This window comes from Stenotrophomonas sp. Ker107b (genome assembly GCF_053847245.1).
The window spans coordinates 392,369-448,696 of record NZ_JBSPHX010000001.1 but is presented as its reverse complement, the minus strand read 5'-3'; the positions used below and the strand labels follow the sequence as shown (position 1 = coordinate 448,696).

The 56,328-nt window shown below is 67.6% G+C and carries 50 protein-coding genes (2 of these 50 only partly in view); 24 read left to right on the top strand and 26 right to left on the bottom strand.

The window, feature by feature from the left end:
• The 4 genes from ubiM to ACWV8V_RS02195 form a co-directional block, all read right to left on the bottom strand.
• Positions 1–728, bottom strand: the 5' portion of a protein-coding gene (ubiM, locus tag ACWV8V_RS02210; protein ID WP_455898836.1) for a 5-demethoxyubiquinol-8 5-hydroxylase UbiM. It extends 457 nt beyond the left edge of the window; only the first 728 of its 1,185 coding nucleotides appear in the window; the start codon lies at positions 726–728; its stop codon lies off the left edge, out of view.
• An 89-nt stretch (positions 729–817) separates the two neighbouring features.
• On the bottom strand, positions 818–1,207 hold the full coding sequence (locus ACWV8V_RS02205; protein WP_259260116.1) for an MAPEG family protein: 390 nt from the start codon (positions 1,205–1,207) through the stop codon (positions 818–820).
• A gap of 18 nt (positions 1,208–1,225) precedes the next feature.
• Positions 1,226–1,759 carry a DUF4019 domain-containing protein gene (locus ACWV8V_RS02200; RefSeq protein ID WP_455898835.1) on the bottom strand — a complete coding sequence of 178 codons (534 nt, stop codon included), beginning with the start codon at positions 1,757–1,759 and terminating at the stop codon, positions 1,226–1,228.
• A 61-nt stretch (positions 1,760–1,820) separates the two neighbouring features.
• The gene (locus tag ACWV8V_RS02195) at positions 1,821–2,963 is read right to left on the bottom strand and encodes a COG3904 family protein (RefSeq protein WP_346472870.1); all 1,143 of its coding nucleotides are present in this window, start codon (positions 2,961–2,963) and stop codon (positions 1,821–1,823) included.
• Between the two features lie 176 nt (positions 2,964–3,139).
• Between ACWV8V_RS02195 and ACWV8V_RS02190 the strand changes: the two genes are divergently transcribed.
• The 3 genes from ACWV8V_RS02190 (at position 3,140) to ACWV8V_RS02180 (ending at position 6,431) form a co-directional block, all read left to right on the top strand.
• The gene (locus ACWV8V_RS02190; protein WP_455898834.1) at positions 3,140–4,606 is read left to right on the top strand and encodes an AlkA N-terminal domain-containing protein; all 1,467 of its coding nucleotides are present in this window, start codon (positions 3,140–3,142) and stop codon (positions 4,604–4,606) included.
• On the top strand, positions 4,603–5,094 hold the full coding sequence (locus ACWV8V_RS02185; RefSeq protein WP_455898833.1) for a methylated-DNA--[protein]-cysteine S-methyltransferase: 492 nt from the start codon (positions 4,603–4,605) through the stop codon (positions 5,092–5,094). The genes ACWV8V_RS02190 and ACWV8V_RS02185 overlap by 4 nt, the downstream gene beginning before the upstream one ends.
• Positions 5,095–5,168: 74 nt before the next feature.
• On the top strand, positions 5,169–6,431 hold the full coding sequence (locus ACWV8V_RS02180) for an alkaline phosphatase family protein (RefSeq protein WP_455898832.1): 1,263 nt from the start codon (positions 5,169–5,171) through the stop codon (positions 6,429–6,431).
• Positions 6,432–6,512: 81 nt separating this feature from the next.
• On the opposite strand, the gene ACWV8V_RS02175 is transcribed toward ACWV8V_RS02180, so the two are convergent.
• Both ACWV8V_RS02175 and ACWV8V_RS02170 read right to left on the bottom strand, forming a co-directional pair.
• Positions 6,513–6,695 (bottom strand): 30S ribosomal protein THX, encoded by a 183-nt coding sequence (locus ACWV8V_RS02175; protein ID WP_019184443.1) that lies wholly within the window; start codon positions 6,693–6,695, stop codon positions 6,513–6,515.
• 118 nt (positions 6,696–6,813) lie between these two features.
• On the bottom strand, positions 6,814–7,227 hold the full coding sequence (locus tag ACWV8V_RS02170; RefSeq protein ID WP_121041406.1) for a MerC domain-containing protein: 414 nt from the start codon (positions 7,225–7,227) through the stop codon (positions 6,814–6,816).
• A gap of 156 nt (positions 7,228–7,383) precedes the next feature.
• On the opposite strand from ACWV8V_RS02170, the gene ACWV8V_RS02165 reads away from it, so the two are divergent.
• The 6 genes from ACWV8V_RS02165 to ACWV8V_RS02140 all read left to right on the top strand — a co-directional run bounded on the left by ACWV8V_RS02165 (position 7,384) and on the right by ACWV8V_RS02140 (position 14,907).
• Entirely contained in the window at positions 7,384–9,579 is a 2,196-nt protein-coding gene (locus ACWV8V_RS02165; protein WP_455898831.1) for a TonB-dependent receptor, read from the top strand.
• A gap of 114 nt (positions 9,580–9,693) precedes the next feature.
• A complete protein-coding gene (locus tag ACWV8V_RS02160; protein ID WP_259260110.1) occupies positions 9,694–10,128 on the top strand; it encodes a MarR family winged helix-turn-helix transcriptional regulator in 435 nt (144 codons plus the stop codon).
• Positions 10,125–11,366: an MFS transporter gene (locus ACWV8V_RS02155; RefSeq protein WP_455898830.1), complete on the top strand. Its 1,242-nt coding sequence runs from the start codon at positions 10,125–10,127 to the stop codon at positions 11,364–11,366. The genes ACWV8V_RS02160 and ACWV8V_RS02155 overlap by 4 nt, the downstream gene beginning before the upstream one ends.
• Positions 11,367–11,465: 99 nt before the next feature.
• Positions 11,466–12,032 carry a TetR/AcrR family transcriptional regulator gene (locus ACWV8V_RS02150; RefSeq protein WP_455898829.1) on the top strand — a complete coding sequence of 189 codons (567 nt, stop codon included), beginning with the start codon at positions 11,466–11,468 and terminating at the stop codon, positions 12,030–12,032.
• Positions 12,029–13,714, top strand: coding sequence for an MFS transporter (locus tag ACWV8V_RS02145; protein WP_455898828.1), 1,686 nt, complete (start codon positions 12,029–12,031; stop codon positions 13,712–13,714). Before ACWV8V_RS02150 ends, ACWV8V_RS02145 begins: the two co-directional genes overlap by 4 nt.
• 8 nt (positions 13,715–13,722) lie before the next feature.
• Positions 13,723–14,907: an HlyD family secretion protein gene (locus ACWV8V_RS02140; RefSeq protein WP_455898827.1), complete on the top strand. Its 1,185-nt coding sequence runs from the start codon at positions 13,723–13,725 to the stop codon at positions 14,905–14,907.
• Between the two features lie 278 nt (positions 14,908–15,185).
• Here the strand turns inward: ACWV8V_RS02140 and ACWV8V_RS02135 are convergent, their stop codons facing one another.
• Both ACWV8V_RS02135 and gltX read right to left on the bottom strand, forming a co-directional pair.
• Positions 15,186–15,671, bottom strand: coding sequence for a Fur family transcriptional regulator (locus tag ACWV8V_RS02135; protein ID WP_019184450.1), 486 nt, complete (start codon positions 15,669–15,671; stop codon positions 15,186–15,188).
• 16 nt (positions 15,672–15,687) lie between these two features.
• Positions 15,688–17,091, bottom strand: a complete 1,404-nt coding sequence (gene gltX, locus ACWV8V_RS02130) for a glutamate--tRNA ligase (protein WP_455898826.1) — start codon at positions 17,089–17,091, stop codon at positions 15,688–15,690.
• Between the two features lie 106 nt (positions 17,092–17,197).
• Here gltX and ACWV8V_RS02125 point away from each other — a divergent pair, with 106 nt between their 5' ends.
• Positions 17,198–17,929, top strand: a complete 732-nt coding sequence (locus ACWV8V_RS02125; RefSeq protein ID WP_455898825.1) for a hypothetical protein — start codon at positions 17,198–17,200, stop codon at positions 17,927–17,929.
• A gap of 8 nt (positions 17,930–17,937) precedes the next feature.
• On the opposite strand, the gene ACWV8V_RS02120 is transcribed toward ACWV8V_RS02125, so the two are convergent.
• The 5 genes from ACWV8V_RS02120 to creB all read right to left on the bottom strand — a co-directional run bounded on the left by ACWV8V_RS02120 (position 17,938) and on the right by creB (position 23,627).
• Positions 17,938–19,524: a M28 family metallopeptidase gene (locus ACWV8V_RS02120; RefSeq protein ID WP_455899592.1), complete on the bottom strand. Its 1,587-nt coding sequence runs from the start codon at positions 19,522–19,524 to the stop codon at positions 17,938–17,940.
• Positions 19,525–19,624: 100 nt separating this feature from the next.
• A complete protein-coding gene (locus tag ACWV8V_RS02115) occupies positions 19,625–20,056 on the bottom strand; it encodes a hypothetical protein (protein WP_455898824.1) in 432 nt (143 codons plus the stop codon).
• Between the two features lie 9 nt (positions 20,057–20,065).
• On the bottom strand, positions 20,066–21,385 hold the full coding sequence (creD, locus tag ACWV8V_RS02110) for a cell envelope integrity protein CreD (protein ID WP_121041389.1): 1,320 nt from the start codon (positions 21,383–21,385) through the stop codon (positions 20,066–20,068).
• Between the two features lie 92 nt (positions 21,386–21,477).
• The gene (gene creC, locus ACWV8V_RS02105) at positions 21,478–22,935 is read right to left on the bottom strand and encodes a two-component system sensor histidine kinase CreC (protein WP_455898823.1); all 1,458 of its coding nucleotides are present in this window, start codon (positions 22,933–22,935) and stop codon (positions 21,478–21,480) included.
• Positions 22,936–22,937: 2 nt separating this feature from the next.
• Positions 22,938–23,627, bottom strand: coding sequence for a two-component system response regulator CreB (gene creB, locus ACWV8V_RS02100; RefSeq protein ID WP_455898822.1), 690 nt, complete (start codon positions 23,625–23,627; stop codon positions 22,938–22,940).
• Positions 23,628–23,672: 45 nt separating this feature from the next.
• Between creB and ACWV8V_RS02095 the strand changes: the two genes are divergently transcribed.
• From ACWV8V_RS02095 to ACWV8V_RS02080, 4 genes are all read left to right on the top strand, one after another.
• Entirely contained in the window at positions 23,673–24,530 is an 858-nt protein-coding gene (locus ACWV8V_RS02095; protein ID WP_282263631.1) for a 23S rRNA (adenine(2030)-N(6))-methyltransferase RlmJ, read from the top strand.
• Positions 24,531–24,657: 127 nt separating this feature from the next.
• Complete coding sequence (locus ACWV8V_RS02090) at positions 24,658–25,203, top strand: GNAT family N-acetyltransferase (protein ID WP_019184458.1); 546 nt, start codon at positions 24,658–24,660, stop codon at positions 25,201–25,203.
• Positions 25,204–25,281: 78 nt separating this feature from the next.
• Positions 25,282–28,749 carry a transcription-repair coupling factor gene (mfd, locus tag ACWV8V_RS02085; RefSeq protein WP_455898821.1) on the top strand — a complete coding sequence of 1,156 codons (3,468 nt, stop codon included), beginning with the start codon at positions 25,282–25,284 and terminating at the stop codon, positions 28,747–28,749.
• A gap of 114 nt (positions 28,750–28,863) precedes the next feature.
• Positions 28,864–29,445: an HD-GYP domain-containing protein gene (locus ACWV8V_RS02080; RefSeq protein ID WP_259260099.1), complete on the top strand. Its 582-nt coding sequence runs from the start codon at positions 28,864–28,866 to the stop codon at positions 29,443–29,445.
• 84 nt (positions 29,446–29,529) lie between these two features.
• On the opposite strand, the gene ACWV8V_RS02075 is transcribed toward ACWV8V_RS02080, so the two are convergent.
• The 3 genes from ACWV8V_RS02075 to ACWV8V_RS02065 form a co-directional block, all read right to left on the bottom strand.
• Positions 29,530–31,623, bottom strand: a complete 2,094-nt coding sequence (locus ACWV8V_RS02075) for a M13 family metallopeptidase (protein ID WP_455898820.1) — start codon at positions 31,621–31,623, stop codon at positions 29,530–29,532.
• 221 nt (positions 31,624–31,844) lie between these two features.
• Positions 31,845–32,594, bottom strand: coding sequence for a 2,3-diphosphoglycerate-dependent phosphoglycerate mutase (gpmA, locus tag ACWV8V_RS02070; RefSeq protein ID WP_259260097.1), 750 nt, complete (start codon positions 32,592–32,594; stop codon positions 31,845–31,847).
• 87 nt (positions 32,595–32,681) lie between these two features.
• Positions 32,682–33,713, bottom strand: coding sequence for a cation diffusion facilitator family transporter (locus ACWV8V_RS02065; RefSeq protein WP_455898819.1), 1,032 nt, complete (start codon positions 33,711–33,713; stop codon positions 32,682–32,684).
• Positions 33,714–33,881: 168 nt separating this feature from the next.
• Between ACWV8V_RS02065 and ACWV8V_RS02060 the strand changes: the two genes are divergently transcribed.
• Entirely contained in the window at positions 33,882–35,015 is a 1,134-nt protein-coding gene (locus ACWV8V_RS02060) for a metallophosphoesterase (protein ID WP_455898818.1), read from the top strand.
• Positions 35,016–35,021: 6 nt separating this feature from the next.
• Here ACWV8V_RS02060 and ACWV8V_RS02055 read toward each other — a convergent pair whose 3' ends face one another.
• The 3 genes from ACWV8V_RS02055 to ACWV8V_RS02045 form a co-directional block, all read right to left on the bottom strand.
• Entirely contained in the window at positions 35,022–35,282 is a 261-nt protein-coding gene (locus ACWV8V_RS02055; protein WP_455898817.1) for a hypothetical protein, read from the bottom strand.
• 69 nt (positions 35,283–35,351) lie between these two features.
• A complete protein-coding gene (locus tag ACWV8V_RS02050) occupies positions 35,352–38,048 on the bottom strand; it encodes a protein kinase domain-containing protein (protein ID WP_455898816.1) in 2,697 nt (898 codons plus the stop codon).
• The gene (locus tag ACWV8V_RS02045; RefSeq protein WP_259260092.1) at positions 38,045–38,647 is read right to left on the bottom strand and encodes an ECF-type sigma factor; all 603 of its coding nucleotides are present in this window, start codon (positions 38,645–38,647) and stop codon (positions 38,045–38,047) included. The genes ACWV8V_RS02050 and ACWV8V_RS02045 overlap by 4 nt, the downstream gene beginning before the upstream one ends.
• A gap of 118 nt (positions 38,648–38,765) precedes the next feature.
• On the opposite strand from ACWV8V_RS02045, the gene ACWV8V_RS02040 reads away from it, so the two are divergent.
• From ACWV8V_RS02040 to ACWV8V_RS02030, 3 genes are all read left to right on the top strand, one after another.
• Positions 38,766–39,152 carry a BlaI/MecI/CopY family transcriptional regulator gene (locus ACWV8V_RS02040; RefSeq protein WP_123728703.1) on the top strand — a complete coding sequence of 129 codons (387 nt, stop codon included), beginning with the start codon at positions 38,766–38,768 and terminating at the stop codon, positions 39,150–39,152.
• Positions 39,149–40,648, top strand: a complete 1,500-nt coding sequence (locus ACWV8V_RS02035; RefSeq protein WP_455898815.1) for a peptidoglycan DD-metalloendopeptidase family protein — start codon at positions 39,149–39,151, stop codon at positions 40,646–40,648. The genes ACWV8V_RS02040 and ACWV8V_RS02035 overlap by 4 nt, the downstream gene beginning before the upstream one ends.
• A 108-nt stretch (positions 40,649–40,756) precedes the next feature.
• On the top strand, positions 40,757–42,928 hold the full coding sequence (locus tag ACWV8V_RS02030) for a TonB-dependent receptor plug domain-containing protein (protein ID WP_455898814.1): 2,172 nt from the start codon (positions 40,757–40,759) through the stop codon (positions 42,926–42,928).
• Here the strand turns inward: ACWV8V_RS02030 and ACWV8V_RS02025 are convergent, their stop codons facing one another.
• Positions 42,929–44,062: a fatty acid desaturase family protein gene (locus ACWV8V_RS02025; protein ID WP_455898813.1), complete on the bottom strand. Its 1,134-nt coding sequence runs from the start codon at positions 44,060–44,062 to the stop codon at positions 42,929–42,931.
• 2 nt (positions 44,063–44,064) lie between these two features.
• Complete coding sequence (locus ACWV8V_RS02020; protein WP_259260087.1) at positions 44,065–45,138, bottom strand: ferredoxin reductase; 1,074 nt, start codon at positions 45,136–45,138, stop codon at positions 44,065–44,067.
• A gap of 93 nt (positions 45,139–45,231) precedes the next feature.
• On the opposite strand from ACWV8V_RS02020, the gene fabR reads away from it, so the two are divergent.
• The 6 genes from fabR (at position 45,232) to ACWV8V_RS01990 (ending at position 50,608) form a co-directional block, all read left to right on the top strand.
• Positions 45,232–45,894, top strand: coding sequence for an HTH-type transcriptional repressor FabR (gene fabR, locus ACWV8V_RS02015; protein WP_259260425.1), 663 nt, complete (start codon positions 45,232–45,234; stop codon positions 45,892–45,894).
• Between the two features lie 288 nt (positions 45,895–46,182).
• Positions 46,183–46,614, top strand: coding sequence for a type IV pilin protein (locus ACWV8V_RS02010; RefSeq protein WP_455898812.1), 432 nt, complete (start codon positions 46,183–46,185; stop codon positions 46,612–46,614).
• A gap of 5 nt (positions 46,615–46,619) precedes the next feature.
• Positions 46,620–47,129, top strand: coding sequence for a pilus assembly FimT family protein (locus ACWV8V_RS02005; RefSeq protein ID WP_455898811.1), 510 nt, complete (start codon positions 46,620–46,622; stop codon positions 47,127–47,129).
• Positions 47,113–47,550, top strand: coding sequence for a type IV pilus modification PilV family protein (locus tag ACWV8V_RS02000; RefSeq protein ID WP_455898810.1), 438 nt, complete (start codon positions 47,113–47,115; stop codon positions 47,548–47,550). The genes ACWV8V_RS02005 and ACWV8V_RS02000 overlap by 17 nt, the downstream gene beginning before the upstream one ends.
• 8 nt (positions 47,551–47,558) lie before the next feature.
• The gene (locus tag ACWV8V_RS01995; protein ID WP_455898809.1) at positions 47,559–48,257 is read left to right on the top strand and encodes a PilW family protein; all 699 of its coding nucleotides are present in this window, start codon (positions 47,559–47,561) and stop codon (positions 48,255–48,257) included.
• A gap of 107 nt (positions 48,258–48,364) precedes the next feature.
• Positions 48,365–50,608, top strand: a complete 2,244-nt coding sequence (locus ACWV8V_RS01990; protein WP_455898808.1) for a hypothetical protein — start codon at positions 48,365–48,367, stop codon at positions 50,606–50,608.
• Positions 50,609–50,701: 93 nt separating this feature from the next.
• Here ACWV8V_RS01990 and ACWV8V_RS01985 read toward each other — a convergent pair whose 3' ends face one another.
• From ACWV8V_RS01985 to ACWV8V_RS01965, 5 genes are all read right to left on the bottom strand, one after another.
• Complete coding sequence (locus ACWV8V_RS01985; RefSeq protein ID WP_019184476.1) at positions 50,702–51,064, bottom strand: glycine zipper 2TM domain-containing protein; 363 nt, start codon at positions 51,062–51,064, stop codon at positions 50,702–50,704.
• A gap of 128 nt (positions 51,065–51,192) precedes the next feature.
• Positions 51,193–52,149 (bottom strand): transaldolase, encoded by a 957-nt coding sequence (locus ACWV8V_RS01980; RefSeq protein ID WP_455898807.1) that lies wholly within the window; start codon positions 52,147–52,149, stop codon positions 51,193–51,195.
• Between the two features lie 16 nt (positions 52,150–52,165).
• The gene (locus tag ACWV8V_RS01975; protein WP_346468793.1) at positions 52,166–53,356 is read right to left on the bottom strand and encodes a CaiB/BaiF CoA transferase family protein; all 1,191 of its coding nucleotides are present in this window, start codon (positions 53,354–53,356) and stop codon (positions 52,166–52,168) included.
• Between the two features lie 137 nt (positions 53,357–53,493).
• Complete coding sequence (locus ACWV8V_RS01970) at positions 53,494–55,359, bottom strand: glycoside hydrolase family 127 protein (RefSeq protein WP_455898806.1); 1,866 nt, start codon at positions 55,357–55,359, stop codon at positions 53,494–53,496.
• On the bottom strand, positions 55,356–56,328 hold the final stretch of the coding sequence (locus ACWV8V_RS01965) for a formylglycine-generating enzyme family protein (protein ID WP_455898805.1). 1,217 nt of this gene lie beyond the right edge of the window; the window shows 973 of its 2,190 coding nt (coding positions 1,218–2,190); the start codon falls outside the window, past its right edge; the stop codon is at positions 55,356–55,358. The genes ACWV8V_RS01970 and ACWV8V_RS01965 overlap by 4 nt, the downstream gene beginning before the upstream one ends.

The window sequence follows — 56,328 nt, the reverse complement described above, 5'->3', positions numbered from 1 at the left end:
AAATCGGCCTCGTCCTGGGCCATCAAGGCCGCGATCTGACGCGGCGGCAGCGTGATGACGGCCGAGGCCTGGTCGCCATTGAGTGGCAGCAGGGCCATCGTGCGGCCATAGCCGAACCACTCCCAGGCGGTGTGCCGGTGCGGCACCTCGATCTGCATGCGGCAGACCAGCATCGATTTGCCGAAGTCACGCAGCTGTGCGCCGATCCCCAGCAGGCGGCGGGTGGAGGAGAAGCGGCTGTCGGCAGCGACCACCAGCCGCGCGGCAAGCTGGCGACCATCGGCCAGGGTCACCACGCTGTGAGCCGGGCCCGGGCTCACGGCCGCGACGCTGGCCTGGTCCAGGATCTCCAGACCGGCCTGACCTTGCACGCTCTGCCAGGCGGCGCGGCGGATCAGATGGTTGGGCACCAGCCAGCCCAGGTCGTCACCGGTGCGCTGGTGAGCGGCGAAGGTCAGCGCGAACGGCGAACCGCCGTCCATCACTTTGGCATCGCGCAGCGGGGAAATCTCGGCCGGATCCAGCTGCGCCCACAGGCCCAGCGATGCCAGGATCTGGCGGGAGGCATGGGTCAGCGCGATCTCGCGGCCGTCGAACGCCGCCTCGGCCAGTGCCGCGCGCGGCTGCTGTTCGATCAGGGTGACGCTCAGGCCGGTATCGGCCAGCGCGCGTGCGAAGCACAGCCCGGTCGGGCCAGCGCCCACCACCACCACATCCACTGACTGCATGATTCCATCCTGCCGTTGCGTGTCCGCTGCAGCTTAACGCCGCAGCACCGGCACCGTCCTTGATCTGGATCAGGCGCGCCAGCGCCGGTTCACAGCAACGCCCACAGCAGCATGACGATCCCGAGCAGGGAGACCAGCCAGACCAGGCTGCGCACGTAAGGCACGCCGGCCGCGTACAGCGGCAGATAGACCAGCCGCGCCCAGAAGTACAGCTGCACGGCCACGGCGGTCATCCCGTCCTGGCGCTGGGTCAGCACCACCGCCAGCACCGCGGCGGCGAAGAAGGGGAAGGTCTCCATGAAGTTGCTCTGCGCCCGCTGCAGGCGCCCGGCCAGTGGACTCGGCGCCGGCATCGGCTGGTCACGTGCGGACGCATTCCAGCCAAGCCCTCGCTCACGGGTGATCAGCGTGGACGGCGCGAACACATGCACGATGCCCAGCAACATCGACCACACCAGCATCTGGATCTCGATACTCATCTGTGCAGGCTCCGGCAATCAGGGGGTAGCGGCGCGTACGCTGTAACCGGCCAGACGCCAGATGCGGTCTTCATCGAACCGGAAGGAGACCAGTTCACGCACCGGCTGGGCACTGTTGGCAAAGCGCGTGGGGAAGCTGACGTTGATGTACAGGCCTTCCGGGACGGTCGCCCCGGCGGCGTACTTGACCCGGGTCACCACCGGCTGGCCGCGTGAGGCCAACGCACCAAGGCGCTGGCGATCGGCGGTGAGCTGGCTGACGAAGGCCTGCTCGGTCACCGATTTCTTCGCCACTGCCGAGGCGCCTTTCCAGGCTTCACCCGCGCGGTTGGCGTCGATCAAGTGGGCAATCTGCAGCGCTGCGGCGCTGATCTCCGCGTCCTGTTTCTGCACCTGGGCCTGCTGTGCCGGGCTCAGTGCCGGGCGTGCCGAAGGAGCGGCGGCGGGCGCGGGGCGCGCCGGGGCCGGTGCAGGCGTGGTCGGCGGCGGAGGCGTCTGGGCCAGCGCGGCGAAAGGCAGCAGAGCGGACAACAGCAGCAGCGGAACACGCATCAGGACACCGTTGGCTGGGAGGAACTGCCTGCCAGTCTACGGGATGGACGTGAGTCCTCCGTCAGTTGCGCTCGGCCGCCTCGGCCGGTGCCGGGCGCGCATCGCCCAGGGTCTGCTCCACGGCGTCCGGCTGACCCGGCGCTGTCGTATCCGGCAGCAGCGTGGAGACATCGATCTCCGACAGCGGGCTCTCGTCCGGGCACGTTTCATCCGGGAAACCGAAGCGCTGCTTCAGTGCCTGGCCACAGCTGTTGACGGCCTCCAGCTCACTGCCTTCGCGCTTGCACTCCTGATCGAAAGCGACCAGGAACGCGTCCTTGCGACGGACGAACGCATCGCCACACTTGCGCATCTGCTTGATCCGTTCCAGATCGTCCTGCACCGCGTTGGTGCCATCCAGCCCGAACTGACGCAGCTCCTCGGCGGTGAGCAGCCGCAGGCTGCGGTTGGGCACCGTCATCATCAGGTCGGCCACGCCCACGGCGACGCCGTTGCGCTGCAGGTAGTCCTTGACGTTGTCGTACACCTCATGGAGTTCGCGGTTGAGCTCGGCGCGCGAGGTGGCCTTGGAGCTGATCCGCATCATGCGGTGGATGCCGACCTTGCCCGATACCAACCGGTTGTCGCCGGCAGCCAGCACGAACACGCAGGCGCTGTGGCAGACCGAGCCTTCGCGCACCCAGATGGTCCAGTTGGATTCGCCGATGCGATCCCCCGCCACGATGGCGGCTTCGACCTGGCCACCACTGGAATCCAGATCGAGGATGCGCCGGGAAATACGCTGCGCATCGGCGACCACGGCCAGCCGCGCGACCAGCTCTGAGAAACCGGGATTGATCTTGCCCACGTAGCGCACACGCAGCAGGCCACGTTCGGCGCAGGGCTGCAGGGCGGCATCGATACTGGCCCTGTCCAATGCCTCCAGCGGCGCACCATCGCCCGCGTCGCCGGCATAGTCGGTATCGCAGCTGATCCACGCCTTGCCGTTTTCCAGGGCTGCTTCGGGCCAGTTCATATCACCGCGCTTGGGCGCAGGCGGCGGCGGTGGCGGCGCATCGGCGGCGTTGATCGAGACCATGTGGTCGCCATCGGCGGTCTGTGCCCGCACGGCCTTGTCGGCGGCAGTGACATTGCCCGGGTTTTCCAGCTGGCTGCAACCGGCCAGACCCAGACACAACAACGGCAACCACCACGACTTGAGCAACATGGACAACCCGGAATCCTTGCAAGGGGGAATGCGCGGAAAAACCAGCGCAGATGCACAGTCTAGTGCGCGACCGGCGCGGCGCGGCAACCTGTCCTGAACCGGGCGACCCGGGGTTGGCATTGGCGTCCGTAAATGGCGAGCCAGGCCCGCTTGCCGGGCATAGACTGGCCCCCATGGAGACCGCCCTGCCCCTGGACCACGCCGCCTGCGAAAGCGCCCGCCTTGCCCGCGATGCGCGCTTTGACGGGGTGTTCTTCACTGCCGTGCGCAGTACCGGCATCTACTGCCGACCGGTCTGCCCGGCACCTGCGCCGAAACCCTCCAACGTGACCTACTACCCCACCGCAGCCGCCGCCGCGGCCGCGGGTTTTCGTCCCTGCCTGCGCTGCCGCCCCGAGTTGGCCCCCGAGGCGCAGGACGCACTCCACAATGAGACGCTGCAGCGCGCGCTCGCCCTGATCCACGATGGCTACCTGCAGGACCAGCCGGTGGCCGATCTGGCCACGCACGTCGGCTTGAGCGCCCGCCAGCTGCAGCGCCTGTTCGTGGCCCGGCTCGGTGCGGCGCCGGCGCAGATCCACGCCACCCGCCGGCTGTTGTTGGCCAAGCAACTGCTCACCGAAACCGCATTGCCGGTCACCGATGTCGCGATGGCCTCGGGCTACAACAGCCTGCGCCGTTTCAACGCGGCCTTTCTGGACGGCTGCGGCATGCCACCGACCGCGATCCGCCGCCAGCGTGGCGCGCTGACCGAGGGCGCGCTGACCCTGCGCCTGGGCTACCGGCCGCCGCTGGATTTCACCGCGATGCTGGGCTTCCTTCGCCGCCGTGCGATCCCCGGCATCGAGCAGATCGACACGGACAGCTACCAGCGCGTGATCGGGCCGCCCGAGCACCCCTCACTGCTGCGCGTGACCGCCGACCCGCGGCGTCCGGAGCTGTTGCTGCACCTGGGCCAGGTCGATCCGCGTGCAATTCCGGGGATCGTGCGCCGGGTGCGCCGCATCTTCGATCTCGATGCCGACCTGCGCATGGTCCATGCGACGCTGGCGCAGGAACCACTGCTGGCGACGGGTATCGCACAACGCCCCGGGCTGCGCGTACCCGGCGGCTGGGATGGGTTTGAAGTGGCCGTGCGCGCCGTGCTCGGCCAACAGGTCAGCGTCGCGGCCGCCGCCACACTGGCGCGCCGGGTGGTGGATCGCTTCGGCGCCACCCTCGAAGGCATGCCGGCAGGACTGGACCGTCAGTTCCCCTCGCCGGAAGCGCTGGCACAGGCACCGCTGGAAACCATCGGGCTGCCGCGCACCCGCGCGGCCACCGTGCGTGCGGTTGCGCAGGCGGTGGTCGATGGCCGGCTCGATTTCCGTGCCGGCCAGTCGCTGGCCGGCTTCGTGGCGCGCTGCGTCACCTTGCCCGGGATCGGCCCGTGGACCGCGCATTACATGGCGCTGCGCGCCTTGGCGCTGCCCGACGCCTTTCCGGCCGGCGACCTGGTCCTGCAGCAGGTCCTCGGTGGTGGTACGCGATTGAGCGAACGCGCCGCCGAGGCCCGCTCGCAGCCGTGGCGACCGTGGCGTGCCTACGCCGTTCTGCATCTGTGGCATCTGGCCACACCGTCTTCGGGAGTTACCTCATGACCCTGCTCTACGACACCTTCGACAGCCCGATCGGCGCGCTCACCGTGGCCGGTGACAGCCAGGGCATCCACCACATCCTGTTCGAGAACAACCGTTACGACGCGAAAGGGCGCGACCACTGGAAACGCGACGCCCATGCGTTACGCGGTGCACGCGGGCAGCTGCTGGAGTACCTGCGCGGGGAGCGGGTGCGCTTCGATCTTCCGCTCGCGCCCCACGGCACGCCGTTCCAGCTGCGGGTGTGGAAGGCGCTGGCCGACATTCCGTTCGGCCAGACCTGGAGCTATGTCGAGCTGGCGCGGCATATCGACCATCCGACGGCCAGCCGCGCGGTCGGTGCCGCCAATGGCCGCAATCCGTTGCCGATCGTGCTGCCTTGCCACCGCGTGATCGGCAGCAGTGGTGCGCTCACTGGCTTCGGCGGCGGACTGGAGACCAAGGCCGCCCTGCTGCAGCTGGAAGCACGGCGCGATTCGCTGTTCGCGTAGTACGTCACGCCTGGTGGATGGCGTGTGCCATCGGTTGTCTTCGACGCGTCACCGCCACGCACTATCATGTCGCGATGATTTCCGTCCGCCTTCCGCTGGCGCTTGCCGCCGCTCTCTCGCTGGCCGCCTGCGCCACCGCACCGCCTTCCCCGCCTGTCACGTCTGCTGCGACCGTCGCCCGGAGCGCCCCGGCGCAGCAGCAGAAGCTGCTGCTGATCTCCATCGACGGCCTGCGGGCGGACATGCTCGACCGTGGCATCACCCCGAACATCCGCCGGCTCGTTGACGAGGGGGTGCGCGCGCAATGGATGACGCCTTCCTATCCCTCGCTGACATTTCCCAACCACTACACGATCGTGACGGGCCTGCGCCCGGACCACCACGGCATCATCCATAACAGCATGCACGAGGACGCTCTGGGCAGATTCCAGCTTCACGTGCGCGAATCGGTGGCCGATTCACGCTGGTGGGGCGGTGAGCCGATCTGGGTCGGTGCGGAAAAGGCCGGCGTGCGCACGGCCGTGTGGTCGTGGCCGGGCAGTGAAGCGGCAATCCAGGGCATCCGCCCCAGCCAGATGCATGGCTACGATGAGACGGTGTCCCTGCCCGATCGCGTGGACCAGGTACTGGGCTGGCTGGACCAGCACGGCCCGCAGGCGCCGCGCCTGGTGACGCTGTACATGGAGCAGGTGGACAAGGCCGGCCACAATCACGGCCCAGAATCGCACGAGTACGCCGCCGCGGTGACACTGGCCGACAGTGCCGTCGGTCGTCTGCTGGACGGTCTGCAGGCACGTGGCCTGGACGAGGCCACCAACGTGATCCTGGTCTCCGATCACGGGATGGCCAGCGTGCCGGAAGGACAGGTGGTGGCGACGGAAGACATGATCGACCCGGCCATTGCCGAGGACATCTCGGTCGGCCAGTCGATCGGGTTCGCCCCGTTGCCGGGCAAGCAGGCGCAGGCCGAGCAGATCCTGCTGGGCGCGCATGCCCAGTACGACTGCTGGACGCGCCAGACCCTGCCGGCACGCTGGAAGTACGGCAGCAACCCGCGCATTCCGCCGATCGTCTGCCAGATGCACGAAGGCTGGGATGCCCTGACCAGCGAGCGCATCGCCAAACGCGGGCCGGGCGATCGCGGCTCGCACGGGTATGACAATGCGCTGCCGTCCATGCGCGCGGTGTTCGTCGCGCGCGGCCCTGCGTTCAACCACGGGCAGACGCTTCCCGCTATCGACAATGTGGATGTGTATCCGCTGTTGAGCCGTCTGCTGGGGATTCCAGCGGCGCCCAACGATGGCGACGCCGGACGACTGCTGCCTGCGCTGCGCTGAGCGCGCAGCGGTTTCGGCCGGAACGCGGGCAAAAAAAAACGCGGCGCAAGCGCCGCGTTTTTCATGACCCGCCTGGCTGGATCAGCCGGCCTTGGCCACCGCTTTCTTGGCAACGGCCTTCTTGGCCGGCGCCTTCGTCACGGTCTTCTTGGCAACCGGCGCAGCTGCGCCCACGGCCGCCTTGCTCACGACGTGCGAACGCGAATTGCCGTAGCTGGCATTGAAGCGCTTGCCCTTGGCGGTCTTGCGGTCACCCTTACCCATGTCGTAACTCCTTAGTCTGAATGCTGCGAAATCTGATTACCCCGTACTGACACGGGTTCGGCGGGGCCGCCCTCTCAGGCGCCCCCGCGCACGATCGGGAAGCCTACCATGCGCGCTCTCAATGAGCACAGCTGGCGTCATGCACGTGGCCGTGGTTCAGCCGCAGATTCACCAGATGGGCCACGCCCACCAGCACGCCGCCCAAGGTCATCACCACCGCATGCGGCACCGCCGAGTGGTGCAGCGGGCCGTACAACAGCCCCGCCCACAACGCGGTCAGACCCGGAATCAGGAAGCCCAGCGCGCGCAGGGCGCCATGACGGCGCCAGCCCCAGACCAGGCTGAACAGCCCCAGCAGGGTGACGAAGCTCACCAACGCCAGCTCCACGCCGTCACTCATCCAGACCGACAGGCCCAGTGACGGCGCAGCGGCCAGCAGCACCGGGAGCACAGCGCAGTGCACGGCGCACAGCAGCGAGCCGGTGGCACCGAAACGATCCAGCAGATGGCGAACACGAGCGAACAGGGGCATGACTTCCAGCAGGGTCGGCGAAGCGTTATGGAATAATATAACATCAATCCTGACGCGCACCCTTGCCTCCCCTTACTTCCCTTCCCCCGTCCCGTTACGGGATTCGCGCGCCCCACCATTGATATATTGTAACAATTGACCGAAGGCCCTTGCCCTATGCGCTCCAGCTCCCTCCTGCTCACACCCCACGCCCTGTCCCTGGCCCTTGCCGCCGCGATGCTGCCCTCGCTGGCGATCGCCGCTGACACCACCGGCACTCACCGCGACGGCCACCTGACCGAACTGTCCACCGTGAAGGTCACCGCCTCGCCGCTGCAGGGCGATGCCGAATCGCTGGCGCGCCCGGTGGATGTGCTGGCCGGTGAACGGCTGGACGAGCAGAAGGCCGGCACCCTCGGCGACACCGTGGCCAAGCTGCCCGGCGTGCAGAGCACCTTCTTCGGCCCCGGCGTCGGCCGCCCGATCATCCGCGGCCAGGAAGGCCCGCGCGTGGCAGTACTGTCCAACGGCATGGGCAACATGGATGCCTCCACCGTCAGCGCCGACCATGCCACCAGCATCGAGCCGTTCCTGGCCGATCAGATCGAGGTCCTGAAGGGCCCGGCCACCCTGCTGTTCGGCAGCGGCGCGATCGGCGGCGCGGTCAACGTGGTCGACGGTCGCATCGCCCGCGAACTGCCGGACCGTCCGCTCAGCGGCCGCGCCGAACTGCGCGGCAATTCGGTCAACGACGAGCGCAGCGGCATGTTCCGCCTGGACGGTGTCAGCGGCAACGTCGTGCTGCACGTGGACGGCCTGGTCCGCAACGGCGATGACTACCGCATTCCCGGCTACGCGGTGATCGATGGCCTGGAAGATCACAGCGGCCACGACCATGAGGAAGGCGACACCGACGAACCGCGCCGCGGCCGCCTGGACAACAGTTCGATCCGCACCCGCGCCGGCGGCGTCGGCGCCACGTGGCTGGGTGAGGAGGGCTACTTCGGCGTGTCCGCCAGCACCTACCGCACCAACTACGGCATTCCCAACGGCGCGCACGTGCATGCCGACGACGACCATGATCATGACCACGATCACGACCATGGCGACGAGGAAGAGGGCGACGAGCATGACGTCCGCATCGACATGGTGCAGAACCGCTTCGAAGCCAAGGGCGGCATCTACCAGCCGACCTCGTTCCTGAAGAACATCAGTCTGCGTACCGCTTACACCGACTACGAGCACACCGAACTGGAAGCAGGCACGCCGGCCACGCGCTTCACCAACCGCGGCATCGAAGGCCGCCTGGAAGCCGTGCAGGAACAGATCGGTGGCTGGGACGGCGCCTTCGGCCTGCAGTTCGGCAACAGCGACTTCGGCGCCAAGGGCGAGGAAGCGTTCGTGCCGGATACCGCGACGAAGAACATCGGCCTGTTCGTGCTGCAGGAAAAGCAGTTCGGCCCGTTCAAGCTGGAGCTCGGCGGCCGCCATGACCAGGTCAAGCTGGACCCGACCGGTGATTACCGTGCCCGCAAGTTCGACGCCACCAATCTCTCCGCCGCCGGCATCTGGACGCTCAACGACGCCGTCGACCTGCGCTTCGGCATCGACAGCTCCGAGCGCGCCCCGACCAACGAAGAGCTCTACGCCGCGGGCGCGCACATTGCCACCCGCTCGCTGGAAATCGGTGATGCGAACCTGAAGACCGAACGCGGCCAGCGCGTCGAACTGGGCATCCACACCCACAGCGACCGCGTCGACTTCTCCGCCTCCATCTACCAGACCAAGTTCAAGGACTTCATCTACCTGGCCGACACCGGCGTGGTCGAATCGCTGCCGGTCCGCCTGTGGACCCAGCAGGACGCGACCTTCAAGGGGGCCGAAGCCGAAGCCCTGTTCCATCTCTTCGAAGGCAACGCAGGCGACTGGGACCTGCGCGTGTTCGGTGATTACGTCAACGCCGAACTGGATGGCAGCGGCAGCCGCAGCGTCGACATCGCCGTCCCGCACGGCGACCACAACCACAACTACACGGTGGATCTGGCCAACACCGGCTACCTGCCACGCATCGCCCCGGGCCGGGTCGGCGCGGACCTGCGCTGGGCCAAGGATGGCTGGCGCGCCTCGGTCGGTGCCGTGCGCTACAGCAGCCAGAAGGACGTCGCCCAGAACGAAGAGCCGAGCAACGGCTACACCCTGGTCGATGCCCACCTCGCCTACCGCTGGGACCGTACCGACAGCAACAGCTACGAAGTCTTCCTGGACGGCAGCAACCTGACCAACCGCGAGGTCCGCCCGCACACCTCCCTGCTGCGCGACTACTCCCCGCTGCCGGGCCGCGGCGTGGCATTCGGGATCCGCGCGTACTTCTGATCGATTCACTGGGTGGTTGCTTGACCCGAGGGGGCCGGAAGGCCCCCTTTTTTGTGCTTGACGAACTGCGTGTATATGCACGTATCATCCAGCCACCCACCCCGGCACACGCCCATGGACCCGCTGACCCAGAGCCCCTGCACCTGCTTCCGCCTGCGTCGCGCGGCACGCCGGCTCTCGCAGATCTATGACGCCCACCTTGCCCCCGCCGGGCTCAGCCTCAACGCTTACTCCATCCTGCGTCGCGCCCCCGCACCGCGGCAGCTGGGCGATCTGGCCGAGGCGCTTGGCATGGACCGCACCACGCTCACCCGCAACCTCAAACCGCTGCTCACCGCCGGCTGGCTTGAACAACGCCGCGGTGATGACGCCCGGCAACGCCTGATCGTCATCACCGCTGCCGGCAAGGCCTGCCTGCGCCGCGCCCGCCCCCTCTGGCAACGGGCGCAGAACGAAGTGGAAACCACCTTCGGCCCCACCCCGACCGCCCGGCTCAACGCCCTGCTCGACCAACTCGACCACGCCCTGCCCACCGGAGCCGACGCATGAGCACGTCAACCACTGCCACCCCCGCCCCCGCCATGCACTGGGGCCTGCTGGTCGCGGCCTCCGCCATCCTCATGGTCACCATGGGCGTGCGCCAGACCTCCGGCCTCTACGTCGACCCGATCCACCGCGGCACCGGCGTCAGCATCGTCGAGATCAGTTTCGCGCTGGCCATCGGGCAATTCGTCTGGGGCGCAGTGCAACCCGTGTTCGGTGCCGTCGCCGATCAGCGCGGCGCGTTGCCCGTGCTCATCTTCGGTGCCCTGCTGCTGGCCGCCGGGCTGCTGCTCGCACCGCTGCTGACCAGCCCGCTTGGCATGACGTTCACCCTCGGTCTGCTGATGGCCGCCGGTGCCGGTGCCGGCAGTTTCTCCGTGCTGATCGGCGCGACCGCCCACCGCCTGCCGGCCGAAAAGCGCTCGTTCGCGGCCGGCCTCATCAATGCCGGCGGCTCGCTGGGCCAGTTCGTGTTCGCGCCGCTGGTCCAATGGATCATCGGTACCGCCGGCTGGGCCCGCGCCATGATCACGATGGCCGTCATCACCCTGCTCTCGGTGCCCTTGGCCTGGCCGCTGCGACGTCGTGCCGGCGACCACGCGCCCGCCGCCGGCACCACCGATGACGGCGGTCTGCCCGCACAACTGCGCATCGCCGCACGCGATCGTAGCTACTGGTACCTGCATCTGGGCTTCTTCACCTGCGGCCTGCACATCGCCTTCCTGGTCACCCACCTCCCCGGCGAAATCGCGCTGTGCGGGCTCTCGCCCACCGTTGCCTCGTCCTCCATCGCCCTGATCGGCCTGTTCAACGTCGCCGGCAGCCTGATCGTCGGCGCCCTCGGCCAACGCTACCGCATGAAGTACCTGCTGTTCTGGATGTACGCCAGCCGGGCCGTGATGATCGGCGTCTACCTCGTTGCGCCGCCCACCCCGCTCACCTTCTACGTGTTCTCCGCCGCGCTCGGCTTCACCTGGCTGGCGACCGTTCCGCCCACCGCCGGCCTGGTCGGCAAGCTGTTCGGCCCCCGCTACCTCGGCACCCTGTTCGGCCTGACCCTGCTGTCGCACCAGCTGGGCGGTTTCTTCGGTGCCTGGCTCGGCGGCCTGGCGCTGGCCCACACCGGCAACTACCTGTGGATGTGGTACGCAGACATGGGCCTGGCCGTCCTTGCCGCACTGATCAACCTGCCGATCCGTGAAGCCCGGATGGGCGGCTGTCACGGCGTGCCCGCCCCGCGCTGAGCTCACCTGCCGTCCACATTGCCAAGCGCACGCCAACCAAGGCGCGCGGCAAACGACATATCCCCTTCCGCCCCGGACAGTTCTGTCCGATGATGGCGCATGCCTACCCAACGTGCCGACGCGGCCGCCCGCCGCGCCCAGATTCTCGACGCTGCCGATGCGGTCTTCGGCCAGCACGGTGTTACCGCCCCGCTGGACCTGGTGGTCGAGCGCGCCCAGGTGGGCCGCGCCACCCTCTACCGCAACTTCCCCGACCGCACCGCACTGGTCGAAGCACTGCTCCAGCGCACGGTCAATCGCATCGCGCGGCAGGTGCAAACCCTCGGCGACCGCGACGACGCACTGTTCGACGTCCTCGAAGGCATGGCCAACCGCATCGTCCAATCGCCGGCGCTCTCCGATTACTGGCGCGCGGTCGATCCCGATCAGATCCCGATCCGGGCCGCGCGCGAAACCATCTTCGAACTGCTGCGCGAACCGATCGCCCGCGCGATATCCGCCGGCCTGTGCCGCCCCGATCTGGAAACGACGGACATTTCACTCATCTCGGGCATGCTGGGAGCCGCGCTGCGTGGCAAGACGCGTGACGAACGCGCCCGGTTGGCCACGCGCGCCCTGCAATTGCTGCGTGGCGGATTGCGGGGGCCTGCCGACGGGGAGGGATGATGCCGCAGTACCTCAAGCCGGTTCCGGATTGGGAGGAGCACGAAAAACCGACCCTGCCGGGCTCGGCGTCGATGCCATGGCATCCGCCGCACCGCCGCCTGGCCTATGCGCTGGTCGCCCTGCTGGTCGGCATCACCGGTGGCCTGGGCAATGCGCTGGTCAGCGCCAACCTGCCGTTCCTCCAGGGCCAGCTCGGGCTCACCCCGGCGCAGGGCAGCTGGCTGATGGCCGCCTATGCCATGGTCAACGTCACCGCCAACCTGCTCGCCTTCAAGTTCCGCCAGCAATACGGCATCCGCCTGTTCGCCGAGATCGGGCTGGGCCTGTATGCCGCGCTGGCGGTGCTGCATCTGTTCGTCGGTACCTTTGAAACGACCGTGCTGATGCGCGCGGCCAGCGGCTTCGCCGGCGCAGCCTGCACCACCTTGAGCACGCTGTACATGCTGCAGTCGCTGCCGCGCAAATACACCGGCAACCTGCTGGTGATCGGCGTGGGCATCTCACAACTCGCGGTGCCGATCGCCTGGCTGGTCTCGCCCGGTCTTGTCGACACCGGGCAGTGGCACAACCTGTACCTGTTCGAAGCCGGGCTGGCGCTGTGTGCGTTCGCTGCCGTGGTGGTACTCAAGCTGCCGCCGGGGGCGCAGATCAAGGCGTTCGAACCGATGGATTTCCTCACCTTCGCGCTGCTCGCCCCAGCCGTCGGCCTGCTGGTCGTCGTCCTCGCGCAGGGCTACACCCGCTGGTGGCTGGATACGCCGTGGCTGGGCTGGGCGCTGGTCGCCTCGATCGCGCTGTCCACCACCGCCTTCATCATCGAGCACTACCGCCGCAACCCGTTGCTGCAGACGCGCTGGCTGGCCAGCCTGCCGGTCATCCACTTCATCATCGGTGCGTTCCTGATCCGCTTCCTGACCACCGAGCAGTCCTATGGCGTGGTCGGCCTGATGCGCACGCTCGGGATGGGCCCGGACCAGATGCGCCCGTTGTTCGCGGTGATCCTGGCAGGCGTGATCACCGGCATCGCGGCCAGCTCGCTGACCTTCGGGCCGAAGCGGCTTATTCCGCAGCTGCTGATGGCCATCCTGCTGCTGGGCAGCGCGGCCCTGCTCGACCAGAGCCGCACCAGCCTGGATCGCCCGCACGACTTCTTCGCCAGCCAGTTCCTGGCCTCGGTCGGCGCCGGCATGTTCATGGGGCCGCTGATCATGCTCGGCATCACCCAGGCGTTGAAGCAGGGCGTGGACCACATGATCACTTTCCTGGTCACGCTCTCCATCACCCAGACCCTCGGTGGTCTGGCCGGCTCGGCCGTGCTGGGCACCTATCAACTGCACCGCGAGCAGGTGTACTCCGGCGCGCTGGTGAGCCAGCTGGATCCGGCCGACAGCGTCGTCGCCCAACGCCTGAAACAGCAACAGCAGCTCTACGCCAGGCTGATCACCGACCCGGTGCAGCGCAGCGCGCAGGGCACCGCGCAGCTGGCGCAGATCACCCGCCGCGAAGCCAATGTGCGCGCCTTCAATGACGTGTTCGCACTCAGCGGCCGCGTGGCGCTGATCTTCCTTGGCTGGCTGCTGCTGCTGGCGGTGCGCACCGCCGTGCTCAAACAATGGCGCAAACGCCACACGCCGACACCCAACCTTTCCGCGCCGACGCCTGGCAGCGTCGCGCCCCGATGAGCCCGCCCATGTCGACCCAACCCCCGCACGACGATACCGCCCCGGAAAACGTCAACCCACCGCCGCCGACCGACGCCGCGCCCGCCCCTGCGCCGGCAGCGGCCATTACACCGTCTGGCGCGCCCAAGTACCTCAAGCCGAGCCTGCGTGCCGTGATCATCATGATCGCGATCGCCCTGATCGGCATCGCGCTGATCCTGCGCGCGTGGTCACTGTGGCCGTTCGAGACGTCCCGGGTGACCACCGACAACGCCTACGTGCGCGGCCAGATCACCGTGCTCGCCCCGCAGGTCAACGGCTATGTCACCGAGGTGCTGGTCAAGGACTTCCAGCACGTCAAACAAGGCGAACCGCTGCTGCGCATCGACGACCGCATCTACCGCGAGAAGGTCGTCCAGGCCGAAGCCGACCTGGACAGCGCCAAGGCCGCGCTGGCCAACTCCGACCAATCCCAGGCGCAGAACCGCGCGCAGATCCAGGCCGCGCAGGCCAACCTGTCTGCTGGCCAGGCCGAGCTCTCGCGCTCGCGTACCGAACTCAAGCGCTACGAAGAACTCGCCGACCAGCAACTGGTCGCCCTCAACGACCGCGACAAGTTCCGCACCACCACGCAATCGGCGCAGGCCAGCGTGCTGCAGTCGCAGGCCCAGATCCGCATCGCCGAAGAAACCCTGACCTCCACCCAGGTCGCCCGCAAAGGCCTGGAAGCCCGCGTCGAGACCGCCCAGGCGCAGCTGGAACTGGCGAAGATCGACCTCGCCAACACGGTGATCCAGGCGCCGCGCGACGGTCAGGTCAGCGAAGCCTCGGTGCGCCTGGGCCAATACGTCACCGCCGGTTCGCAGCTGCTGTTCCTGGTGCCCGATGCCCTGTGGGTGATCGCCAACTTCAAGGAAGGCCAGACCTGGAAGATGCGCATCGGCCAACCGGCCACCTTCTCCGTGGATGCCTTCGATGGCCAGAAGCTGCACGGCCACATCGAACAGATCGCCCCGGCGACCGGCTCGGAGTTCAGTGTCCTGCGTCCGGACAACGCCAGTGGCAACTTCACCAAGGTCGTCCAGCGCCTGCCGATCCGCATTTCCATCGACCCCGATCAGCCGCTGGCACCGCGTCTGCGTCCGGGCATGTCGGTGATCGTCAAAGTGGATACCGCTGCGGAAGGGCGCGAATCGGCCGAGGCGAAACCGTAACGCGCCCGCGCGCAGAACGCCAACGCCTTTCCCCACCCCAGTCCGAAACCGTCGGGAAGCGAGTTGGGCAGCCTGGAACGGGACCGTTGGAGCGGCATGGATGCCGCTCACGAGCCCCCACGGATGGGTTTACGGCGCGTCCCGCTCCAGGTTGCCCGGCTCGCTTCCGCAGCGGGAAACAGAGTGGCTGCTTCACATCTGCTCTCGCGCAGAAACGAAAAAGCCGCGCATATGCGCGGCTTTTCGACGTCAACAGCGTACCGACCGACGGTCGGTACCTACCCCGCACAGCGCGCGCACAGGCCATGCACTTCCAGCGTCTGCGCCTGCGGCTGGAACCCCAGCTCCTTCGCCCGCTTCTCCAGCTGGCTGACAATCTCCTTGTCCTCCAGCTCCACCGCGCTGTGGCAGCTGTTGCAGATCAGGAACGGCACCGAATGCTGCGCACTGCTCGGATGGTGGCACGCCACGAACGCATTCACCGATTCCAGCTTGTGCACGAAGCCGTTGGCCATCAGGAAATCCAACGCGCGGTATACCGTCGGCGGAGCGTCGGCACCGACGCCCTTGCCGTTGCGCACCCACTCCAGCAACTCATACGCCTTGACCGGCTTGCCGGCCTCGGCGATCAGGCGCAGTACGTTCGCGCGGATCGGCGTCAGCCGCAGCCCGCGTTCCGAGCACACGCGTTCGACCACCTTCACGAAGTCGGAGGCGTCGTGAACGTGATGGTGCGGAGCGGTACAAGCGGTCTTTGCGGACATGCGCGGTCTCCTGTGGTCAGGCCGTCGGTACTTTAGTGAGTGCGACCTCGATGCGTTTCAAGGCCTCTTCACGCCCGGCCAGGAACACGGTCTGCGAGATGTCCGGGCTGACCTGGGTGCCGGTGATGGCCACGCGCAGCGGCTGCGCCACCTTGCCCATGCCGATCTCCAGCGCCGTGGCCACGTCGTGCAGTGCCGCCGAGACGCTCTCCACCGTCCATTCCCCGGCCGCGCCCAACAGCTCGCGGGCCTTGCCCAGCGCCAGTTCCGCGCCCGGCTTGAAGTGCTTGGCCACCGCGGCTTCGTCGTACTCGGTCAACGGCTGATACCAGACCACCGCCTTCTCGGCCATTTCCTTCAGCGTCTGCACACGATCGCGCAGCGCCACCACCACGTCCGCCGGCGCCGGACCGGCGTTCAGATCCAGGCTCAGCTTGTTCAGCTGGTAGACCAGATGCGGGGCGATGTCGGCCGGCGCTTCAGTCTTCAGGAAGTGCTGGTTGACCCAGCCCAGCTTGGCCATATCCAGGCGCGCGGCCTTGGAGTTGCAGTTGGTCACATCAAACAGATCGATCAGCTCCTGGCGGCTGAACAGCTCCTGGTCGCCATGCGACCAGCCCAGGCGGGCCAGATAGCTCAGCAGCGCGTCGGGCAGGTAGCCGGCGTCCTTGTACTGCATCACGTCGGCCGCGCCGGTGCGCTTGGACAGCTTGGCGCCCTGCTCGTCCAGGATCATCGGCATATGGCCGAACTTCGGCACGGGGGCGCCGATGCCCTCGTACAGATTGATCTGGCGCGGAGTGTTGTTGATGTGGTCGTCGCCGCGGATGACCTCGCTGATGCGCATGTCCCAATCGTCCACCACCACCGCGAAGTTGTAGGTGGGGAAACCATCTGGGCGGAAGATCACCATGTCGTCCAGCTCGCTGTTGGCGATCTCGATGCGGCCCTTGATCAGGTCATCGAACACGACCGTGCCCTCGAGCGGATTCTTGAAGCGGATCACGCGGTTCGGGTCGTCCTTGTACGGCAGGCCCAGGTCACGCGCAGCGCCGTTGTAACGCGGCTTTTCCTGCTTGGCCATGGCGGCCTCGCGCATCGCGTCCAGCTCTTCCCTGGTTTCGTAGGCGTAGTAGGCCTTGCCCTGCGCGACCAGCTGCTCGGCCACTTCCAGGTAACGGGCCACGCGCTGGGTCTGGTAGATCGGGCCTTCGTCATAGCCCAGGCCCAGCCACTCCATCGCCTCCAGGATCGCGTCGATCGCGCCCTGTGTGCTGCGCTCGCGGTCGGTGTCTTCAATGCGCAGCACGAATTCGCCGCCACGGTGACGGGCCTCCAGCCAGCAGTACAGCGCCGTGCGGGCGCCACCAATGTGCAGGTAGCCGGTGGGACTGGGGGCAAAACGGGTGCGGCAGGTCATGGAGGGCTCAGGGCGGGAAACGGAATCCCGGCAATTTTACCTGTCCGGGCCGGACCCTGCCTAAATCGGAGAATCCCTACAGTCTGCTGGGCGTGGACATGGTCTGATGGTGGGATTGTCCGCTTTTCATCCATCGACCATGACAACTGCCCGCTTTGAGCCGCCGTCACTGCGACATGCCGCTACCCGCGCCGCCACCGCCCTGATCCTGCTCGCCGCACTGGGGGCGTGTTCTGCACCGGGCACCGACGGCGCGGCGGCTGCTTCGGTGGCCACAAACCCACCCGCCCAGCAGGCGCTACCGGCGGACGTGGGGCCCAGCGCATCCGCGCTGCCGCCCGGCACGTCCCCTTCGGGCACACTCGCTGGCGTACAGACGCCAGCCGTCAACGCCTCGGCGGCAGCCGGCGACACGGAACGGGCGCTCGGCCTGGCCGATGGCCTGTCTTCGGATGCGCTGCGGCAGTTGCTCAATGACGGCCCGCGCTTCGACCAGGCCATGGCGGCACTGGACCGCGCCTACGCCACCGATGGGGACGCGCAGGACGTTCGCAGCAGCTATCAGCACGCCTTGCAGCAACGGCTGGGCACCGGCCCCGACGCGCCGCGACTGAGCCGCCTGCAATGCGGCATTTCCCATTGTCTGGGCGAGGTCACCGGCACGCTGGAGAATCCGTCCGTGCTGTTCGGGGCACCCCGTGATGCGGTAGGCCGCCAGTTGCCGGTCAACGAAGCGATGGTGCGCAGCATTCTCTCCGCAGAAGGCGGGCCCACAGGCTACCGCCTCGCCTTCTCGCTCGATCCCACGCCCCGCACCGGGCCGTCGACGGCCCGGTAGACCCTGCCTCAGGGCGTCAGCAACGGCTTGCGCGGCAACTTTTCCTCGCGCATCGCCGCGTTGTAGACGAACGAGGCCACGATCGCGGCGGCCTGCTTCAGGTCCTCCGGCTCGGCGTGGTCCCAGGTGTCCAGGTTGCTGTGGTGGACGTTGGTGAAGTAGTCCAGCCGATCCTGGATGAACTGGAACCCGGGCAGGCCGACGCGATCGAAGGCGATGTGGTCGGTGCTGCCGGTGTTGCGGGTCGCCACGGTGGTGGCGCCCACGTCATGGAACGGGGCCAGCCACGCTTCGAAGATCGGCACCGCGGCCAGATTCTCCTGCGCGTAGATGCCGCGGAAACGGCCCGAGCCGTTGTCCATGTTGAAGTACGCCGAGAACTTGTCGTAATCGCGCTGGCGCTGCAGGGCGCCGGTGGGTTCACGCATCGAGGCCGGCAACGTGAGCTGCGCCGGGTCGGTCGGCTCGGGGTAGCGCGCGAAATGCTTGGACACGTAGTCCTGCGAACCGATCAGCCCCTGCTCCTCGCCACTCCACAGCGCCACGCGGATGGTGCGCTTGGGCTTGGCACCCACCGCCTTGAGGATGCGCATGGCCTCCATCATCACCGCCACGCCGGCCGCGTTGTCGGCCGCACCGGTGCCGGTGTGCCAGGAATCCATGTGCGCGCCGAGCATCACGATCTCATCGGCCTTGCCACTGCCGCGGATCTCGGCCAGCGTGTTGTAGCCCGGCTGGTCCTGCGTATCGGTGAAACGGGCCTGGACATTCACCCGCAGCTTGACCGCCTGTTTCTGGTCCACTGCACGCACCAGCTGGTTGTAGTGCTCGGCCATCATCGCCAATTCGGGCACGCCGACCGGTTCGCCGGCCTTGCGCGAGCCACCGCCACCCACACGGATGATGCCGTTGTCCCAGCCGCTGATGCTGATCGTGGCCAGCACGCCCTGCTCGGCGAAGAACGCATTGGTGGCGCGGATCAGTTCCTGCTTCTCCAGGTATTCCTTGGCCTTCTTGGCACGGTCTGCCTTGGCATCGGCAACGTCCTTGGGCACCGCGAACACCTGCAGCTCGGCCAGGCCGGCGTCATCGTGGCGGTGCGAATCAGACTTGGTGGCCCGTTCGTAATCGCGCGCATCGTTGAGCAGCAGGATCCTGCCGGCGATCTTGCCCTTGTACTGATCCAGATCGGCGAGCTTCTTGATCTCGACCTTGATCACCTCACCCTCGACCGGGCCGTTGGTGCCCGGCGTCCAGGCCTTCGGCAGCGCATACAGCGGCGCCACGCGCGGGCTGAGCAGTTCCACGCTGGCGTTGCTGAACTCCCAGCCGCGACCGAACGCATCGAAGGCCTCGTCATGCACGTTGACCAGGCCCCACTCGTTGAACTTGCTGCGGGTCCAGGTGTTGGCCTCGCCCATCGCGGGCGAATTGGTCAGGCGCGGGCCGATCTGCTCGGTCAGATGGCTGAAGGTCGCCATCACCTGCGACCGGTGGAAGGCTTCCTGGCGGATCCGGCTGACCATGTCCAGGTCCACCGTTTCCTTCGTCTGTGCATCGGCGACGCCGCTCAATGCCAATGCCACGCTCAACATGCCCCACTTGAACACGATTACCCCCGCCCTTCGGACAGACCACGAACAATCCCCGAGTCTATCGAGGGTGGCCCGCGCGCCCCCGGGCCAAGAGTCATGGTCATTCCATCCAGCCGTACCAGAGCTGGCCACGGGAAGGCAGTACCAGCAGCCAGCGGCTGCGGTCTTCCGAGGCGCTGGCGTAGACCGCTGCATGCGCCGGCCAGCCCGCAGGCAACCCGCGGATGCCGACCTCACGCAACGCCTGTGCACCCTGACGCCACGGCCGATAGTCGCCACACCAGTGCGGCAGCGGCAGGCGCCCGCGCGCCTGCCGTGCCTGTTCCAGAAAGCGCAGCCCGTGCACGGTGATCGCCTCGCAGGTGGCCGGTGCCAAGCCGAAACGCAGCAGCCCCGGCGCTGCCGGCACCCCAGGCAGTGCCCTCAGCGGTGACGGCCATCCCGAGGCCTCGCCCTCCAGCAGCGAGGCCACCTCCAGCCGGGCGGGCAGCGCCCGGCGCACACGTTCGTGCAGACAGCGGTGCAAGCTCATGTCCGTTCCTCAGCTCAGCCGCGCGCCGAGTTCGTACCAATCGACCCGGCGGGTCACCCACATCACCGCGGCCAGCACGCCGAACAGCAGCAGCGAGCCCATCAGCAGCGCGTTGTTCTCCGAGATCAGCAGCCCATACAGCGCGCCATACAGGGCACTGAGCATCACCGCAAAGCCCAGGCCGCGTTTCCAGCTCTTCAATACGCCGGACAGATACACGGTCTGGATGCCGATGCACGCCAGTGCCGAGAGCGCATAGGCCTGCCAGAACGCGATGTGCTCGGAGAGGCTGAGCAGCAACAGGAAGAAGATCGCCAGCGCCAGGCCGACCATCAGGTACTGCAGCGGGTGGATGCGCAGCTGCTTGATCAGTTCGAACAGGATGAAGCCGACGAAGGTGAGCAGGATGAAGAGGATGCCGTACTTGCTGGCGCGGTCGGCCTGGGTATAGACATCGACCGGATTGACCAGCTCCACGCTCACCGCTTCGGCGTCGATGTCCGGGCGGTTGCGCAGCTGGTGCTGGGCACGCGAGGCCAGCGAGGACACCGCCCACTGGGCGTCGAAACCCTGCGCGTCCACCTTGCGTTCGTTGGGCAGGAAGCTGCCGCCGAACAGCGGGTGCGGCCACGGCGAGCGCAGCGCGATGCGGCTGTCATCGCCCACCGGCACCACCGACAGCGACCGGGTGCCATCCAGCACCAGCTCCAGTTCGACCTTGCTGCCCTTGAGCACGCCACCCCGTTCATCCGCCAGGCCCGGCAAGCCGACATGCAGGCCGGTGCCGATGCCACTGACGCCGCCGGCATCGGGCAACAGCGTCACCGCGTTGCCATCCACGCGCAGGTTCGGCGAACCGACCAGGCCGCGCACATCGGCGATGCCCACGGTCAGGAAGGGCGTGCCATACACGCGGCCTGCTTTCACCGGGTAGTCGTCATCGGCGAACGCGGCGCTGATCGTGGCCTTCCAGCTATAGACCGGCACGCGGAACAGGCCGACACGGCGCTCGTCCGGCTGCATCACGCCGTCCACCGTGAGCGTGGCCGGCATCTGCAGCCACTGGCCCTGCTCGACCTGCTTTTCCTTCTTCTTGGTGCCGGCCGCATCCACCACCTCGACCTCGCGGGTCTCGGTCCACGGCACCACCCGGATCGGGCCGGTCAGAATCTGCGCGCCGGCGCGGCTCTGCGCGACGCGCTGGTAGGCCTCGTCGCGGTACGCCTCACGCTCGCGGATCACGCCCTTGATCAGGCTCAGTGGAATCAGCAGCAACAGGATCAGCCCGCCGACAATGGCGAACCGCAACAGCATCTTCAGGGATTTCATGACCCGTCCTCGGTTGGGAGGGGGCCAGCTTCCCGCGCGCCGGTGTGCGGGGTTTGTGCCGAATTTGAAGTCTGTGTGAAGTGCGGCAGCGATCAGCGCCGCGGCGGTACCGAGGGCAGGCGCGACGGCAGCCACAACACCGCCTGTGCACCGCCGTCATCGCGGTTGCGCAGGCTCACACGGCCGCCGTGCAGGCGGGCCACTTCCTGCACGAACGACAGGCCGAGGCCGGAGCTGCGCTGGCCGGTGCCCGGTCGCGCCAGGGAATAGAAGCGCTCGAACACGCGATCAAGCGCGTAGTCCGGCACGCCACTGCCGCGGTCGGCCACGGTCAGTGCGATGCCCTCGCCTTCCGCACCGGCACCGAGCGTGATGGTGCTGCCGGCCGGTGAGAAGGCCACGGCATTCTCCAGCAGATTGTTGAGTGCCTGGCCCAGCAGATAGCCATCGCCCTGCACGCTCTCGGCCTGCGCCTCCACCGCGATCGTGACCCCGGCGGCCTGCGCACGCACCGCCACCGCGTCGGTGGCGGACTGCAGCAACGCCGCCAGTGCAAGCCGCTCGTGCTTCTGCAGCCAGCCGTACTGCTCCACCTCGGCCAGCGCCAACAGCTTGTCGATGGTTTCAGTGAGGCGCTGCGCCTGGCCTTCGATACTGCGGGCGAAATGCGCCCGATCCGCGTCCGGCAACGGCTCCTGCAGCAGTTCGGCCGCGCCGCGGATCGCGGCCAGCGGGCTCTTCATTTCATGGGTCAGCGATTGAACGTACTGCTCGACGTAGGCCTTGCCTTCCAGCTTGCGGCGCATGGTTTCCAGCGCCTGGCCCAGGTCACCTATCTCATCGCGGCGCGGCTTCGGCGGCGGCACCGGTTCACCGGCGCTGACCGCCTTGGCATAGCGGTTGAGACGGTTCACGCCGTGCATGAGCCACGCGGTCATCAGCAGGCCGATCAGCGCTGAAAGGCCGATCAACCACGCACCACGCTTCATGATGGCGCGCTGGCTGGCCGCGATGAACGGATCGATGCTCCGATTGGGCTGGGCCAGGCTGAGCACACCGATCAAGCGGCGCCCGTCGGCCGGATCGAAGATCGGCGCGGCCACGTGCATCACCGAGTGGGTGTCGTCGCCGGGCGTCTCCGGGCTGGAGCGCGCGCCGTACTCGCCGCGCAGCGTCCGGTAGACATCGTTCCAGCGTGAGTTGTCGCGCCCCACATCGCGGCCGGTCGAGTCGTACACCACGATGCCCTTGGCATCGGTGATGGTGACCTGGTAATCCAGCGTACGCTTGGGAAAACGCCACACCATCGCCTTCGGGTCGCGGCGCTTGGCGCGCGCCAGATCGGCGACGAAGCGGCCGTCGCGGATGTGCCCGGCCTTGAGGTCGGCCGCGGCCATTTCCGCCAGCACGTTGGCTGCATCGACCAACGTGGACTCCATCGCCTGGCGCACGCCGGGCTTCACTTCGTTGACGAAAATGCGCATCACGAAGAACGCGGCGATACCCACGATCAGGAAGAAGCCCAGGAACAGTTTCAGGCCCAGCCGCATGCCTACACCTCCAGTGCGTAGCCCAGGCCACGGTGGGTGCGGATCGGGTCGGTCTCGGCGCCCGCGGCACGCAGCTTGGCGCGCAGGGTTTTGACGTGGGTATCCACCGTGCGGTCGGCGCTGTCGGCGTCGCTGTCCCAGCCGCGGTCCATCAGCTGGGCGCGGCTGAGGATCGCGCCGGGGCGCTGCAGCAGGGCCGCCATCAGTGCGTATTCGTAGCGGGTCAGATCCAGCGGCTGGTCACCGAAGCGGATCCGGCTGCCCTCGCGGTCGATCGAGAAGCGGCCAAGCTGCTGCCAGCCGGTGGTGTCGGCAGGGGCCGCGGACCGGCGCAGGCGCGCGCGCACCCGCGCCACCAGCTCGCGCGGCGAGAACGGCTTGGCCATGTAGTCGTCCGCCCCCAGTTCCAGGCCGAGCACCCGGTCGAACTCGTCATTGCGGGCGGTCAGGAAGATCACCGGCACCTCGCTGAAGGTGCGCAGCGTGCTACAGACCTCGAAACCGCTCATGTCCGGCAGGCCGACATCCAGCACCACCACATCGAAGGCGTGCTGGCGCAGCCGGGTCAGCGCCTCACCGCCCAGCAGGCAATGCTGGGCGCCGTAGCCTTCACTGCGCAGTGCATACAGAACGGTATCGGCGATGGCGGTTTCGTCCTCGACCACCAGGACGTTGTGCAGGGGGTGGCTCATGCGCGCAGCATAGCCGCTGGGCCCGCCGCCCCGTACACTGCGCCGATGAATTACCGCCACGCCTTCCATGCCGGCAACCATGCCGATGTGCTCAAGCACATCGTGCAGCTTGCCCTGCTCGACACCTTCAAGCGCAAGGACAGCCCGTTCTTCGTGCTGGACACCCACGGCGGCGCAGGCCGCTACCTGCTGGCCAGCGAGGAAAGCCGCAAGACGCTGGAGGCCGAAGACGGCGTGATGCGCCTGATGGCCCAGCCGCAGCTGCCCGCGGTGGTGGAGCGCTACCTCAAGGCGGTCCAGGCCGACAACCCGGTCGGGGCGATGATCAGCTACCCCGGCTCGCCGCTGCTGACCGCCCAGACCCTGCGCGAGCAGGACCGCATGGCCGTCTGCGAAGTGCAGGATGCCGAAGCCACGGCGCTGAAGGCACTGTTCGCCCATGACAGCCGGGTGGCCGTGTATCACGCCGATGGCTATGCCCAGAACAAGAAGCTGCTGCCGCCCAAGGCCAACGGCGTGAAGATCGGCCGTGGGCTGGTCCTGATCGACCCGCCCTACGAGGGGCAGGACGCCGAGTACCAGGCCATCCTGGCCTCGGTGACCGAGATCCTGGGCCGTTGGCCGCAGGCCAGCTTTGCGATCTGGTTCCCGATCAAGCAGCGCCGGACCATCCTGCATTTCCTGCGCAAGGCCTGTGCCCTGCCGGTGAAATCGGTGCTGACCGCCGAGCTGCTGATCCGCCCGGACGACTCCCCGCTGCGGCTCAATGGCAGCGGCATGCTGCTGCTGAACCCGCCGTGGCAGTTCGACCAGGTCCTGGCCCCGGCCATGCCGGCGCTCAAGCAGCACCTGGGCGAGGCCGGCGCCTCGACCCGCCTGCAGTGGCTCAAGCAGGCCGAATGACCCCCTTCAGGCCAGGCCGGGATCCCGGCCTGGCCGACTCCTCCCGGCCGGATCGACGTGAGTGATCCGTTCACGGAACGCTGCACCCGGGATGCGAGAATCCTGAGACCACCAAGGAATCACCGGTATGGCTACCCGTAACCGCATGCCGCCCTGGCACGAAATTTTCAAGGCACCCAGTGGCCACGAGCTGCTGATCCGCCCCATCCGGCCGGAAGACGGCCCGCCGCTGCATGCCGCCTTCAGCCTGTTCGGGCCGGAGGAGATCCGCGACCGTTTCCTGCAGTCGGTGACCGAGCTGTCGCCGGAAACCACGCAGCGCCTGACCCACCCCAATCCCAAGAGCGAAATCACCCTGGTCGCGGCCGAGTCGCTGCCCGCCGGTGAAGCCGTGGTGGGTGCGGTCGCGCGTGCCTCGATCATCCCCGGCACCCGCGAGGCCGAATACGCGATCCTGGTCAGCCGCTTCCTGGTCGGCCAGGGCCTGGGCCGGCAGCTGATGCGCAAGCTGGTCAAATGGGCGCGCGGCAAGTACCTGGATCGTCTGTACGGTGATGTTGCCGAAGAGAACGAGCCGATGAAGCAGCTGGCCGCCTCGCTGGGCTTCCAGCCGATCCCGCACCCGAACGGTACGCCGGGCCTGGTGCGCATGGTGCTCGAACTCGACAGCTGATGACGGGCGGCCGGGCACTGCCCGGCCGCTGCCGGATGACGCGGCCGCCACGCTGCGGTCTGCTAAAATCGACGGTTCATGTCACGCACCTCCTATCCCGTTCCGCCGCTGCCACGTCCTGGACAGCTCCGCGCCTGGTGGCGCGCTCCCGCTTCGGCGACAGCGCTGGCGTGGTACATCGCCCGCGCGGCACAGTCGCACGACGGGCCGTTGCTGGTGGTCGCGCGCGACAACCACGGCGCGAACCAGATCGAAGCGGATCTGCACACCCTGCTGGGCAGTGCCGGCGACGTGCCGATCGTGGCCTTCCCGGATTGGGAAACCCTGCCCTACGACGCCTTCAGCCCGCACCCGGACATCATTTCCCAGCGCCTGGCGGCGCTGCATGCCCTGCCGGCGCTGAAGCGCGGCATCGTGGTGGTGCCGGTGCAGACGCTGCTGCAGCAGTTGGCCCCGCTCAAGTACGTCATCGGCGGAAGCTTCGACCTCACCGTGGGCCAGCGCCTGGATCTGGACGCGGAAAAGCGCCGCCTGGAATCGGCCGGCTACCGCAACGTGCCGCAGGTGATGGACCCGGGTGATTTCGCCGTACGTGGCGGCCTGCTCGATGTCTACCCGATGGGGGCCGAGGCGCCGCTGCGGGTGGAACTGCTCGATGAAGACATCGATTCGATCCGCGCGTTCGATCCGGAATCGCAGCGCTCGCTGGACAAGGTCGAGGCGGTGCACATGCTGCCCGGCCGTGAAGTGCCGCTGGATGATCTCAGCGTCTCGCGCGTGCTCAACACGCTGCGCGAGCGCTTCGATGTGGATACCCGGCGCAGCGCGCTGTACCAGGATCTCAAGGCCGGTATCGCGCCGGCCGGCATCGAGTACTACCTGCCGCTGTTCTTCGACAAGACCGCGACCCTGCTCGATTACCTGCAGCCCAACGTGCTGCCGGTGCTGGCGCCGAACGTGTTCGATGCTGCGGCCGCCTTCTGGGCGCAGACGCAGAACCGCTACGAGCAGCGCCGCCACGATGTCGAGCGCCCGCTGCTGGCGCCGGAAGAGCTGTATGCCAGCCCCGAGCAACTGCGCGCCACGCTCAACGGCCTGGCCCGCGTCGAAGTCTGGCCGCTGGATCACGACCGCATCGGCGATGCACAGCCGCTGGGCGACCAGCCCCTGCCGCCGCTGCCAGTGGCCGCACGCGATGCCCCGGCTGCCGAGGCACTGAAATCCTTCATCGGTCATTATCCGGGCCGCGTGCTGATCGCCGCCGATTCCGCCGGCCGCCGCGAAGCCCTGCTGGAAGTGCTGCTCGCCGCCGAGCTGAAGCCGCCGGTGGTCGCCGATCTGCCCGGCTTCCTGGCCGACGACAGCGTCCGCTTCGGCATTACCGTGGCGCCGCTGGAAGACGGTTTCGCGCTGGAAAGCCCGCCGATCGCGGTGCTGACCGAACGTCAGCTGTTCCCCGAACGCGCCGGCCAGCAGCGCCGCAGCCGCCGGGCCGGGCGCGAGCCCGAAGCGATCATCCGCGACCTCGGCGAGCTCAGCGAAGGCTCGCCGATCGTGCATGAAGACCACGGTGTCGGCCGCTACCGCGGCCTGATCGTTCTCGATGCCGGCGGCATGCCCGGCGAGTTCCTGGAAATCGAATACGCCAAGGGCGACCGCCTGTATGTGCCGGTCGCCCAGCTGCACCTGATCAGCCGCTATTCCGGTGCCTCGCCGGAAACCGCCCCGCTGCATTCGCTCGGTGGCGAGCAGTGGACCAAGGCCAAGCGCAAGGCGGCCGAAAAGGTCCGCGACGTTGCCGCCGAGCTGCTGGAAATCCAGGCGCGTCGTCGTGCCCGTGCCGGCCTGGCGCTGCATGTGGACCGTGCGATGTACGAGCCGTTCGCGGCCGGGTTCCCGTTCGAGGAAACGCCTGATCAGCTGGCCGCGATCGACGCGACGCTGCGCGATCTGGCCAGCAGCCAGCCGATGGACCGGGTGGTCTGCGGTGACGTCGGCTTCGGCAAGACCGAGGTCGCCGTGCGCGCCGCGTTCGCCGCCGCCAGCGCCGGCAAGCAGGTTGCCGTGCTGGTGCCAACCACCCTGCTGGCCGAACAGCACTACCGCAACTTCCGCGATCGCTTCGCCGATTGGCCGCTCAAGGTGGAGGTGCTGTCGCGCTTCAAATCCACCAAGGAGATCAAGGCCGAACTGGAGAAGGTCGCCGCCGGCACCATCGACGTCATCATCGGTACCCATCGCCTGCTGCAGCCGGACGTGAAGTTCAAGGACCTCGGTCTGGTCGTGGTCGATGAGGAGCAGCGCTTCGGTGTGCGCCAGAAGGAAGCGCTCAAGGCGATGCGCGCCAACGTGCATCTGCTCACCCTGACCGCCACGCCGATTCCCCGCACGCTCAACATGGCCATGGCCGGGCTGCGTGATCTGTCGATCATCGCCACGCCGCCGCCGAACCGGCTGGCGGTCAAGACGTTCATCACCGCCTGGGACAACGCGCTGCTGCGCGAAGCCTTCCAGCGCGAACTGGCCCGTGGTGGCCAGCTGTACTTCCTGCACAACGATGTGGAGAGCATCGGCCGCATGCAGCGCGAGCTGGCCGAGCTGGTGCCCGAAGCACGCATCGGCATCGCCCATGGGCAGATGCCCGAGCGCGAGCTGGAGCGGGTGATGCTGGACTTCCAGAAGCAGCGCTTCAACGTGCTGTTGTCGACCACGATCATCGAATCGGGCATCGACATCCCCAACGCCAATACCATCATCATCAACCGCGCCGACCGCTTCGGCCTGGCCCAGCTGCACCAGCTGCGTGGCCGCGTGGGTCGCTCGCACCACCGGGCGTACGCCTACCTGGTGGTGCCGGACAAGCGCGCGATGACGCCTGATGCCGAGAAGCGCCTGGAGGCGATCGCCTCGATGGACGAACTCGGTGCCGGCTTCACCCTGGCCACCCACGATCTGGAAATCCGCGGTGCCGGCGAGCTGCTCGGCGAGGACCAGAGCGGCCAGATGGCCGAGGTCGGCTTCAGCCTCTACACCGAGCTGCTGGAACGTGCGGTGCGCAGCATCCGCCTGGGCAAGCTGCCGGATCTGGATGCGGGCGAAGAAGCACGCGGTGCCGAGGTCGAGCTGCATGTGCCCGCCTTGATCCCCGACGCCTACCTGCCCGACGTGCACACCCGCCTGACCCTATACAAGCGCATCAGCAGCGCGCGCGACAGCGCTGAGCTGCGCGAACTGCAGGTGGAGATGATCGATCGCTTCGGCCTGCTGCCGGATGCGGCCAAGCACCTGTTCGCGATCGCCGAGCTCAAGCTGCAGGCCAATGTGCTGGGCATCCGCAAACTGGAGCTGGGCGAAAACGGCGGGCGCATCGTGTTCAACGCCAAGCCGGAGATCGACCCGATGGCGGTCATCCAGCTGATCCAGAAGCAGCCCAAGCTGTACACGATGGATGGGCCGGACAAGCTGCGCATCAAGCACCCTTTGCCGCTGCCGGAAGACCGCTTCAGCGCCGCCAAGGCCTTGTTGCTGACCCTCTCCCCGCGCTGATTTCACGCCTGGCGCCGGTCGCCAGGCGCTATCGTTCGATGGGCAGGCGCCACGTGGCCGCCTGCCCGACCCCGGCACTGACGGCCGGCCATCCGACCCCACGTGACCGCCCCCATGTTCGACGATGCCCCTTCGCAGGTCTGCTCCATCGATGCGCTGTCGATGTCGTTGCAGATGCGCGACCAGTACACCCGTTTCCACTGCGACCGGGTCGGCCTGCTCGGCGATCAGCTGGGGCGCCTGTGCGATCTGGACGACACGCAGCGCGCGCATCTGGCGCTGGCGGCCCGCTTCCATGACATCGGCAAGATCGGCATTCCGGACAACGTGCTGTTGTATCCCGCGCGCCTGGACGACGCGCAGCGCGCGATCATGCGTACCCACCCCGAGCGCGGTGAGCGCATTTTCGCCACCACCGGGCGCAGCGACGCGGCCGAGGTGGCGCGGCTGATCCGCAGCCATCACGAGGCGTTCGATGGCAGTGGTTATCCGGATGGCCTGAAAGGCAGCGACATTCCGCTGGGCGCGCGCGTGCTCACCATCGTCGATGGCTACGATGCCATGACCACCACCCGCCCCTACCGCGGCCCGATGCCGCATGCCAAGGCGATGGGCATCCTTGCCGAGCAGCAGGGTGGCCTGGTGGATCCGGAGGTGTTCGGCCTGTTCACCCGGATGATGGCCGCCACTACGTAGTCTCCGCTGGGGTTTGCCGCGAGCGTGCTGGAAAAGAAAAACCCGGCGTTCGCCGGGTTTTCCGTATCACTCAACCGCGTGCGATCACCAGATCACAACGCGCTTGTCGTCGGCCCGCACCATCGCATCGCCGGCCTTGCACTCGAACGCCTGCGCGTACGCCGGCATGTTCGACGGCGCGCCGTTGGCACGGAAGTTCGCCGGGGCGTGCGGATCGGTGTTCAGACGCACGCGCAGCTCGCCTTCATTGAAGTTGCGGCGCCACACGGTGGCCCAGTTCATGAAGAAGCGCTGGTCCTGCGAATAACCGTCCACCTCGACGTTGGCCTTCGGGTCTTCCTTCAGCGCCATCTGCAGCGCGTCGTAGGCCACGGTCAGGCCACCGAGGTCGCCGATGTTCTCGCCCAGGGTCAGCTTGCCCTTCACGTTCACGCCGGGCAGCGACTCATAGCCATCGAACTGCGCGACCAGCTGGTCAGTACGCTGGGTGAAGGCGGCACGGTCGCTGTCGGTCCACCAGTTGTCGAAGTTGCCGTTGGCGGCGAACTGGCTGCCCGAGTCGTCGTAGCCGTGCATCATCTCGTGGCCGATGACCGCACCGATGCCGCCGTAGTTGAGCGCCGGATCTGCCTTGGCGTCGAAGAACGGCGCCTGCAGGATCGCCGCCGGGAACACGATCTCGTTCTTGGTGGCGTTGTAGTAGGCGTTGACGGTCTGCGGGGTCATGCCCCACTCGGTCTTGTCGACCGGCTTGCCGATCTTGTTGAGCATGAAGCGGTAGTTGAACGTGCGCGCGGCCTGCATGTTGCCCAGGTAGCTGTCGCCGTTGGTTTCCAGGCCCGACCAGTCACGCCACTTGTCCGGGTAGCCGATCTTCGGGGTGAAGCTGGCCCACTTCTCCAGTGCCTTCTTGCGGGTGTCTTCGCTCATCCACTCCAGCTTCTCCAAGCGCGCCTTCAGCGCCACCGAGAGGTTCTCCACCAGGTGCTGCATCTGCACTTTGGAGTCGGCCGGGAACACGGCGTCGACATACATCTGGCCCAGGCCTTCACCGATGGCGCCGTTGACCGACTCCAGCACGCGCTTCCAGCGCGGCTGCATTTCCTTCTGGCCACGCAGGGTGGTGCTGTAGAAATCGAAGTTGGCCTTTTCGAAGGCGCTGCTCAGGTACGGCGAGGCGTCATCGATGGTGTGGAAGCGCAGGTAGGCCTGCCAGGTGGCGGCCGGTACGTCGGCCAGCATCTTGTCCACTTCACCGAAGAAGCCCGGCTGGGCCATCGAGAACTTCTGCGCGGCCGGCACCTTCAGGGTGTCGAACAGGGCGGTCCAGCTGAAGTTCGGGGTCAGCTTGTCTGCGTCCGCCGCGCTGACCGGGTTGTAACGCTTGGCGGGGTCACGCATTTCGATGCGCGACATCGAGGCCTTGGCCAGACGCGTTTCGAAGTCCATCACGGCCTTGGCCTGGGTCTTGGCCAGCTCGGCATCGACGCCGGACAGGGTCAGCACCTGGGCGATGTAGGCAACGTACGCGTCGCGGATCTTGGCCTGCGAATCGTCGAAGTAATAGCCCTTCTCCGGCAGGCCGAGGCCGCCCTGGCCGACATAGGCGATGACGTTGGCCGAATCCTTGTAATCAGCATTGGCGAACAGCGAGAACAGCACGCCCTGGCCCACCGCCTGGCTGTCGCGCAGGTACTGGGTGATGGCGGCGGTGTCGGTCAGCGCGGCGATCTTGTCCAGCTGCGGCTGCAGCGGGGTGATGCCGGCGGCGTCGATCTTGGCCTCGTCCGAACCGGTCTTCCAGATGTCACCGATCTTGGCTTCCACCGTGCCGGCCTTGGCCTGGCTGGCGGCGGCCTGCTGCACCAGCGCGTGCTGCACTTCCAGCGAGCGCTCGCGCAGGATTTCGAAGCTGCCCCAGGTGGTCTGGTCGTTCGGGACCGGGTTGGCCTTGAGCCACTTGCTGTTCACGAACCCGTTGAGGTCGGTACAGGCGGCGATGGCGGTGTCCAGATCGGCAGTGTTGAGCGAGATCAGCGCGGTCTTGATCTGCGACTGATCAAACGCCGGCTTGGCATCGGCGGTGGCGGCAGGCGCGGTATCGGTCTTGCCGCAGGAGGCCAGCGACACGGCGATGGCGGCGGTCAGGCCCAGCGGGACCAGCTTGGAAAACTTCATTCGACTCTCCGGCTACAGATGGATGCATCACCCGGATCACGGGCAATCGGTCAGCGTAGCGCGGGAGGGGACCGGGCGGACCGGCCAAAGGTCACACCATCGCGCAGCGGCAGAGCCACCCCATGGGTGGCTGCAGGAAGCCGGCGTCGCGTGCAGCCACCCATGGGGTGGCCCTACCCGCGGGGGTAAAGAAAAGGCCGGCTTGCGCCGGCCTTTCGTTGTTATTTCGCCTTGCCTTGGTTCGCCACGGCCTCAGCGGCCTTGCGTGCCGCTTCCGGGTCGCCCAGGTAGCGGAACGACTGCACCGTCAGGTCGTCGTTGAGTTCGAACAGGAGCGGGATGCCGGTCGGGATGTTGAGTTCCAGGATGGCCTCCTGCGAAACATGGTTGAGGTACTTGTACAGCGCGCGCAGCGAGTTGCCGTGGGCGGTGACCAGCACGGTCTTGCCGTCCTTGAGCTGCGGGGCGATCGAATCGAACCAGTACGGCAGCACGCGGTCCAGCGTGGTGGCCAGCGATTCGGTGCCCGGCAGGGCATTGCGGTCCAGGCCGGCATAGCGGCGGTCGTGGATCGGGTGGCCCGGGTCCTCGATGTCCATCGCCGGCGGCGGGATATCGTAGGAACGGCGCCAGATCTTGACCTGGTCCTCGCCGTGCTTGGCGGCGGTCTCGGCCTTGTCCAGGCCCTGCAGGCCACCGTAATGGCGCTCGTTCAAGCGCCAGCTTTTGCTGACCGGCAGCCAGTCCTGGTCCAGCTCGGCCAGGGCACCCTGCAGGGTGTGGATGGCGCGCTTGAGCACCGAGGTGTGGGCGACATCGAACTGCAGGCCTTCTTCACGCATCAGGCGGCCGGCGGCGGCAGCCTCGCGGCGGCCCTGTTCGGTCAGTTCCACGTCCACCCAGCCGGTGAAGCGGTTGTCCAGGTTCCACTGGCTCTGGCCGTGGCGCAACAGTACGAGTTTCCGGGTCACTGCAGTATCTCCGACAGATGGCAAGGCAGACCCGCATTGTAGCGGCAACCCTGCCCTGCCCGTCCGCGGTGGGGCCGCCGGTAGACCTCAGGGATGCGGATGCCCGTGATGACCCTGCGCGTCCGGCGCGGCGCGGCGGCTGTCGTTGCTGTGGTGCGCATGGCCGGCATGATCATGGGCGGCGTGGTCGTGCCCGACATGGTCATCGGCATGCCGGTCGCGCGGGCTGCCCACGCTGCAGGGATCGCCGCAGTGATCCGTCTCGATCTGCAGGGTCACATGGTCGATGCCGTACTGCTCGTGCAACCGGGTGCCCAGCTCGCGACGCAGGCGATCGGCATCCACGCCGGTGCCCATCACCACGTGCGCGGTCAGTGCCGGGGTGCTGGAAGCCAGCGCCCATACGTGCAGGTCATGCACGTCCAGCACGCCATCGTGTGCGCACAGGGTGCCGCGTACCGCCGCGACATCCATGCCCTTGGGCACGCCCTCCAGCAACACGTTGATCGCCTCGCGCATCAATACCCACGTGCGCGGCAGCACCCACAGGCCGATCAGCACGGCCAGGATCGGATCGATCGGCTTCCAGCCTGTCCAGCGGATCAGTAGTGCGCCCACGATCACGGCGACCGAGCCGAGCATGTCCGCCCAGACTTCCAGATACGCACCTTTGACGTTGAGGCTCTCGCCGCTGCCGGCGCGTAGCAGGCGCATCGAGATCAGGTTGATGACCAGCCCGAACACCGCGATCGCCAGCATGCCGCTGGAGGCAATCTCCTGTGGCGCGCGGAAACGCTGCACCGCCTCCCACAGAATGTAGCCGGCCACCAGGAACAGCATGCCGCCATTGATCATCGCACCGAGCGCTTCCAGCCGCGCGTAGCCGTAGGTGCGCTTGGCATCGGGCGGGCGCCGGCTGAGCCGGACCGCGACCAACGCGATCATCAGCGCGAGCGTGTCGGTGGCCATGTGCGCGGCATCGGACAGCAGCGCCAGGCTGTTGGTCCAGAACGCACCGATGACCTCCACCAGCAGGAAGGTCGTGGTCAGGCCCAGCGCCCACCACAGCGGTTTCTCGTGGCGGATCTCGCTGGGCAGATGGTCGTGGTCGTGACCCATGAAAGCTCTCCTGGACAATGCCGGCAGGGTAAGCAGCGCCTCGCGCGGAGACTATTACACTTGGCGCGGCGTTCAGTGCGCCGTTCACCCGCTGACCAATGGCGCATGTCCGCAGCGGCACGTGCGGCGTAGCATCGCGGCACTGCCGTCCGTTACAGGAACACCCCGATGTCGATCTGCCGCGCCTTGACCCGCCCTGCCCTGCTGCTGTTCCAGTCGGCATTGCTGATGACGCCGTTGTTGGCCACTGCGCGCGAGGTGGCTGCGCCGGCCGAGCAGGTGGATGCGGATGGGCCCTACGTGTTCCGTACCGCCACCGGGCTGGAGGCGGCCTGGGTGTGCAAGGACCATGTGATCCGCCGCGCGCTGCCGGCGCGCGACGGGGGCACGGTGGTCGCCCCCGAATGCGGCTACCCGCACGCGCTGACCGTGCTGCCACCGCGCACGGCGGAGGTCGCCCGGTTCCCGGCAGCGCCGCGGATCGTCGCGTTGTCGGACATCCACGGGCAGTACGGGCTGCTGGTGAAACTACTGCGCGCCCACCACGTGATCGGCAGTGACGACCGCTGGTCGCTGGGCGACGCCACGCTGGTGGTGGCCGGCGATGTCTTCGACCGCGGGCCGCAGGTCACAGAGGCGTTCTGGCTGCTGTACAGCCTGCAGCAGCAGGCTACGGCCGCGGGCGGCGCGGTGCACTTCGTGCTCGGCAATCACGAGACGATGGTGCTCTACAACGATCTGCGCTACGTCAACCCGAAGTACCTCAGGAGCGCGCAGCTGCTCGGCCGTTCCTACCCCGCGCTGTACGGGCCGGACTCGACCCTCGGGCAGTGGCTGCGCACCCGCCCGGTGCTGCTGCGCATCGGGGACACCCTGTTCCTGCATGGTGGCATCGCACCGGAGAATCTGGATCTGGTGCGCGAGATGGATGCCACCAATGCCGGGTATCAGGCCGCGGTCGGGCTGCCCAAGGAGCAGGTCAAGGCCGCGCCGGACACCGCGCGCCTGTTCGACGGCAAGACCAGTCCGATCTGGTACCGCGGCTACTTCGATGGCCGCATGGACACCGCCCAGGTCCAGACCCTGCTCAAGCAGCTGGACCTCGCCCGCATCGTCGTCGGCCACACCTCGATGCCGCATGTCAGCAGCTTCCATGGCGACCGCATCATCGCCATCGACAGCAGCATCAAGAACGGTGAGAACGGCGAGCTGCTGTTCATCGAGAACGGCACGCTCAGCCGTGGCCTGCTCGATGGCTCGCGGGTGCCGCTGGCCGAAGGCCGGATCGGCGAGAGCGACTGACCGGATTCAACGCGGCGTGTAGATGCGCGAGACCATCCAGCCGCCATGGCTGCGGAAGCGGCCGCTGTCACCGGTCAATGCGAACCGCAGTCCCACGATCCAGGCGCGCCCGGGCGAGCAGTGCCAGTCGCGCGCCTTGCGGTAGGCCTTGCTGAAGGAACGCAGCGGCCCGCGTGACGCATCAGTGGCCGGCTCGGCCCCCGCGTCAGTGGCAGCGTAGTCTGGCGCGCCAGCGGCGCGGGCATCGGGATGGAGATGGTTTGACATGGTGTCCCTTCAATCAATGAGGCCCGGGATCGGCCTCCTGATCGATAAACCGTGAAAACCGTCACCGAACTATCGTCCCCCGGTGTGGCCCTGCCCGTGAGTGGCCAGGCGCTGCTCCAGCGCATTGATACGGCTCAGAAATTCCGATGAGGGAGCCAGCTCCTGCAGGTGTGGACGGGCCCGGGCAATCTGCGCGCGGGCGCCGGCGGCATCACCGTTGTCGAGCAGTGCCTCGGCCAGCGGCACCCGCCACTTGGCGGTGGCGGTGGAATCGGCGCCATAGAAACCGGTGAAGGTCTCCACCAGCTGCGCCGACAGCGGCACCGCCGCCGGGTCGGCACGGCGCTGGGCCAGCAGCGCCTGCTGCATCTGCATGCGCAGCGCCAGCCACGGCGGCAGGGTGGGATGGGCCTGGCCGAACGCCGCCAGCGCCCGGCCGGCCTGGGCATGCTGGCCTGCCCGGATCAGCCATTCGATCTCGACCAGCCGCAGCACCAGCAACTGCGGTGAATCGGCGGGCAGATCGCGCCGCCACAGGGTCGCGACCTGCTGCAGCGGCACCTGCGCCTCGGCCGTCCGGTGGGTACGCAGCAGCAGCCGGGCCAGCACCATCTCCACATCGAGGGTATCGGCGTGCTCGGGGCCGAGAAGGCGCCGATAGCGCGTCAGTGCAGCGCGGTAGTTCTGCTCGGCCTGAGCGTAGTCGCCGCGGGCTTCCTCCATGAGGCCGTGGGCGTACTGCTTGACCGTATAGGCCCGGCTGTCCACGCCATCAACGGCGGCACTGGTCTGCAGGCTGTTGCGGAAGTGCTGATCGGCGGCCTGATAGCGGCCAAGGTCGAGGTACTGGCCCGCCAGCCCGGCCTCGGCCGATGCGGTATAGCTGCTGTTCGCGCCAAACATCTGCCGGGTCAGCGCGAAGCTGCGTTCGGCCAACGCCAGCGCTTCATCGATGCGCCCCTGGTTGAGCAGCGTCGCGGAGAGTGCACGCAGCGCGCGCTGATATTCGGCCCCTTGCACACCGTGCTCGCGCGATGCCTCGGCCAGCGCCTCGCGCAGGATCGCCTCGGCCTTGTCGAGTTCTCCCTGGCTTCGGTAGAGATCGCCGAGGTTGGCCATCGCGGCCATACCGCCACGCTGCAGTGGGGCGCCGTTGCTGCCTCGGCTCAGTGCCAGTGCGGCGCGGAACGCCTGCTCGGCAGACGCGTGTTCTTCCAGCTGCGCATACGCCAGGCCCTGTGCGTTGAGGGCCTTCATCCTGACTGTCGGCACGTCGTCCTTATCAAGCAACGCCAAGGCGCGCTCGGCACTGATCAGCGCGTCCTTGTCACGGCCGGCGCTGAGCTGCTGGGCCGACACGCTGGCCCAGGCATCGGCGATCTCGTGCGCCGCCGCACCGGTACGCACCAGCCCGGCCACACTGTCGCGCAGCAGGGTCTCGGCATCCTGGGGTTGGCCCAGGTTCTGGTAGGCCCGCCCCAGCGCAGCCTGCATGCGTGCGCGCAGCGCGGGCGACACGCTACTGTCATGCTCGATGCGGCGTGCGCCCAGATCGAGCACCTCACGGGCGGTCATCGGGGTGCCGTTGCGCAGGCCGGGGTCGGCCGCATCGAAGGCGGCCACCAGGACATCGGCAATGCCAGCGGCAGCCAAAGCGTTCTGCTCGGCCTGGCGGCGGGCCTCGCTCAGGCGCAGCACGAACACCACCACCATCGCCGCCACCAGCGCAGCGACCAGGCCGACGCGCCACTGCCGTCGCAGCAGCAGGCGTGCGCGATGCCAACGGCTGGGGCGACGCGCGCGTACCGGGCGATGCGCCAGATACCGTTCCAGGTCTTCAGCCAGCGCCTCGGCAGAGGCATAGCGTTCGACCGGGTCGGCCGCGCGCGCCTTCGCCGCGATAGCGCGCAGGTCGGCCGGCACCGCGCGGCCATGGCCCTGGGCGCGACCGCTGAGCAGGGCATCCAGCATCACGCCCAGGCCGTAGACATCGCCGGCGATGCTGGCCGGTCGCCCGGCCAGCCGTTCCGGACTGGCGTAGGCCGGCGTGAGGTAGTCCACGGCATCACCGGCGTCACCCAGCAGATGGGCGATGCCGAAATCCAGCAGCACCGGCTGCCCATCGGGCCGCACCAGCACGTTGGCCGGCTTGAGGTCGCAGTGCACCACCGATTGCGAATGCGCAGCCTGCACCGCGCGGCAGATCTGCGAGAACAGCTGCAGGCGCGCCGCCAGCGGCAGGCCGAGAGTGCTGCAGGCCACGTCCAGCGGCTCGCCCTGCACGTACTCCATCACCAGATACGGCTGACCTCCCTCGGCCACGCCGACGTCGTACAACCGGGCGATATGCGGGTGCTGCAGGTCCGCCAGGATCTGGCTTTCACTGGCCAGCCGCGTGGCCAGCACCGGATCGTACGTGCGGCGCATCAGCTTGATGGCGACCTCACGCCGGTACAGCGCGTCGGCGCGCTCGGCCAGGAACACCACCCCCATCCCGCCGACCGCCAGCAACCGGCTCAGTCGCCACGGCCCGAGCCGCTGCCCGACCAAGGCGGACGGGTCGTCCATATCGGCCATGACCGCCGCGAGCGCCTGTTCGATCCGCCCCAGATCCCCGGTCTGCGCGTGCAGCAGTTGCAGCGTCTCGTCGATCGCAGCCGGGTCATCGCACAGGTCGCGCAGCGCCGGGCGCCAGCGCGCCTCGGGCAGATCACAGACTGCATCGAACAGTCCTCGCACCGTCTGCCAGCGGGCAGCGTCGGTCATGCGCGGGTCGCCGGCCCGGCCAGGTGTCGGTTCAACCACGCTTTGGCAAAGCGCAGATCGCGGTCGACCGTGGGCACCGACACGTCCAGCGCCATGGCGATCTCTTCGCGACCCATGCCGCCGAAGTACATCCATTCCACCGTCCGCGCCGCGCGCGGATCCAGCGCGGTCAGTTCCTCCAACGCCCGGTTCAAGGCCAGCACCTCGAAGGCATCGTGGTCGGGGCTGACCTCCAGGTCGGCGGAGGACAGGGTCAGATTGACCACACCACCGCCGCGCTTGGAGGCGGCCATCGCACGGGCATGATCGACCAGCACGCTGCGCATCTTCAGGGCCGCCAAGGATAGGAAGTGCACGCGGTCGCGGTAAGCGACCTCACCGTCGATCATCCGCATCAGCGCTTCGTGCACGAGCACCGTCGGTTGCAGTACGCCATCCCGGGGATTGCCCAGCCGCGCCACGGCCATGCCGCGCAACTGCGTATAGAGCAACGCAAGCAGTTGATCGCGGGCGGCAATGTCCTGCTGCTCGCTCCAGCGGCGCAACAGGCAGGTGACCTCCTGGCGCTCGGCAACAGGAGGTGTCGCATCAAAAGACATGGAGGACGTTATCCGTGCGTCACAGCAGGCATCGAACACGCAGTATCGGCGACGGCCCTCTTGCACGCAATGCGACACATGTCGCACACTTGCGACACCTCGCCACACCGGGATCGCCATGTCCGTGCCACCTACCCCTTCCAATGCCGAACTGGAGCTGCTCAAAGCGTTGTGGCGCCAAGGAGCCTGCAGTGCGCGCGAAGTCCATAACGGGGCCGCCGACGCGCTCGACTGGTCCTACTCCTCCACCCGCAAGACGCTTGAGCGCATGGTCGACAAGGGTCTGGTGGAGGAAACCGTCGAGCATGGGTTGAACATGTACCGCGCGAAGGTGGGCAAGGTCGCCACGCTGGCTGCGCTCAGCACCGACTTCGCCCGCCGGGTGCTGGAGATCGATGGCGCGTTGCCGGCACAGGCGTTCGCCGACAGCCGCCTGCTCAGCGAGCAGGAGCTGCAGCAGTTGGATGCGCTGCTGCGCGCGCCCGCCAAGGACGACCCGGAATGAGCCTGCCGACCCTGGGGTTCTGGGTGGTGCACGCCGCTGGCGCCCTGGCCGGTGGCGGGTTGGCCTGGGCAGCCGGCCAGCGCCTGCATCGGTGGTTGGGCCTCTCCCACGCCGCGTATGGCTACTGGATGGGGTTGTGGCTGTTGGCGGTGATGCCGGTACTGCTGTCCGCGGCAGTAGCGCTGTGGGCGCCCGCCCCGCTGGTGGCGTTGCCAGCGGCCTTGATCATGCCGCTGCCGGTCGCGCTGGACCTGGGCGATGCCGGTGCGGCAGGCGTTGCAGACGTTGCCGCCGCGTGGGCACCTCCGTCCGCCGCCACGTGGCTGGCTGTGCTCTATGCCATCGGTGCCGGTGTCGCACTGCTGCGCGTGCTGGTCGGCACGCGGCGCACCGGCCAGCTGTGCCGTGCGACCACGCCGATCACAACGGCGGCGTGGCCGGGTCCACGCAGCCGTGCTGCAGCACGGCGTCTGCTGGCGGCGGGCATCACGTGCCGGGGCAGTGTGCTGCCGGTGAGCCCGTTCGCGGTGCGCTGGCCACAGCCCTTGATCGTGCTCCCTGCCTCGGCATTGGATCAACTGGACGATCGTGCGCTGTGCCTGATCCTCGGCCATGAAGCGGCCCATCTTGCGCGCCGCGATCCGCAGCGCGCCGGACTGATGGCGGTGTTCAATGCGCTGCTGTGGTTCAACCCGTTCCTGCTTCGGATCAGCGCACGCGTGCAGTTGGCGACCGAGCTGCGCTGTGACGCACATGCGCTCGCCGAAGATGTACACGGTGGGCGCGACTTCGCCGCGGCGTATGTCCGCACGCTGCGGCTGACCGCAGCGACCCACACGCCATCCACTGCACTGACCCACCGCGACCTGGCCGGACATGAAGTCCGCATCCGCCACATGTTGCACGGCGACGGCGCACGACCGCTGTCGGGACCACGCCGCGTCCTGCTGCTGGGCAGTGCGCTGCTGACCGGCGGCCTGCTGCTGGTGATGCAGGCCAGTACCGCACGTCCGCTGCGGGAGGCTGCTGTCGGTGCCGACCCGATCCGCGTTGCAACGACGGTTACCGCACTGCCGCTGCCGCCGGTACGCGACACCCCTGCCGGGGTCCGGTTCCAGGCCCCGTTGGCCGCACCCCGCATCACCAGCCCGTTCGGCGATACCGGCAGCATCCGGCAACGTGCGCACCGCGGCACCGATTTCGGTTCTCGCCCAGGCACGCCGGTACTGGCCCCTGCGGATGGTCGCGTTGTCGCTGCCACGACCGCCTACCCGGACGGTCCCCAGTACGGCACCGTGGTGGTGATCGACCATGGCCAAGGCTGGCAGACGTTGTATGCGCACCTGCAGGGCGTGGACGTGGCGGTTGGCCAGCAGGTGCACACCGGCGAGCAGATCGCACGGGTCGGCAGCACCGGACGCGTGACCGGCCCACATCTGCATCTGGAGATGCTGCGCGATGGTGAGCGCGTCGATCCGCAGGCATACCTGCCATGACCCGCTAAGCCGCTCCCCGAACCACCGCTGCATTTCGTTTTCCTGGCCACAGGAGGGGCGCGTATTGCCCGGCGAAATGCGAACTCTGCCCTTCTGCACGGATCGCCCATGACTCCTTCGTTCCGCATCGTCCTGGCCCTGGCCCCGCTATGCACCGCGTTCTCGAGCGCTGCGCAGTCACTGCCTGCGCCAGCGGCCCCGCCGACCACCGCGCTGGACACCGTGCAGGTGCAGGCGCAGGCCTACGACATCCGCCGCGATGACACCGCCACCCGGATCGTGGTCGGCAGCGAAACACTGCGCCAGTACGGCGACCTCGGCCTGGTCGATGCGCTCAAGCGTCTGCCTGGCATCACCGTCGGCACCGGCGCCCCCGGCCGCACCGGCGCGCTGTCGCTGCGCGGGTTGGGCGCGGGCTACACGCAGATCCTGCTCAATGGCCAGAAGGCGCCCACCGGCTTCGATCTGGATTCACTCACCCCGGAGATGGTCGAGCGGGTGGAGATCCTTCGTGCGCCAACGGCCGACCAGCGTGGCGAGGCGATCGCCGGTTCGATCAACATCGTGCTGGCCGCTGGGGCACGCAAGGATACCGAGCAGCTATCGTTGGCCTGGGGCAACAGCCAGGGACGGAACACGCCGTCGATCAGCTGGCAGCGCAACCGGCGCGCCGGCCATCGCAGCAGCGCGATCACCGCGACCGCATCGCGCCGCGCGTTCCTCGTTGAAGAAACCGGCACCGAACGTGCGTGGGACCCACAGGGGACGCCGACGGTGTTGCGCGACACCGCCCTGCGTGCCAGCGGAACGCGCGATGTGCTTTCGCTGGCCCCCAGCCTGGAAACCACGCTGGAGAACGGCGACACCCTTGCATTGCAGGCGGTGGTCGATGCCAGCCGCTTCGACCGCGTCACCGACATCGACTGGATGACCTCGCTCGGTGCCCCGCTGCGCACGACGCGGTACCAGCAACGCACGCGCATCGACGTCGCACAGGCCAACGGCAGCGCAACGTGGACACGTGCGTTCGAGCTGGGCGGCACGTTCACCACCAAGCTGCGCCTGGGCGGCAACCGCGAGCGCTATACCTACCGCGAGCAGGGCTACGCACTGGAGGGGCAACAGAACCTGCAGGACCATACCGATGCGCGACTGACCGTGCGCGACCTCAACAGCACCGGCAAGTACACCCTGCCAGCCAGCGGACGACATGCACTACAGTTGGGTTGGGAAGGCAGCGAGGACCGTCGTGATGAGTCACGGATGCAGCGCCTGCTGCCGGTCGGCGATGAAGCGGCGTGGTTCAGTGACCTGGCCTTCGACGCCCGCATCCGGCGGCTGGCGCTGTACGCGCAGGACGACATCACCCTCAGCGAGCGCTGGTCGGTCTATGCCGGGGCGCGCTGGGAGCAGATCACGACGCGCAGTGAGGGCAGCGGGTTCAGCGGCATCCACCGACGTGAGCAGGTGCTTTCGCCGGTGCTGCAGTCGCTCTGGAAACTCCCCGGCACCCCAGGCGATCAGCTGCGCATCGCGCTGACCCGCACCTACCGCTCACCCACGCTGGCCTCGCTGATCCCGCGTCCGTACACCTCCACCAACAACCGCCCACTCAATCCCGACGAGCGCGGCAACCCGGCGCTGCGCCCGGAGTTGGCGACCGGGATGGACCTGTCCTATGAGACCTACGGCAAGGACGGCACGCAGCTCAGCCTGGGGGGCTATGTCCGCCGTATCACCCATGTGATCCGTACCGAAACCCACCTGCAGGACGGGCGCTGGGTGGCCTCACCGGTGAACGGCGGCACGGCGATGACCTGGGGCGTGGAGATGGATACTGCGTTGCGCCTGCCGCAGCTGATCGCCGGCGCACCGGATGTAGCGCTCCGCTTCAATGCGACCGCCAACGATTCGCGCGTGGAGGATGTGCCCGGCCCCGACAACCGCCTCGATGAGCAGGTGCGCTTCAGCAGCACGCTCGGGGCGGACCGTCAGATCCGCTCGGGGTGGACCGTGGGCGGCAGTTACACCTACCGTACCGGCGGCACGGTACAGATCAGCCCGGGCCAATTCGAGATCGCCAGCTATGGGCGCGAGCTGGACCTCTACTCGCTGTGGACGCTGGGCACACGCGGCAAACTGCGGTTGAGCCTCAGTAATGCGCTGCACCGGACATTGCATACCGGGCAATCGCGGGTCAGCGACGATGGCACCGAGCAGCTGCGACGCCAGCGCAAGGCGTCACCGCTGTGGCGCCTGCAACTGGAGCTGCCGCTCTGATCAACCCGGCTGGCGGCTGGCCTCGGTCATCGCCGGCAGCGCGCGCACACGGCCCGGCTTGCTCGGGAAGGCATGGCGCACGATCCGCCACATCACCTGGCCGAACTGGCGCGGCAGCGACCCGGTGTTGTAGTGCTGGCCGTAGCGCGCGCAGATCTCCTTCACCTCGACCGCGATCGCCGCGTAGCGGTTGGCCGGAATGTCCGGGTAGAAGTGGTGCTCGATCTGGTGGCTGAGGTTGCCCGACAGGACGTTCATCAGCTTGCCACCGGTCAGGTTGGACGAACCGCGCAGCTGGCGCAGATACCAGTGGCCGCGACTCTCATCGCGCACGCATTCCTTCGGGAACGTCTCGGCCTCGGCGGTGAAATGACCACAGAAGATGATCACGTAGGTCCACACGTTGCGGATCAGGTTGGCGACCACATTGCCCAGCAGCACCGGCAGGAAGAACGGACCGGCCAGTGCCGGGAACAGCAGGTAGTCCTTGAACATCTGCTTGCCCATCTTGCGGCCGACCGGACGGAACTGCTTGCCCAGCTGCTTGAGCGTCATCTTGCCGGCAAACACACGGCCCAGGCGCAGGTCCTGGATCGCGATGCCCCATTCGAACAGCAGCGCGAACACCACCGCGACGACCGGCTGCATCAGGTAGAACGGGCGCCACCGCTGCTCGGGGAAAATGCGCAGCAGCCCATAACCGATATCGTCGTCCAGCCCGCGCACATTGGTGTAGGTGTGGTGGCGGAAGTTGTGGGTCTTGCGCCAGGCGTCGGCGGTGCCGACGATATCCCACTCGTACGTGCTGCCCTGCAACTGCGGATCGCCCATCCAGTCGTACTGGCCATGGATGACGTTGTGCGCCAGCTCCATGTTTTCCAGGATCTTGGACAGCGCCAGCATCACCACACCGGCAATCCACGCCGGGATCAGCACGCTGTGCACGAAGGCACCGAGGAACAGCAGCGCGCGGCCGGCCACGCCGGTCCAGCGCACCGCGGCAACGACGCGACGGATGTAGCGCGCATCGCGCGCACCGAGCGTGGCCAGCTGGCGCGCGCGCAGTGCATCGAGTTCATCGCCGAAGGCCTGCAGTTCGGCCGGGGACAGCGCGCGGTTGTGCACGGAAGACATGGTCACAGCTCCAGGATCAGGTCGGTGCTGGCGCTGTTCACGCACAGCTTTACTTGCGTGGCCGGTTCGGCCGCGTGTTCGCCGGTCAAGGTATGGCGGGTGACGCCGGATACCTTGCCGCAGACACAGGTATTGCAGATGCCCATGCGGCAGCCACTGGCCGGGCGCAGCCCTTCGGCCTCCAGCGCCTGCAGCAGCGAGGTGCCGCGCGGCAGCGAGAGCGTGCGGCCACTGCGACGCAGTTCGACCTGCACCGTGCCCGTTTCCACCTCCGGCAGCACCGGTGGGGTGAAGGCCTCGGACTGCAGCGACGCAACCTGGCCCTGCAGCCGCGCCTGCGCTGCATCGACGAAGCCACCCGGGCCGCACACCAGGGTGCAGGCGGTGCTCAGATCGCCCAGTGCGTCGAAGGCGAAGGCATCCACGCGCGACGCCGGGGCAGCGGGGTCGCGGGTCAGCGCGATATGCAGGTCGAACGACGGATGGCGTTCTGCCATCGCGGCGAGCTCCTCGGCGAAGCAGAGTTCTTCGCGGCGGCGTGCCCAGTACACCAGATCCACCTTGCCCTGCATGCCGGCGCCATCGAGCTGGCGCAGCAGTGCGCGCATCGGGGTGATGCCGCTGCCGGCGGCCAGCAACAGCAGGCGCTCAGCGGAGGCTGCGGGCAGGGTCATCTCACCGAACGCCTGGCCCAGTTCGAATACCTCACCCGTTACCGCGGCATGGGCCAGATGCTGGCTGACCGCACCGCCGGCGATCGCTTTGACGGTGATCGCCAAGCGTCCGTCGGCCAGCACGGTCGGGCTGTAACTGCGCGACAGGCGGCGGCCATCGACTTCTACACCGAGGGTGACGTGCTGGCCCGGCAGCAGACCGCGGAAATGACGGTTGGGCTTGAGGACCAGCGTCACGGCATCGGCGCTTTCGGCGGTGCGCGACGCCAGGCGGGCCAACGGGCGACGCAGCGTCCACAGCGGATGCAGGCGGGTACCCCAGAAGTCGAACAGCTCCTCGGAGACCCAGCGGCGGGGGCTGGCGGCGTGACGGCGGGCGGCAATGCGCGGGACGGTGCTCATGCTGCGCACTATACGGCCGAGCATACGACTGTGTATACAGTTGTATATTGCTGGGACGGGCTATGATTCAGGGACTTGACTGCCCTGCCCCCGATGACCTCCCCAGACCTGCCCCTGTCCGCCTCCGACGACGCCCATCCCGCGCGCAAAGCCTCCATCTCGCGTGAGGATCTGCTGGCCGCGGCATTGGCCCTCATCGGGCCGCACCGCAGCGTCTCCACGCTGAGCCTGCGCGAGGTCGCGCGTGAAGCCGGGATCGCCCCGAACTCGTTCTACCGTCAGTTCCGCGACATGGACGAACTCACCGTGGCGCTGATCGACCTGGCCGGGCGCTCGCTGCGCACGATCATCGGCGAGGCCCGCCAGCGCGCGGCCTCCTCGGACCGCAGCGTGATCCGGCTGTCGGTGGAGACCTTCATGGAGCAGCTGCGTGCCGATGACCGCCTGCTGCATGTGCTGCTGCGTGAAGGCACGGCCGGCTCGGATGCGTTCAAGCACGCGGTTGATCGCGAACTGAATTACTTCGAAGACGAACTGCGGGTCGACCTGATCCGCCTGGCGGCCGCCGACGGCGCGCGCCTGCACGAGCCGGCACTGGCCTCCAAGGCCATCACCCGGCTGGTCTTTGCCATGGGCGCCACCGCGGTGGACCTGCCGCCGGAAAAAGACCCTGAACTGATCGATCAGCTGACACAGATGCTGCGGATGATCATCACCGGGGCGCGCACCCTGGCCGGCAGTCCGCCGCTGCGCTGACGCCGCGCAGTAGACCAACGTCCCCGTTTTACGAGGTGCCGGAGCGCAGGCCACACCCTTCGCGGTGCGACGCTGCGCCGCACCAATTTCGATTGACACCGGGTGTCAGGCGCTAATAAAGTGTGAAACTCCTCACAAACGTAACTCCGTCACTGTCTGCCGGCTGCGTCTCGGGAATTGGGGTCCTGAGCGCATCCAGGCGTACCAGGGACACCCGCCTGCAGGCCGTGCGCCTGTCGTGCCGCGTGTCGCAGTGACGGCTCCAGGCCCCAGGGAAGGCAGGCGTTGATGGATACCGTAGTGGCACCTCGTTCGCGGCGCGGCATGCGCGGCTTCACGCTGCTTGAGCTGATGGTGGTGGTGGCGATCGTCGCCATCCTGGCCGCGATTGCCCTGCCTGCGTACTCCCGCTATGTGATTCGCTCGAAGATCCGGCTGGCGCAGAGCGACCTGCTGGCCCTCTCGGCCAACGCCGAGAACTTCCGCCAGCGCACCCTCAGCTATCCCGGCAGCGCGGAGGTTGCCCAGCGCGGCTGGACGCCGGCCGCCAGTGCAGCCGATTTCAGCTTCGACTACACGGCCAAGACGGGAGGCTACACCCTGACCGCCACGGCCGGCTCAACCTTGGGCAAAGCGAGCGGGTGCGTGCTCAGCCTGGACGATGCCAACTCCCGCAGCGTCGGCAGCGAATGCGCCGCTGTCGGCATCAGCAGCTGGTAACCGCGGTGCGTCCCTCCCGCGCGCGCGGCGTCACCCTGATCGAACTGATGATCGGGTTGTTCATCATGGCGATGCTCCTGATGGCGGCGATGCCGTTTGGCGCCCATTGGGTCAACAGCAACCGGCAGATGGAGGCACGCAGCCTGCTGTGGGAGGGCGTTTCGCAGGCCCGCGCGATGGCGCTGCGCAATCCATCAGCCCGCCGCGCCACCGAACCGGCCGCGATGCTCCGGTTGCGCGCGGGCACGCTGGAAGTGATGGTCACCGGCGCGGATGCCCCGTCATGGTCTGCGCCGGTCCGGACCGGCGTGTGCTTCAAACTCACCGATCTGGATGGCTTTGCGGATGCCGATGCGCTGGCCGGCAGTGGCAATCCAGACTTTGACTGCGTCACCTTCGATTCCCGTGGCGTACGTCTGCCTGGCGCCGACGGCTGCACCGATAGCGACGTCGCACTGGGCCGGATCGCGGTCGGTCTCTCCAGCCAGGATCCGCTCTATGTCGATATGCTCTAAGCCGCCCCGCGGCCCTCGCTTCCAGCGCGGCGACATGCTGCTTGAGGCCCTGGTGGCGGTGCTGATCACCTCGTTGATCGCCGGGGGCCTGGCCCACGTCCAGTCACGACTGATGGCCAACCAACGCGCGACCAAGGTCGAACGCCTGGTGGTCGGTCAACTGCGTGAGCAGTTGCAGAATGGCGGTACCGGTCTGTGCGGCAGCGGGACGATAGCGCTCGCACTGTCCAGTGATCTCACCCGCCAGGCCCAGGTGGAATGCGGTACCGCGCCGCAGATCAACGTGGCATTGGCCGGCACCGTGATGCCGGTGGAAGCCCCCCGCGAAGTGGGGCTGAGCGTGCGCGCGGCCGATCTGGAGCTGGAGGGCGACGATGCCGGCGAGCACGCCGCCGATCTGCTGGTGTCCAGTCGCCAATGAACGGACACATGACACGGCGCCGCCAACGCGGCCAAAGCCTGATCAGCATGATGGTCGGCCTGGTGATCTCGCTGCTGACCATCGCGGCGATGCTGGTGCTCTACAAGAACATGATCGAAGCGTCGGGCAATGCATCGCGCTCGGCGCTGCGCGATGGCCAGGTCGCCTCGGCGCTGCTGGCCGCGCAGATCGAACTGCAGGAAGCTGGCTTCGGCATTCCCGCCGAGGACACCTTGGCCAGTCGCCTGACGATCAGCGCTGAAGGCAAGCAGATCGCGTGGCGCTTCAAGCACGAGCTGAATCAGGCCGACCAATGCGCCGGGCTGCGGCTGGTCGATACTGCGGCCGACGGCGCACCTGCGCGCGGCTTTTACCGGCTGCCGCCGAAACTCTGCAGCAGTGCAACGGCCGCGACCTGGAGCGATGCAGAGTGGCAACCCGTCGCCGCCGAAGCCGCCTTCTTCGAGCCAAGCCAGAAAGATGGCAGTGCATTTGCCAGCGATGAACGCGAAATCGGCGCGTTGACACTGCGCGGTGCCAGCGGCGGTGACGGCTATCAATTTGTCGCCGTACCCGATGCCTGCCTGCCGTTCAAACAGCAGGACACCATCGAGCGCACCGGCCAGCGCGTGATCCTGCGCCAGGCCAGCGACGACGTGCTGTTCTCCGTGTGCCTGCCCAACCTCACCGTGCCCCCCGCCGCATGACCAGGATGTCCGCGATGAATCATCTCTCCCGGCGCACACGCGCCCGCAGGAGCTGTGCGCCTGGCCCTGCACGCCAAAAGGGCATGGCCACGTTGTGGATCGTCCTGATGGTCGGCCTCGCCGTCTCGGTGACGGTGGCCGCATCGATCTACTCACTGCGTGGCAACCAGCAGCGCCAGATCACCACCCACTCGGTCACCTCGGCACAGGCCGCCGCCTGGCGCGGCGTGGAAGTCGTGCGCCGCTACCTGCTGGCCGTGGATCCGGCGACGATGGCCGGTTGGGCCAGCGGCAGCGGTGGGCTTGCGATGCCGGCCACCATCAGTGGCATGGCATCCATCGGCATTCCCGACGGCAATGCACAGATCACCGCGCTCAGTGGCGCCAGCGGCAACTATCAGATCGCCGCCACGATCACCGCACTGGCCGGCAGCGGCTCCACCACCACCAGCGCCACGGTCGAAGTGCTGTATGACGTGACCCCGGGTGGGAGCAGCACGCCCAGCTCGCCGGTCTGCGCGACCATCCCCGCCGCACCGATGGTGTTCAACGGCGACCTCAACATCACCGGTGGCTCGCTCGGCGTGACCAATCCGGCGGGCTTTGAGAACATCGCCGTCGCTGGAAGCATCAACCTCACCGGCGCCAGCCAGGCCACCATCTCCGGTTGCGCCAAGGGCGATGTGACGCTCTCCGGTGGCGGCATTCTGAGCGGGGGCCACCTGCATTCACAGGGCACCATCCGTATCAATCAGATGGGCAATCCGACCGACACCACGTTGTGGGCTCGCAACGTCACGATCGGCAGTGGCGTCAGTGGCGGCCGCTATGCAGCCATCAGGGCCGGCGCCTTCACCGCCAATGTGTACGAAGGTGGGACGCTGGTCGGCACCACGGAGGTCGGCGGCACGTTGCTCCCCACGACCGTGATCGGCGGATTGCCGTGGTCGGTCGGGACAGTGATCCCGGCCAGTAGTGGCCGCATCGTCATCACGCTGACCAGCGGCGACACCTGGCTGCTGGATCTCTCACGCGTCACGATCGATGCCGGCAGCGGCGTCATCAGCGGTGCGTCCTCGGCCCAGCACCTGAGCGGCAGCTCCACCACCCCGCTGCCGGACCAGCTCGGCTTCCGTTCGACGTCCATCGCCGGTGGCACGATCAGCCTGGCAACACTCACCATCGATCAGCTCTGGGGCCACTACCTGTCCATCAGTGGCTGGGGCGGGCGTTACACCACGATACTGGCCAATGGCGATGTGGATATCGTCACCGGCACCATCGGTACGCTGGTCGGCGGCCGTGACATCACGGCGACGCAGGCCGGCCTGTACTGGAGTTTTCCAACCGTCAGCACCGGTAACGTGGCCGGCGATCTGAAGTATGGCGGCGCGCGGCAGACCGTGCCCGATACAGGCATGGCGATGCAGGGGCTGCGCACGCGCCAGACCGGCACCAGCCCAGGCCTACCGGGCATCCCCTTCTGCGACACCCGCGTGGATGCGATCGATGTCAGCACCTACCGCGATGGTGCCAACTACATCTTCGAATGGCTGGAAGGCGCTCCGCATCTGACCATCCGCAATGTGCGCAACCGGGCCGGCCAGTCGATGGATGGCACCTACAACCTGGCCACCCAGGACGTCCGCCGGCTGCCCGCCAACGGTGCGCAGTTCCTGACCTGCAACTGGAACCAGGCCGAGAACGGCGCCGCGCACTGCTTCCGCGACAAGACCGCGACCAGTGCATGGACCATCACCGGGCTGACCCACCTGCCGCGCGGCGTGTTCTGGTTCGACAACGCGCTCAAGATCGACGGTACCCAGTTGCGTGATGCCGATGGCAACCGCGATCTGCTCACCACCTTGATTGCGAAGGACTACGTCACGCTGACCCAATCCGGTCATGACAAGCTGATCGCCCCCAACTTCTCCACGCCGGCACTGATCTGCGACGGCGACTACTACCCGGGCAACCTGTGCGACAAGACCGGGGCTGCATCGCAGTTCACCGAATGGACCGATGCCGCCGGCGTATCCCATCGCGGCCTGCCGATCGGGAATGTCGCGTTGGTGACGGAAAGCGGCGCGCAGTTGTCCGGGTGGCAGATCCACGGCAACGTCATCCTCGGCTCCACCTTGGCGACCGCCGCGCAGACCACGGTGATCCACGGCAGCCTGACGGTCGGCACCAACAACCCCGGCAGCGCCACCACAGTGCAGCAGGGGGGCGCCGAGGTCATCGTGCCGCAGGACCGCGACAATCACTACAACCCGGGGATCTGTGAAGCGCCGGCGGTCACGCCCGGCGGCCCGGCAGCGGCGACCGTGCGCTGGAGCCGGTATCGCTGACCTCGATACCCGTTCATGGAAAAGGCGACCCGAGGGTCGCCTTTTCCGTAAAGCGCCGACAGATCGGCGCGACGTTATGACCGGGCATCGCTATCAGCGATATTGACGCTCGCAGCGACGCTCGACCACGCGATCGCCGTTCTTGGACTGCTGATTGCCCTGGATCTGACGGCCTGCGGCACCACCGGCCACGGCACCGGCAACCGTCGCCAGCTTCTTGCCGTTGCCGCCACCCACCTGGTTACCTAGCAGACCACCCACGACCGCACCGGTGGCGGTGCCGGTGATGCGGTTGGGATCCTTGGAATTACGCTGGACCTCGACGTTGTGGCACACCACTTTGCTGCCGTCGTTGAAGCGGCGTCCTTCGTCCTTCGGGCCATAGGTCTGGGCCCCGGCGACGGCCGATACGGCGAGCAGACTGCCCAAGCACAACACGCGGATGCTCGTCTTCATGGTCGATCCCTGTTTATGGAACATGGGCCGAGTGTCTGCCTGCCGGCGGCAAGCCCGGGTGAATTTGCGTCCACGCCGCGTCAACGCCGTCGGCGGTGTTCAGGCCGCAGCCATCCAACCGCCAGCGCTTACAACCGCTCGCGGATCGTCTGCCGCAACGCCTCCAGATCCTTGGCGAACGCATCGATACCACTCGCCAGCTTCTCCGTGGCCATCGGATCGGCCGCCAGATCCGCCGCAAACCGCGCCCCATCGATCGGCGTCACCTGCACAGGCTCGGCCGCACCGGCCACCAGCCTGCGCGGCAGCGCACCGTGATCGGCGTCCAGCTTTTCCAGCAGATCCGGCGAAATCGTCAGACGATCGCAGCCCGCCAGCGCCTCGATCTGCGCCGTCGAACGGAACGACGCGCCCATCACCACCGTCGGCGAACCGCGGCGCTTGAACTCGGCATACACGCCGCGCACGAACACCACACCCGAGTCTTCATCGATGGTGGCCGGCGCCTGCCCGTTGGCCACGTACCAATCCAGGATGCGGCCCACGAACGGCGAAATCAGGAACGCCCCGGCCTCGCTGCACGCCAAGGCCTGGGTCGGATTGAAGATCAGCGTCAGGTTGCAGTCGATCCCCTCGGCCTGCAGCTGACGCGCCGCGTCCACGCCTTCCCAGGTCGCCGCGATCTTGATCAGCACCTTGCTGCGCGGCACACCGGCCGCCTCGTACATCGCGATGAACTGGCGCGCCTTGGCAACCGTCGCCGCCGTATCGTGGGCCTGGTCCGCATCGACCTCGGTCGAGACACGGCCCGGCACCAGCGTACTGAGCAGCGTGCCCACGCCCACGGTCAGCCGATCGGCCACCGCGTGCACGATGGTCTCGCGCTCACCCGCCTGCTCACGACCCCAGGCCAGCGCGTTCTCGATCAGATCGGCGTACACCGGCAGATCCAGCGCCTTCTTCACCAAGGTGGGATTGGTCGTGCAATCGACCGGCTTCAATCGCTTGATCGCCTCGACATCGCCGGTATCGGCGACCACCACGGACAGATCACGCAGCTGGGCGAGTTTGGACAGCGAAGACATGGAGAGGTCCTTGGCATCAATCATCAGAGGAAGCGTCAAGCAGCGCGCTGATCGCCGCCGTGTCCTGGTCGAACACCGGCGCGGCGAACGGCTCCGGGCCGGGTGTGCGGCCGAACACGATCGGCCGGGTGATGCCGCGGTAGCTGCCCAGCAGCGGGTGCGGCAGCGACGTGACCATCTGCTCGGCCTGCACCTGTGGATGGTCGAACATGTCCTCAACCTGGCGCGCCGCCGCGCACGGCACCTCTTCGCCGAACAACGCCTCCCACGCCAGCGCACTGCGCGTGGCCAGCGCGGCGTGCAGCTGCGGCAGCAATATCTCGGCCTCCGCAGCCCGCTTGCGTACGGTGTCGTACCGCGCGTCGGCCGCCAGTTCCGGCAGCCCGATCCGCTCGCACAATGCCTGCCAGAAGCGCGGGGTATTGGCCGAGACGTACAGGTATCCGTCCGCGGTGGGATGGATGCCGGTGACACCGCCCGAGCGCATATCGCGGCCCACTGCCGCCGGCTCGCCCTCGGCCCAGACCATCCGCGCCGACTGCATCGTCAGCGCACTGCGCAGCAGCGACACGCCCACGAACTGGCCTTCGCCGCTGCGTTCGCGCTCGTAAAGCGCCGATGACACACCGGCCGCCACCAGCGCGGCAGCGTAGTAATCGACCACCGAACCGTACAGGATCTCCGGGGCGCCGCCCGTCTTGCCCTGCATCGTGCACATACCGGTCATGGTCTGCAGCACCTGGTCGTACCCTGCCTTCTCCTTCAACGGCCCCTGCTCGCCATAGCCGGTGACCGAGCAATACACCAGGCGCGGGTTGAGCTTGTGCAGGCTCTCGAAATCGATGCCCAGGCGCACCGGCACGCTCGGCCGGAAGTTGTGCACCAGCACGTCCGCCTCGCGCACCAGGCGCATCAGCACCGCACGCTGGTCAGGCTGCTTCAGGTCCAGCACCACGCCGCGCTTGGAGCGGTTCACACCGAGGAATGCGCGGCTCTCGGCCTCCAGCGTGGAGGGATAGCGCCGCAGGTTGTCGCCGACCGGCGGCTCCACCTTGATCACCTCCGCGCCCTGATCGGCCAGCAGCGTGCAGCCGTAGGGACCGGCAATGTAGGCACTCAGGTCCAGCACACGAATGCCGCTCAACGGTCCGGTGGCACCTTCCCGCTGGGCGATGGCGAATGGAGAACTGGGGTTGCTTCCGGTCATGGTCAATACACTCGATACCTTGATGGAAGTTTCCTCCTGGCCAGCGGGAAGAAACAGATCGTGTGGGTATGTTCTGGGTGGACAAAAAGCACGCTGCGGCGTCGGCGGCGCCACCGCCGCCGAACACCGCCGAGACGTCAGCCCGAAGGCGCCAGCGACAGCCAGCTCAATCGCCAGCTGCCGTGATCGCGTCCACCACACCGGTAGTACGGCTCGAAGGTCAGCGGGCCGCGGCACTCCAGCTGCACGGTGATCGGTGCGCCCTCGCCCGTGTCTTCGCCCACCTGCAGCCATTGCGAGGGGGGCCGGTCCGGCAAGCGCACCGTCTCATCGGTTTTGTACCCGTCGATCAGGCCGGTGGCATACACCAGCGGCCCGTAGCTGAGCCCCACGTACTCCCAGCGCAGGACCTCCTGCGCCACCGGCGAGCCATCCGGCGCGCGCGATTCCTGCACGTTGATGTTGGCCGCCCGGTGCAGGCGTGGCTGCATCGGCAGTTGCACGCAGAGCGTGTCGCCGGACTGCCAGGTGCGCTGCACGTGCACGAACCCGTCCGCGCCCGCCTCGGCCGCCTCGGGCTGCCCATTGACCTCGATCCGTGCACCTGTCGCCCAGCCCGGAATGCGCACGCCGATACTGAACTCGGCGACGCATTCGGGCAGCACGGTGATCGTCACCGTACCGTCGAAGGGGAATCGGGTCGCCTGCAGCAGGGTCACCGCACCGGCCTGCGCGTGCAGCAGCGTGGCCTCGCCCGGCCCGTACAGGTTGACCCGCAGCCCACCATCGGCCGCGATGCCATAGGCCACCTGTGGCAGCTCTTCCACGGCCATCGCGCCGCTGGATTTGCAGCAGCGCCAGTAGGTGGTGTGCACGCGCCGGCCGTTGGGATAGGTGTAGTAGCACCAGTCCTCACCATTGGCGGCCATCGCCGCCAGCAGGTCGTTGTAGGCGGTGCGCTCCAGTTCGTCGGCATAGCGTGCGTGGCCGGTGATGGCCAGCAGCTCACGGTTGAGCTGCATCCACGCCAGTACCGAGCAGGTTTCCACATAGGCCTGCGGGAAGAAAGTGCGTGGCGCGTTGAATACCTCGCGCGACCGGTGCGCCACCCCACCCCACGGCCCGCCGCCCAGCGTGAGGTGCTGCTCGCGGATGTTGTGCCAGAGATGATCGAGCGCCTGGCGATGGTCGTCATGCCCGGTGGCCTTGTACAGCTTGGCCAGCCCGACCAGGTTCCAGCTGAGCTGATACGCCTTGCCGGTCGCGATGAAGGCCGCATCCTCGCCGGCCAGTGCCTTGTCCAGCAGCGCCAACCTCGGGTTGCTGTTGGCCTGCGCCAGGATGCACTCGGCCAGCGCCAGAAAGCGCGGCTCGCCGGTGACCAGATAGAGATCGGCGGCTGGATCCAGCAGTACCGTGGCGGACATGCCGTGGTGGTTGCCCAGCGTGGTGATGTCGATGCCCGATTGCAGCGCCTGCCAGCACAGGTCGGCGATCCTGCACGCGGCCTGCAGGTAGGCCGCGTTGCCAAGCGCGCGCCACGTTTCCAGGAACCCAAGGATCAGATAGCTGTGCGTCCAGATGTCCCAGGTGCGCAGCGCCGGCTCGCCGTTCCAGCTCTCCGGCTTGGGCGGCTGCGGCACGGTGAAGCGGCGCTCAGGCGCATAGTTGCCCAGGTAGCCGTCATCGTCCTGCTGGCTGATCAACCAGTCGGCGACGCGGCGCAACGAGGTCTCGAGCTGCGGCTGCCCGCCCTGCGCCACCGCGCGCGCCGTGGCCGAGAGCCACTTGCCGGCGTGCTCGCCATACCAGTCGCCCTCGTGGTTCTGGTGCTTGTGCGCCTGGCTGAAGATGCTGATCGGCGCGCTGTGCTCATCGACGACGAAGGTGCTCAGGCGCCCACTGCGGTTGGCTGCCAGGGCATCGCCCAGCACACCCTGCAAGGTGACCTGTTGCGGCGGGACCAGCGTCATGCCGCGGGCGGCGGAATGCAGACGGTTCATGTCGCATCCACCACGCAACGGAAGCCGACCGTGCCGGCGCGATCCTTGGACGGGCCCATCAGCAGGTACTTGCCGTGCTGGTCCAGGCGGTAGGCCTGCGGGAAATACCAGTGCGAGGTCTGCGGCTGATAGCTGCTGCCGCCACGCAGTACGGCCGCGCGGGTGTGCGCATCGCTGAATTCATCGGTCCACTGCCACACATTGCCGACCAGATCCTCCACCCCGAACGGGCTGGCTCCCTGCGGATGCGCATCCACATCCGCCGGCGGGGTGAGCCGACGGCCACGATTGACCCGCGGCACGCATGTGGCATCCCACGCGTTGCCCCACGGGTACAGGCGCTCATCGGTGCCCTGCGCGGCGTACTGCCATTCCCACGCATGCGGCAGCCGCTTGCCGGCCCACGCCGCGTACGCGCGCGCGTCCTCGATGGAGACCCAGGTGACGGGCTTGTTGTTCCAGCCCGCACGCGGCGCGCCGTCCTTCCAGTCCACCAGGAAGTTGTGGTCATCGGCCGGCCGGTAGCCGCTGACATCGAGGAAGCGCTTGAACGCGGCGTTGGTGACCGGGTGGCGATCGATGTGGAACGCAGGCAGCGCCATGCGCCGGCGATGGTGACGGCGCGCGCAGTCTTCCCACGGGTACTGCACATCCAGGCCGGCCCAGGTGAAGCCTTCGATCTCGATACCGCCCACCTGGAACAGGAACTCGCCGGCCGGGATCGTGACCATGCCAGCCGGCGCCTCGGCCTGCGGGGGCGTGCTTGCCATCGCCAGCAGCTCCTGCGGAGCGGCCTTCCACGCGGCGGAGTAGCTGTTGAGGGGCTGCTGTGTACGCTCGGCGGTCGCGGCCAGGAAATCGTCCAGACCCTCGACTGCGGTATCGGCAGCCACACTCAGGATCGCGCCGAAGCCGCGCGCTTCCATCGGCAGCGCGATGTACGCCGCGCCGTCAATGATCCGCGGCGTC

What these genes read in the sequence shown, in the direction of transcription:
- ACWV8V_RS02205 (WP_259260116.1), bottom strand. Translation starts at nt 1,207, where the DNA reads ATGAGTATCGAGATCCAGATGCTGGTGTGGTCGATGTTGCTGGGCATC.
- ACWV8V_RS02200 (WP_455898835.1), bottom strand. Translation starts at nt 1,759, where the DNA reads ATGCGTGTTCCGCTGCTGCTGTTGTCCGCTCTGCTGCCTTTCGCCGCG.
- ACWV8V_RS02190 (WP_455898834.1), top strand. Translation starts at nt 3,140, where the DNA reads ATGGAGACCGCCCTGCCCCTGGACCACGCCGCCTGCGAAAGCGCCCGC.
- ACWV8V_RS02185 (WP_455898833.1), top strand. Translation starts at nt 4,603, where the DNA reads ATGACCCTGCTCTACGACACCTTCGACAGCCCGATCGGCGCGCTCACC.
- ACWV8V_RS02180 (WP_455898832.1), top strand. Translation starts at nt 5,169, where the DNA reads ATGATTTCCGTCCGCCTTCCGCTGGCGCTTGCCGCCGCTCTCTCGCTG.
- ACWV8V_RS02175 (WP_019184443.1), bottom strand. Translation starts at nt 6,695, where the DNA reads ATGGGTAAGGGTGACCGCAAGACCGCCAAGGGCAAGCGCTTCAATGCC.
- ACWV8V_RS02170 (WP_121041406.1), bottom strand. Translation starts at nt 7,227, where the DNA reads ATGCCCCTGTTCGCTCGTGTTCGCCATCTGCTGGATCGTTTCGGTGCC.
- ACWV8V_RS02165 (WP_455898831.1), top strand. Translation starts at nt 7,384, where the DNA reads ATGCGCTCCAGCTCCCTCCTGCTCACACCCCACGCCCTGTCCCTGGCC.
- ACWV8V_RS02160 (WP_259260110.1), top strand. Translation starts at nt 9,694, where the DNA reads ATGGACCCGCTGACCCAGAGCCCCTGCACCTGCTTCCGCCTGCGTCGC.
- ACWV8V_RS02155 (WP_455898830.1), top strand. Translation starts at nt 10,125, where the DNA reads ATGAGCACGTCAACCACTGCCACCCCCGCCCCCGCCATGCACTGGGGC.
- ACWV8V_RS02150 (WP_455898829.1), top strand. Translation starts at nt 11,466, where the DNA reads ATGCCTACCCAACGTGCCGACGCGGCCGCCCGCCGCGCCCAGATTCTC.
- ACWV8V_RS02145 (WP_455898828.1), top strand. Translation starts at nt 12,029, where the DNA reads ATGATGCCGCAGTACCTCAAGCCGGTTCCGGATTGGGAGGAGCACGAA.
- ACWV8V_RS02140 (WP_455898827.1), top strand. Translation starts at nt 13,723, where the DNA reads ATGTCGACCCAACCCCCGCACGACGATACCGCCCCGGAAAACGTCAAC.
- ACWV8V_RS02135 (WP_019184450.1), bottom strand. Translation starts at nt 15,671, where the DNA reads ATGTCCGCAAAGACCGCTTGTACCGCTCCGCACCATCACGTTCACGAC.
- gltX (WP_455898826.1), bottom strand. Translation starts at nt 17,091, where the DNA reads ATGACCTGCCGCACCCGTTTTGCCCCCAGTCCCACCGGCTACCTGCAC.
- ACWV8V_RS02125 (WP_455898825.1), top strand. Translation starts at nt 17,198, where the DNA reads ATGGTGGGATTGTCCGCTTTTCATCCATCGACCATGACAACTGCCCGC.
- ACWV8V_RS02120 (WP_455899592.1), bottom strand. Translation starts at nt 19,524, where the DNA reads ATGTTGAGCGTGGCATTGGCATTGAGCGGCGTCGCCGATGCACAGACG.
- ACWV8V_RS02115 (WP_455898824.1), bottom strand. Translation starts at nt 20,056, where the DNA reads ATGAGCTTGCACCGCTGTCTGCACGAACGTGTGCGCCGGGCGCTGCCC.
- creD (WP_121041389.1), bottom strand. Translation starts at nt 21,385, where the DNA reads ATGAAATCCCTGAAGATGCTGTTGCGGTTCGCCATTGTCGGCGGGCTG.
- creC (WP_455898823.1), bottom strand. Translation starts at nt 22,935, where the DNA reads ATGCGGCTGGGCCTGAAACTGTTCCTGGGCTTCTTCCTGATCGTGGGT.
- creB (WP_455898822.1), bottom strand. Translation starts at nt 23,627, where the DNA reads ATGAGCCACCCCCTGCACAACGTCCTGGTGGTCGAGGACGAAACCGCC.
- ACWV8V_RS02095 (WP_282263631.1), top strand. Translation starts at nt 23,673, where the DNA reads ATGAATTACCGCCACGCCTTCCATGCCGGCAACCATGCCGATGTGCTC.
- ACWV8V_RS02090 (WP_019184458.1), top strand. Translation starts at nt 24,658, where the DNA reads ATGGCTACCCGTAACCGCATGCCGCCCTGGCACGAAATTTTCAAGGCA.
- mfd (WP_455898821.1), top strand. Translation starts at nt 25,282, where the DNA reads ATGTCACGCACCTCCTATCCCGTTCCGCCGCTGCCACGTCCTGGACAG.
- ACWV8V_RS02080 (WP_259260099.1), top strand. Translation starts at nt 28,864, where the DNA reads ATGTTCGACGATGCCCCTTCGCAGGTCTGCTCCATCGATGCGCTGTCG.
- ACWV8V_RS02075 (WP_455898820.1), bottom strand. Translation starts at nt 31,623, where the DNA reads ATGAAGTTTTCCAAGCTGGTCCCGCTGGGCCTGACCGCCGCCATCGCC.
- ACWV8V_RS02065 (WP_455898819.1), bottom strand. Translation starts at nt 33,713, where the DNA reads ATGGGTCACGACCACGACCATCTGCCCAGCGAGATCCGCCACGAGAAA.
- ACWV8V_RS02060 (WP_455898818.1), top strand. Translation starts at nt 33,882, where the DNA reads ATGTCGATCTGCCGCGCCTTGACCCGCCCTGCCCTGCTGCTGTTCCAG.
- ACWV8V_RS02055 (WP_455898817.1), bottom strand. Translation starts at nt 35,282, where the DNA reads ATGTCAAACCATCTCCATCCCGATGCCCGCGCCGCTGGCGCGCCAGAC.
- ACWV8V_RS02050 (WP_455898816.1), bottom strand. Translation starts at nt 38,048, where the DNA reads ATGACCGACGCTGCCCGCTGGCAGACGGTGCGAGGACTGTTCGATGCA.
- ACWV8V_RS02045 (WP_259260092.1), bottom strand. Translation starts at nt 38,647, where the DNA reads ATGTCTTTTGATGCGACACCTCCTGTTGCCGAGCGCCAGGAGGTCACC.
- ACWV8V_RS02040 (WP_123728703.1), top strand. Translation starts at nt 38,766, where the DNA reads ATGTCCGTGCCACCTACCCCTTCCAATGCCGAACTGGAGCTGCTCAAA.
- ACWV8V_RS02035 (WP_455898815.1), top strand. Translation starts at nt 39,149, where the DNA reads ATGAGCCTGCCGACCCTGGGGTTCTGGGTGGTGCACGCCGCTGGCGCC.
- ACWV8V_RS02030 (WP_455898814.1), top strand. Translation starts at nt 40,757, where the DNA reads ATGACTCCTTCGTTCCGCATCGTCCTGGCCCTGGCCCCGCTATGCACC.
- ACWV8V_RS02025 (WP_455898813.1), bottom strand. Translation starts at nt 44,062, where the DNA reads ATGTCTTCCGTGCACAACCGCGCGCTGTCCCCGGCCGAACTGCAGGCC.
- ACWV8V_RS02020 (WP_259260087.1), bottom strand. Translation starts at nt 45,138, where the DNA reads ATGAGCACCGTCCCGCGCATTGCCGCCCGCCGTCACGCCGCCAGCCCC.
- fabR (WP_259260425.1), top strand. Translation starts at nt 45,232, where the DNA reads ATGACCTCCCCAGACCTGCCCCTGTCCGCCTCCGACGACGCCCATCCC.
- ACWV8V_RS02010 (WP_455898812.1), top strand. Translation starts at nt 46,183, where the DNA reads ATGGATACCGTAGTGGCACCTCGTTCGCGGCGCGGCATGCGCGGCTTC.
- ACWV8V_RS02000 (WP_455898810.1), top strand. Translation starts at nt 47,113, where the DNA reads ATGTCGATATGCTCTAAGCCGCCCCGCGGCCCTCGCTTCCAGCGCGGC.
- ACWV8V_RS01995 (WP_455898809.1), top strand. Translation starts at nt 47,559, where the DNA reads ATGACACGGCGCCGCCAACGCGGCCAAAGCCTGATCAGCATGATGGTC.
- ACWV8V_RS01990 (WP_455898808.1), top strand. Translation starts at nt 48,365, where the DNA reads ATGGTCGGCCTCGCCGTCTCGGTGACGGTGGCCGCATCGATCTACTCA.
- ACWV8V_RS01985 (WP_019184476.1), bottom strand. Translation starts at nt 51,064, where the DNA reads ATGAAGACGAGCATCCGCGTGTTGTGCTTGGGCAGTCTGCTCGCCGTA.
- ACWV8V_RS01980 (WP_455898807.1), bottom strand. Translation starts at nt 52,149, where the DNA reads ATGTCTTCGCTGTCCAAACTCGCCCAGCTGCGTGATCTGTCCGTGGTG.
- ACWV8V_RS01975 (WP_346468793.1), bottom strand. Translation starts at nt 53,356, where the DNA reads ATGACCGGAAGCAACCCCAGTTCTCCATTCGCCATCGCCCAGCGGGAA.
- ACWV8V_RS01970 (WP_455898806.1), bottom strand. Translation starts at nt 55,359, where the DNA reads ATGAACCGTCTGCATTCCGCCGCCCGCGGCATGACGCTGGTCCCGCCG.